The organism is Sphingomonas baiyangensis (assembly GCF_005144715.1).
Lineage (GTDB): Bacteria > Pseudomonadota > Alphaproteobacteria > Sphingomonadales > Sphingomonadaceae > Sphingomonas > Sphingomonas baiyangensis.
On sequence record NZ_SWKR01000001.1, the window covers coordinates 504,126 to 559,767 of the forward strand.

The window sequence follows — 55,642 nt, forward strand, 5'->3', positions numbered from 1 at the left end:
TGTGCAGGGGCCGGACTTTCCCACCGGCGGCATCGTCGTCGATCCGCCCACCGCGATCGCCGAGGCCTATGCCACCGGGCGTGGAGGATTTCGCGTGCGCGCCCTGTGGCGGATCGAGCGCGAGAAGGGCGGCGGCTGGTCGGCAGTGATCGACCAGATTCCGTACGGCGTACAGAAGGGCAAGCTGATCGAGCAGATCGCCGCGCTCATCAACGACCGCAAGTTCCCGATTCTGGCCGATGTGCGCGACGAATCGGACGCCGATATCCGCATCGTGCTCGAACCGCGCAGCCGCACCGTCGATGCGCAGACGCTGATGGACGGGCTGTTCCGCCTCACCGATCTCGAAACGCGCGTGCCGCTGAACCTCAACGTGCTCGACCACACGCGCACGCCGCGCGTGATGAGCCTGCGCGAGGCGCTGAAGGCGTGGGTCGACCACCAATTCGTCGTCCTGCGCCGCCGCAGCGAGCATCGGCTCGGCAAGATCGCCGACCGGATCGAACTGCTCAACGGCTATATCGTCGCCTATCTCAACCTTGACCGCGTGATCGCGATCATCCGCGCCGAGGACGAGCCCAAGCCCGTGCTGATCGCCGAATTCGCGCTGACCGATCGGCAGGCCGAGGCGATCCTCAACATGCGGCTGCGATCGCTGCGCAAGCTCGAGGAGATGGAGCTGCGCCGCGAACGCGATGCGCTCAGCAAGGAGCAGGCCGAGTTGCAAGCGCTGCTCGGCTCCGAAGCGCGGCAGCGTACGCGGCTGAAGCGCGACCTGGGCAAGCTGCGCGATCGCTACGGCCCCGAGACGGCGCTCGGCGCGCGGCGCACGCTGATCGAGGAAGCAGCACCCGCGCGCGACATCCCGCTCGAGGCGATGATCGAGCGCGAGCCGATCACCGTCATCGCCTCGCAGCGCGGCTGGATCCGCGCGATGAAGGGGCATGTCGATCTCGCTGCGACCGATGCCGCGAAGTTCCGCGAGGGCGACGGTCCGCGCTTCGCCTTTCATGCGCATACCACCGACAAAATCATCCTCGCCGTGGCGGGCGGCCGCTTCTACACCATCGGCGCCGACAAGCTGCCGGGCGCGCGCGGCTTCGGCGAGCCGCTGGGCACGATGGTCGATCTGGAGGGCGATGGCGGCATCGTCACGCTGATGAAGGCGCCGCCGCCCGACCGGCGCCTGCTGGTGGCGGCGAGCGACGGGCGCGGCTTCGTGGTGCGCGTGGGCGACGTGATCGCCGAGACGCGGAAAGGACGGCAGGTGGTCAACCCGCGTACCGGCGCCACGCTGCGGCTGGTGCGGCCGATTGCCGAGGACGACGATTATATCGCGGCGATCGGCGACAACCGCAAGCTGGTGGTGTTCCCGCTATCCGAGGTGGCCGAGCTTTCGCGCGGACAGGGTGTGCAGTTGCAACGCTATCGTGACGGTGGCCTTGCCGATGCGCGCAGCTTCCGCATGGCCGATGGTCTTTCGTGGACGATGGGCGGCGAGCAGGGGCGCACGCGCACCGAGGCCGACATGTCGCCCTGGCGCGCCGCGCGTGGGGCGGCAGGGCGGATGCCCCCCACCGGCTTCCCGCGCGACAACCGCTTTGGGTAGGACGGATTTCAGCTGCGCCGAGGCGCGCGATTTCGGTGACATAGCACGCATCTTCAGGCGGTCTTAACCATTCGGCTATAGCGCCTATCGCATGGCATCGCTTGCTGGCCACGCCGAAGGCACTACCCCCTCCGCTTCGGATACGACGCGGACTTGCGTGCACAGTTTCGGCCCGCAGGTGAGCAGCCTGTTCCTCGATCTGCTGCCGATTCCCGCAGCACTGCTGGTACGCCATGCCGACGGCCTCCAGTTCGAGGGCATCAATCCCGCCTTCCGCCGTGCCGGGCTTGGCGTGACCGCGCAGCAATCGCCGCTGGTGAAGCTGCTCGCCAATCGCATCTTCGGCTTCTTCGATGGTGACGAGCGCCATGTCGAGTTCGACTGGCAGTTCGGCGACAGCGTCGACTGCCGATACTTTCGCGTCAAACTGGGGCGGCGCACGCTCGACCAACCGGTCCAGCGCTGCCTTGTCACGCTAGTCGACCATACGTCGGAACTGCGTACCCAGCACAGCCTGCGTCGCGAGATGATGACCGACAGCCTCACCGGGCTGCCCAACCGCGCCGGCTTCACCGATCAGCTCGAAGCCGCGATCCAGAGCCGGTCGCGCGACCATTATGCGGTGCTGGCGCTCAACCTCGACCGTTTCAGCCGCGTCAATGCCTGTATGGGCGGCCTTGCGGGCGACGAGCTGCTGATCTCGGTCGCGCGGCGCATGAAGGGCGCACTGCGCGGCAGGGACGTAATCGCGAGGACGGGCGGCGACGAGTTCGCCATCCTGATGACGATCGACGATGGCCCGGCGGAAGCGCTCGAGGTCGCCAAACGGATCGAAGCTTCGCTCGCCACGCCGTTTCGCCTTTCGGACTTCGAAATCCGTGTATCCTGCTCGATCGGCATCGCGCTCGGTGCCGATGGTGGCAGCGATGCCGAGGAGATCGTTCGGCACGCCCAGTTCGCGGTCAAGCGATCGAAGAAATCGGGACGCACCGAAGTCTATCAGACCCGCGCGTTCGACCTCGCCCGCCAGCAATTCTCGGTCGAAACCGAATTGCGCCGCGCGATCGACGGCGGCGCGCTGACGCTCAGCTACCAGCCGATCTGCGACCTCGCTTCGGGGCGGATCGTCGCGTTCGAAGCGCTGACACGCTGGACGACCGAACGCGGTGTCGCGCTGTCGCCCTGCGAGTTCATTCCGGTCGCCGAGGAATCGGGGCTGATCGTGCCGCTCGGTCGCTGGGCGATGCACGAGGCCATGCGCGAGCTTGCGGCATGGGACGCGGCCAGCGGCGGCGATTGCGGCGTCAGCGTGGCGGTCAACCTCTCGGCGATTCAGTTGCAGCGCGACCAGGTGGCGACGATGGTGCGCGATGCGCTCGACGCGCACGGCGTCAATGGCCGCCGCCTGACGATCGAACTGACCGAAAGCGCGATCGTCGCCGATCCCGATCGCGTGACGCACACCATTCGTGCGCTCAAGGACCTGGGCACGCGGCTGGCCATGGACGATTTCGGAACGGGCTATTCGAACCTCGCCTATCTCCAGAAACTACCCATCGACACGCTCAAGATCGATCGCAGCTTCGTCTCGGGCATGCTCGCCGATCGCGACAAGGTGGCGATCGTCCGCGCGATCCTGAGCCTGGCGCAGGCGCTCGGCATGCAGACCACCGCCGAAGGCATCGAGACCAACGAGCTGGCGCAGACGCTGGCGGCGCTCGGGTGCAATTACGGCCAGGGCTTTCTCTACGCGCGGCCGCTGCCCGGCGATCAGGCGCTGCGACTGCTCTCTTCGTTCAACCAGTGAGCGACGAGCGCGTCGGCGATCTCGGCCTGACGCGCGCGATCGGGAAAGCCCTCGGCGATCCACTGGTCTTCGATGCGCCGCAGCAGCCGTGCCACGTCGGGTCCGCGCCGGACGCCCTTCTCCACCAGCATGCCGCCGCCGATGTCGAGGCGCGGCACGACGAAGCCCGCGAGCACGGCCGGATCGCCGCCCGCGAGCAGCAGCCGGTCGATCGCGCCCTCGATACCGATGCGATAGGCGAGCGCCGCGGCGCCTTCGCTTGCCGGCGGCTGGATCGCGCTCGCCAGCCGCTTGCGCTCGCTGTTCGAAAGCTTGAGCCGCGCGCCTACCGCTTCGTTGATCGCGGCATCGGCGGGTAGCAGCGCTGCCAGCCGCCGCATCGCATCGGGAGCGATGCCGGCGGCCGCCTCACGCGCGGCGAGCGCCGCCAGCCGCGCGACCCCCGCATCGTCGATCTCGGGAAGCACCGGCGCGAAGATGCCGTGCGCGTGCATGAGTGCCACGATGCGCGGCGCATCGCGCGCGACGAGCAGCTTGCGCAGTTCGTCGGCGATGCGCTCGCGCGACAGCGCCATCAGGTCGCGCGCACGCGCGGTGCAGGCCGCCAGACCATCAACATCGGGCGTGTCGCCGAACCGCGCGAGGAAGCGGAAGAAGCGCAGGATGCGCAGATGATCCTCGGCGATGCGCACCAGCGGATCGCCGATGAAGCGGACGCGCCGTGCGGCAAGATCGTCGAGCCCGCCGAACCAGTCGTGCAGCCTGCCGCTCGACGGCTCGGCATAGAGTGCGTTGATAGTGAAATCGCGGCGCCCGGCATCAGCGCGCCAGTCATCGGTGAACGCGACAGTGGCGTGGCGCCCGTCGGTCGAAACGTCACGGCGCAGTGTCGTCACCTCGACCGGGCCCGAGGGCAGCACGGCGGTGATCGTGCCGTGCGCCATCCCCGTCGGCACCGCCTTGAACCCCGCCTCGCGCACGCGCTCGACGACCGATTCGGGAGCATGGACCGTCGCCAGATCGAGATCGACGACGGGCAGGCCGAGCAGCGTGTCGCGCACCGCGCCGCCCACCAGCCGCGCCTCGCCATCGCCGCCGAGCGCGCGGACGAGCAGATCGAACCCCTCGCGCATGTGCCAGAGCGCGCCGGCGAGCGTCAGGTCGCCCATCGCAACCGTCGCGACAGGTTGATGAGCATCGCGGCAGTCGCACCCCAGATGCGGTGACGCTCCCAGTGCATCTCGCGATAGTCGCGCATCCGCCCCTGCCATTCGATGCGCTGGTGCGTGAAATTGCGCTCGTCGAGCAGATGCGCCAGCGGCACTTCGAAGATCGCCTGCACCTCGCCCGGCTCGGGCACCAGCATCAGGTCGGGCGGCACGACGCCGAGCACCGGCGTCACCGCGAAGCCGGTGACGGTGCGATAGCCGTCGGCTACGCCAACGACCTCGACTGCACTGCGCGGCAGGGCGATCTCCTCCTCGGCCTCGCGCAGCGCGGCGGCGACGGCATCGGCATCGCCGGCATCGACACGGCCGCCGGGCAGCGCCACCTGGCCCGCATGGTTCGCGAGCGTATCGGTGCGCTGGGTGAGGATGACCCCCGGCTCGGCGCGATCGGTGACGGCGATCAGCACCGCCGCGGCGGACGCGCGCACGGGCGCGTCATCGGCAGCGAAATCGCCCGGCAGCAACGGCATGGCTGGGTCGAGCGGACGATCGAGCGCGTGACGCAGCCGATCGGCCAGCCTCACGCCGCCGGCTCGATCGCGAAGAACGCGCCGTTGCTCCAGATGCCCGGCGGTTGCGAGCCGTTGTCGAGCGCGAGCTGCGCGAGCTCGTAATAAACCGACCGCGCGACCAGCGCCTCGAGCCCGCCGCGGACGTGCAGATAGGGGCGCGGCCCGTCTTCGCCCGCCTCGAAGCGCAGCGCATTGTCGGGCCCCGCGCTCACCAGATCGCCGGTGTTGAGGCGAAAGGCGATGCGCATCGCCTCGCCGGCACCCTCGGCCTTCATCTCGACCGCGACGAAGGCGGCATCCTCGACCGCGATGTCGAGCTTCTCGACCGGCGTAACCAGCACATGGCTGCCATCGGGCTCGCGGCGCAGGATGGTGGAGAACAGCCGCACCATCTCCTGCCGGCCGATCGGCGCGCCTTCGTGGAACCAGGTGCCGTCGCGCGAGATGCGCATGCCGCTGTCGCCGCAATGATCGGGATTCCAGCGATCGACGGGAGGCAGCCTGTTCTCTTCGGCAAGCCGGGCGATGTCGCCGAGCGACAGGCTCGACAGGTCAAGGGGCGGGGGCATCGGCATGGCCCCCGGCCGTTAGAGCGCGAGCAAGGCAGTTGGCAAGCAGCCAGAAGGCGGTGCTGCCCCGATGCGATCAGCCGGGGCGCACCGCGCCCGCGCCGCCGGGCACGCCGCTGCCGAGCGCCAGCAGCCGGTGCGGCTCGAACGGGCCGGGCAGCCGCCAGCCCGCGGTACGCCCGGCAGTGAAGCCGAAGAAGCGGCCGTAATAATCGGGATCGCCGATCAGCATCAGCGCGTCGCCCCCCGGCACGGCCTGATCGCGCGCGGCGGCGATCGCGGCGCGGGTGAGTGCGCGGCCGATGCCGATGTCCTGCCGCGCGGGCGATACGGCGATCGGCCCCACGAGCACCATCGGCACGCTGCCGCCGGCATCGGCCTCGAAGCGCAGCGGCCAGCATTGGATGCTGCCGACGAGCAGGTCGCCTTCCACCGCCGCCAGACTTATCGCGGCGATCGGCGCTGCGCCGTCGCGCAACCGATAGGCGGTGCGCGCATGGCGATCGGCACCGAACGCCGCATCGAGCAGCGACTCGACGGCGGCGGGCGCCACGCGATCGATCGGAACGAGTGCAAACATGCCGAATCCTCAAGCGCCGCTGGTGCGCGGCGGCGGCGCGCTTTACGGTCGCCCACGCCCAACGGCAATGATGGTGTGAAGGGGAGCCGACGATGCGCCTGTACGATTCGCCCTGGGCGCCCAGCCCGCGCCGCGTGCGGATGTTCCTTGCCGAGAAGGGCCTCGATATCGATTGCGTCGCGGTCGATCTGCGCGCGGGCGCCAATCTCGCGCCCGAGTATCTGCGCGTCAACGCGCGCGGCTGCGTGCCCGCGCTCGAGCTCGACGATGGCGAGGTGCTGTGCGAATCGGCGGCGATCTGCCGCTATCTCGAGGCGCTGCATCCCGAGCCGAGCCTGTTCGGCGCGACGCCGATCGCGATCGGCCGGATCGAGGCGTGGACACGGCGCATCGAGGGCGATGGCTATGCTGCCGCCGGCTACGCGCTGCGCAATGCCGGCCCGGCCTTCAAGGATCGCGGGCTGCCGGGCAAATGGCCGCCCGTCGCGCAGATCCCCGAGCTCGCAACGCGCGCGCTGGTGATGTGGACGGGCTTCGTCGACACGCTCGACGAGCAGCTCGCATCGAACGAATGGGTGGCGGGCGAGGCCTACAGCTTCGCCGACATCACCGCCTTGGTAACGATCGACTTCGCGCGCGCCGCCAAGCTGGTAGTGCCCGAACGCGCGGCGAATATCCTGCGCTGGCACAAGGCAGCATCGGCACGGCCGAGTGCGGGGGCGTGAGGAGGTGGACAAATAGAGCGGAGCGTCGGCTATCGCCCAATAGCGGACATCGGGTTTGATTGGAAGAAAACCCTATGTGGCTAAAGGTGAACATGACTTCGACTACGCTTCGGTTGAAGTCCCGCCCGGCGCTATTTTCATCGAGGCAGATGAACCTTTGCTGGTTTATCCGTCCGTGGCGGCAGCGGAGCGGCACCTCGAAGCTGAAGACGTCACGGATGGCGTCTACCCGGCCGCATATGGCCCGAATGGCGAACCATACCGGGTTCGCAGCGATGGCCGCCACGTAATCATCGAGCCGACCGGCGAGCCCGAGAGGGCTGGCGAGTTAAGGCTGTTGCGGTTGCAGTATCTGGAGGCGATTGGCCGTAACCCGGATGCAAATTCCACGAACAACGATTTGGTCGCGACCGTTTGGGTCATCGAGAGAGACGTTTGGCGAAAGCACGGCCCATACGGCGATCGCTGCGGTACGCGTGTTCCGCCATGGGGGTGCATAGGCCTTTTGCTTTTGGTCGCAGCCGGCTTTTACCTAGCGTTTCGATGAACCTCAAATAACCGGTTTCCACGCGCAACTACCGCTTAGCCGTTTCTGCGAAAGCTGCTGTCCGCGGGCACGCCAGTCACCCAGCAACCTGCAACAGCGCCAGCCCCGCCACCAGCACCACCGCCGCCACCAAACGCCGCCGCCCGCCCGTCTCGCCTAGGAAGCGTGCGCCGAACAATGCGGCCCAGACCACGGCGGTTTCGCGCAGTGCCGCGACCTTGGCGGCCTCGATCAGCGAGAAGGCGTAGAGCGCCGCGCCGAACGACGCGATCGACAGCGCGCCCGCCGCGAGGCCGCTGCGCCACTGCATGCGGAGCGCCGCCGCCAGTCGCCCGCGCCGCAGGGCCAGCGCCGCGAGCGTCACGCCGATCCAGTCGATGAGGAACAGCCAGACGATGTAGGTGAAGGGCGATGGCGCGGCGCGCACGCCATTGGCATCGGCGACGTTGTAGAGCGCAACGCCGATCGCCGTCGCCGCCGCCCAGCCGAGCGCCACCGCGTCGGGATGCGCGCGCCACGCGCCGCCCGCGGGCCAAGCGAAGGCGATCACCGCGATGCTGGCGAGTGCGATTCCCGCCCAGCCCGCCGCGCTCAGCGTCTCGCCCAGCAACAGCGCGCCGCCGATCGCGGTGAGCAGCGGCGCCGCGCCGCGCATCACCGGGAACACAAGGCTGAGGTCGCCACGCTGCATCGCGCGAATCAGGCACGCCTGATAGATGAGATGCGCGGGCCATGCCCAGCCGAGCGCGGCGAACGTCGCGGCATCGGGCAGCGGCACGAACAGCGCGGCAGGCGCCAGCAGCAGCGCCGCACTGCCCGACAGGATCGCGCGGCCGACGAGAATGTCGCCGCCGAGCTTCACCGCGAGGTTCGCAAAGGCCAGCGTCAGTGCCGAGGCGAGCCCCAGCGCGATCGCCAGCAGCTGCGCGTCAGCCACGCGGCGCGTACTTGGCGCGCAAGGCTTCGAGATCGGCAGGAGTGTCGATGTCGACAAGCTCGGCGGGACTGGTGACGATATGGCGACCGCCGGCGATGATCCGGCGTGCGCCCGCATCGCCTTCGAGCGCTTCGAGCCGGTCGAACCAGCCGGCGCCGAACAGCGCGGGCGGCATCGGGCGCACGCCGTCGCTCGATGCCACCACGGCGTCGTCGCCCTCGGCGGCATCGAGCAGGCGGTAGATGTGCGTCGCGGTGACGCGCGGCATGTCGGCAAGCGCGACCAGCACCGCCGATGCTTCGGCCGCGCGCGCCGCCGCGACGCACAGCGCCAGCGAGTGGCCCTGCCCGTCGTCCGCACGCTCGTTACGCACGACCTCGTAGCCGCGCGCGCCGAAGTCGAGGCGCGTGCCCGAGACGACGGCGATACGTCGGGCGAAGGGCACCGCTTCGAGCGCGGTGACGACATGGAAGGCCAGCGGCTCGGCCAGATAGGGCTGGTCGAGCTTGTCGAGGTCGCCGAAGCGCTGCGAGCGGCCCGCCGCGAGCAGCACCAGCGCGGTTGCTTCAGGCGCGATCACGCAATGCCTTCACCATCGCCGCAGCGATCGAAAGCGCGATCTCGGCCGGCCCGACGGCGCCGATGGCAAGGCCTGCCGGACCATCGATGCGGGCAAGATCGGCGTCGGAGACGCCTGCCGCCGCCAGCCGTTCGCGCCGCGCGGCGTGGCTGCGGCGGCTGCCGAGTGCGGCGACATAGCCGGTGCGATGCGAAAGCGCGGCGATCAGCGCCGGATCGTCGATCTTGGTGTCGTGGCTGAGCGTCACCACTGCGCTGGTGCCGCCGGGGGCAAGCGCCGCGATCGCCTCGTCGGGCCAGCGATCGTCGAGCTGCGTGTCGGGAAATCGCTCGGGCGTGAGGAAGCGCGCGCGCGGGTCGATCACCACGGGCTCGATACCGAGCGGGCGCACGAGCGCGACGAGTGCCTGCGCGATCTGCACCGCGCCGACGATCAGCAACCGGCGCGGCGGATCGTAGCGGTTGACGAAGGCGGCACCCTCGACCGGGCGCAGCGAGGACTGGCCGCTGTCGAGATCGGTATTGACGGCAATGCCCTGCCCCGCCGCGCGCGCCTCGGCGATGCGATCGAACAGCTCGGGGTCGAAGCCATGCGCCGCGACGGGCTGGACCAGCACCGCGATCTCGCCGCCGCACGGCAGACCGACTTCCCACGCGGCGGCGTCGGCGACGCCATAATGCTTCACCACCGCCGGCGCGCCGCCGATCACCTCGGCCGCGGTGGCGAGGATGTCGGCTTCGACACAGCCGCCCGATACCGACCCCTCGAAGCGCCCATCGGCGTGCACCAGCACGTGGCTGCCGCGCGGTCGCGGTGCCGATCCCCAAGTCGAAACCACCGTCGCCAGCGCCATCGGCGCGCCGGCCCAGCCGCGTGCGGCCTCGATCACCCCGTCGTTGTCGGTCATGCCTCGGGCAATCCGGCGATCAGCTTGTCGAGCGTGATCGGCATGTCGCGCACGCGCACGCCACAGGCATTGTAGATGGCGTTGGCGACCGCCGCCCCCGCGCCCGCGATGCCGAGCTCGCCGGCGGCCTTGGCACCCACTTCGTTCGCCCAGCCATCGGCCTCGCCGACGAAATGCACGTCGAGATGCGGCACGTCGGCATGGACGGGGATATGATATTCGCCGAAATCGGGATTGACGAACTGGCCGGTGCGCGCGTCGATCACGCCTTCCTCGCCCAGCGCATAGCCGATGCCCCAGATCATCCCGCCGATCATCTGGCTGCGCGTGGTCTTCAGGTTGAGCACGCGGCCGCAATCGAACACGCCGAGCATCCGCCGCACGCGCACCTCGCCCGTCACGGCATCGACGGCGACCTCGCAGAAATGCGCGCCGTAGCTTGCCTGCGCGACGCTGCGCGTATGCGCGCCGGGCGTGGCATGGCCCTCGACCGACAGCGCCTCGCCACCGAGCAGATCGGCAAGCGGCACGCGGCGATTGCCGGCGATGGCGTGGCCGTCCTTCAGCGTCATCGCATCGGGCTCGACGCCCATGCGCTCGGCCAGCCGCTCGACGATCGTCTGGCAGGCGAGCGCCACGGCCGATCCCGAGCTTCCGGCGCCGAACGACCCGCCCGATCCGGCGCTGACGGGCAGCGCCGAATCGCCAAGCACGACGGCGACGTCGCGCGCTGGCAGCCCCAGCATCTCGCCCGCCACCTGCGCGAGAATGGTGTAGGTGCCGGTGCCGATATCGGTCATGTCGGTCTCGACGGTCGCGCGGCCATCGGGCGCGAGCGTCACACGCGCGCGCGATTCGACCGTGAAGTTGCCGCGAAACGCCGCCGCCATGCCGTGCCCGATCCACCAGCGCCCATCGCGCCGGATGGCGGGCACCGGCGACCGACGCTCCCAGCCGAAGCGGCGCGCGCCTTCTTCGTAGCAGGCGAGCAGCTGGCGTGAGGAGAAGGGCTTGCCCGACATCGGGTCGTTCTCGGGCTCGTTGCGGCGCCGCAGTTCGATGGGGTCGATGCCGAGCTTCTCGGCCAGCTCGTCGATCGCGATCTCGAGGCCGAAGCTGCCCACTGCCTCACCGGGCGCGCGCACGGCGCTCGCGGCGGGCAGATCGACGTGCACCAGCGCCTGCGTGAAGCGCCGCGCGGGCGCCGCGTAGAGCGACAGAGAGCCGAAGGCGACGGGCTCGATGAAGCCGCGCCCGGGCTTCTGCGAGACGATGCTTTCCTGCGCGATCGCCGTCAGCCGCCCCTCGGCATCGGCGGCGAGGCGCACATGCTGATGCGTTTCGGACCGGCGATGCACCAGATGCGCGACCTGCCGGCGCAGCAGCGCAATCTTTACGCGCCGCCCCGTCTCGCGCGCGGCCATCGCGGCCAGCACCGCCTCGACGACCACGCCGGTCTTGCCGCCGAAGCCGCCGCCGACGAAGGGCGAAAGGATGCGCACCTGCTCGCGCGGCACGCCCATCGACCCCGCGATCATCCGCTGCGTGCCCGACAGGCCCTGCGCGCTGGTGTGCACCGTCAGCCGGTCGCCTTCCCACCAGGCGGTGGTGGCATGCGGCTCCATCGCGGCGGGCATGTGGTGCGGCGTGGTATAGACGGCATCGACGGTGAAGGCGGCGCCCGCCATCGCCGCATCGACATCGCCGATGCTGCGGTTGGGGATGAGCGGGCGCGGCGGATCGGGATCGGCCGCATCGTGCAGCGCCGGTGGATCGAAGCGGCCGTCGGCGATCGTGTAGTCTATACGTATCAGGGCCGCCGCCGCGCGTGCCGCCTCGGGCGTGTCGGCGAGCACGAGTGCGACCGGCTGGCCGAAATAGCCGATCTCGCGCGTATAGGCGGGCAGCGCATCCTCCGACCCGCTGGCACTGTCCGAGACGAGGCGCGGATCGTCGGCGATCACCAGTGCGACGCCGGGCGCGGCGCGTGCTGCCGCCGCATCGACCTGCTCGACGCGCCCGCATCCAATGGTGGCGCCGACGATATGGCCATAGAGCGGCGGCGCATCACCTTGGTGCTCGAACGCGTAGCGCGCGGTGCCCGTCACCTTGGCAGGCCCGTCGATCCGGTCGAGCGCGGTGCCGATCAGCCCCTGCACGCTTGCATCGAGTCGCGCGGTGGCGGCGGGCTGGTCGGGGCGCTTGGTCATCGGCGCCAATCTAGGGGCTGGCGCGCGATGCACCAAGGCGCGCTGGCCATCAGACCGGCGGCAGCCCGTCGATCAGCTTGTCGAGCGTCACCGGATAGCTGCGCACGCGCACTCCGGTGGCGTTGTAGATCGCGTTGACGATCGCCGCGCCCGCGCCCGAGATACCGAGCTCGCCGATGCCCTTGGCCATCAGCGGATTGGCCGCGGCATCGCGCTCGACGAGGAACCGTATGTCCATATGCGGCACGTCGGCGTGCACGGGGACGTGATATTCGGCGAGATCGCGATTGACGCATTTGCCGTCGCGCTCGTCATGCACCAGTTCCTCGGTAAGCGCGGTGCCGATGCCGAAGACGATGCCGCCGATGCATTGCGAGCGCGCGGTCTTCTCGTTGAGGATGCGCCCTGCCGCGAACACGCCGGTCCAGCGCTTGACGCGCACCTCGCCGGTGACGGCATGAACGTGCACCTCGCAGAAATGCGCGCCGTAGCTGGCCTGGTTGACCTTTTCGGCCATTTCGCCCGGCTCGATCGCGCCTTCGGCCTCGATGCCCTCGCCCACCAGTTCGCCCAGCGGCACGCGGCGGTTGCCGGCGATGGCGTGGCCGTCCTTGAGCGTCAGGCCATCGGCCTCGGCATCGAACGACGCTGCGATCTTCGCACGCAACGCCTCGCATGCCAGATAGACCGACGACCCGCTCGATCCCGCACCCCACGAGCCGCCCGACCCGGCGGCGGGCGGGAAATCGGTGTCGCCCAGCCGTACCTCGACCGCCTCGATCGGCAGGCCGAGCATCTCGGCGGCGATCTGGCCGAGGATGGTGTAGCTGCCGGTGCCGATATCGGTCATGTCGGTCTCGACGATTGCGCGCCCTTCGGGCGTCACCGAAACGCGGGCACGCGAGGGTTGCAGCAGGTTGCTGCGCGCCGAGGCGGCGACGCCGTGGCCCACCAGCCAGTCACCGTCGCGCAGGCCGCCCGGCGTTCGGTTGCGCTGCTCCCACCCGAAGGCGGCGGCGCCTTCGTCGAGACATTCGGCCAGCTTGCGCGACGAGAAGGGGATGTCCTTCGACGGGTCCTGCTCGGGCTCGTTGATGCGGCGCAGCTCGACCGGATCGATATCGAGCGCCTCGGCCAGCTCGTCCATCGCGTTTTCGAGCGCGAGCATGCCCACCGCTTCGCCGGGCGCACGCATCGAGCCCGAAAGCGTGCGGTTGACGCGCACGATATCGTGCGTGACGCGCCGATTGGCGCCGGCATAGAGGAAATGCGTGGCAAGGCCCGCGGGCTCGAAGAAGTCCTCGCCTTCGAGGTTCGACACGATCGTCTCGTGGCCGATGCCCGTCAGCCGGCCGTCGCCGTCAGCGGCCAGCCGCAGCCGCTGATGCGTGTCCGAGCGGCGCACCGTCGCCTCGAACACCTGCTGGCGCGTCATCACGGTCTTGACCGGACGGCCAAGCTGCTTCGCCGCGATCGCCGCCGCGACGCATTCGGGCGCGATGCCGAGCTTCGAGCCGAAGCCGCCGCCGACATAGCGCGCGACGATGCGGACCTGCTCCTCCTCGAGCCCCAGCGCGTCGGCAAGCTGCTGGCGATCCGAGCTGAGCATCTGGTAGGCGCCGTGCACCGTCAGCCGGTCGCCCTGCCATTCGGCGATCGAGACGTGCGGCTCTATCGCCGCCGAGTTCTGCGACGGCGTCGTCCAGAACGCATCGACGGTCGCGGCGGCGTCCGCCATCGCCTTGTCGAGATCGCCGGCGTCGCTGTGCGCGGGGATCATGCCGTCGGCGGGCTTCTCGGCCTCGTCCTCGCGACCCTCGATGCCGAAGTCGCCGTCGCCAGCAGACATCCGCACCGTCACCAGCGCCGCGCCCTCGCGTGCGGCCTCGAAACTTTCGGCGACGACGATCGCTACCGGCTGGCCGACATAATGGACCTCGCGCACGCCCATTGTGGGCGCTTCGGTTTCGCCGCCCTGCTGTGCGTTGCGAATGAAGCCGTCGAAATCATGAATCACGTCGATCACGCCGGGCACCGCCTTCGCAGCATCGGCCTCGATCGCCTCGATCCTGCCGGCGCCTTGCGGTGCGCGGACGAGGAAGCCATGCGCCAGCCGATCGAAGCCGAACTCGGCCGAATAGGTCGCCTTGCCCGCCACCTTGAGCGGACCTTCCACTCGGTCGATCGGCTTGCCGAGCACGTCCTGCACCGTGTGGTTCAGGATCGAATCCTCGACGGGCCTGTCCATCGTCAGGCTGTTGACATCGCTCATGCCGTCAGCTCCCGAAGCGTCGCGATCAGCGTGCGGCGCGCGAGCGGAATCTTGAAATCGTTCGACCCGAACCCGCGCGCATCGGCCAGAAGCGCGTCGGCGGCGACGGCGAACGCGGCGTCGCCGGGTGTGTGCCCCACCAGTGCAGCTTCGACCGCGGGATCGCGCCACGGCTTGTGCGCCAGTCCACCAAAGGCCAGTGCGGCGCTCGCGATGCGCCCGTCCTCGACCGCGACGATGCCGGCGATCGAGACGAGCGCAAAGGCGTAGGACGCACGATCGCGCACCTTGCGATAGACCTGCCGGCCCTTGGGCGCGGGCGGCAGCTCGACATGCGTGATGAGCTCGCCGGGCTCGAGCACCGTTTCGATATGCGGCGTGTCGCCGGGCAGGCGGTGGAAATCGGCAAGGGCGATGCGCCGGCGGTCGCCATCGGCCTTGAGCGTCACCACGGTCGCCTCGAGCGCGGCCATCGCCACTGCCATGTCGCTGGGATGCGTGGCGATGCACTGGTCCGATGTGCCGAGCACCGCCATGATCCGGTTGAACCCGCCGATCGCGGCGCAGCCGCTGCCGGGCGCGCGCTTGTTGCATGCGCTCGTGGTGTCGTAGAAATAGTAGCAGCGCGTGCGCTGGAGCAGGTTGCCGCCGGTCGAGGCCTTGTTGCGCAGCTGCCCCGATGCGCCCGCGAGCAACGCGCGCGACAGCACCGGATAGTCGCGCCGCACGACTTCATGCGCCGCCAGATCGGCATTGGGCACCAGTGCGCCGATCGAAAGTCCGCCCGCTTCGGTCGCCTCGACCGAGGCGAGATCGAGGCGGCTGATGTCGATGAGGCGGGCGGGCGTCTCGACCTGCAACTTCATCAGATCGAGCAGGTTGGTGCCGCCGGCGATGAACTTTGTGCCTTCGCTCCCGCCGTCGGCAACGGCGGCCTCGGCGCTGTCGGCGCGCGCATAGTCGAAGCTCTTCATGCCGCGGCCTCCTCGCCCACGCGGCGCTCGTCGCGCGCGCCGTCGGCCACTTCGCGGATCGCGTCGACGATGTTGGGATAGGCCGAGCAGCGGCACAGATTGCCGCTCATCCGCTCGCGGATTTCCTCGTCGGTGAGCGCGCCATCGTCGAGGCTCTCGCTGACATGGCTCGGCCACCCCTTCGCCGCCTCGTCGAGCATGCCGACCGCCGAGCAGATCTGCCCTGGCGTGCAATAGCCGCACTGAAAGCCGTCGTGCCGCACGAACGCCGCCTGCAACGGATGCAGGTCGTCGGGCGTGCCCAGCCCCTCGATCGTCGTCACCTCGTCGTCCTGGTGCATCACCGCCAGCGTCAGGCAGCTGTTGATGCGCCGGCCGTTGACGAGCACGGTGCACGCGCCGCACTGGCCGTGGTCGCACCCCTTCTTGGTGCCGGTCAGGCCGACATGCTCGCGTAACAGATCGAGCAGAGACGTGCGGATGTCGGGCTCGACATCGAAGGACTGGCCGTTGATGGTGAAATGCATGGGGTTCCCCCGTTCGAATGCGTCGAGAACGCCCCGCCGCGCGATGGTATCCGCCGCCCTCGCCCTCATTTTTGCCGGGACCGCCGGCTGCACCACCGCCCGGGAGGCCGGCATCACCCAAGCGCCCCGCATCCTCGTCATCGCGCATCGCGGCGCCAGCGGCGAGCGGCCCGAACACACGCTGGCCGCCTATGATCTGGCGATCGAACAGGGCGCCGATTTCATCGAACCCGATCTGGTGCTTACCAGGGACGGCGCGCTGGTGGCGCGCCACGAGAACGACATCACGCAGACCACCGACGTGGCCGAGCACCCCGAATTCGCCGATCGCCGTGCGACGCGCACCATCGACGGCGTGACGCACACCGGCTGGTTCACCGAGGATTTCACGCTCGCCGAGTTGAAGACGCTGCGCGCGAAGGAGCGCCTGCCCGATCTGCGCCCGGGCAATGCGCGCTTCGACGGGCAGTTCGCGGTGCCGACGCTGGCCGAGGTGATCGCGCTCGCCAAGCGCCGATCGGCCGAGACGGGGCGCATGATCGGCATCTATCCCGAAACCAAGCATCCGAGCTATTTCGCCGCGCGGGGCCTCGACTTCGATGCTCCGCTGCTCGCGGCACTGCGCGAGGCGGGATGGGATCGCGCCGACGCGCCGGTGTTCGTGCAGTCGTTCGAGGTCGACAATCTGCGTCGGCTGGCGAGGCAGACACGCGTGCCGCTCGTCCAGCTTGTCGCGAGCGCGGGTGCGCCGGCCGATGGCGCGGCGGCGAGCTATGCCGAGATGCTGAGCGACACGGGGCTTGCGGCGATCGCGCGCTATGCGCGTGGACTGGGGCCGGAGAAATCGCTGGTGGTGACGAACGAGGGCGACGACACCGGGCTCGCGCGCCGTGCACGCGCGGCCGGGTTGCAAGTGCACCCCTGGACGTTCCGCGCCGAAAACTATTTCCTGCCCGAGCGCGACCGCATCGGCGCCGACCCGAAGGCCACGGGGCGACTGGCCGATGAGATCGCGCGCCATGTCGCCGCCGGCGTCACTGGCTTTTTCACCGACTTTCCGTATCTTGGCGTCGAGGCGCGCAACGGCGCGCGCGGCGGGGAATAGTGCCATGCGTAGCGGGTTGCGGTGGATGATGCTGGCGGCGCTGCCGCCGATGCTCGGCGGTTGCCTCGCCAAGACGGCGTGGGACGTGGCGACGCTGCCGGTGAAGGCGACGGGGCAGGTGATCGACTGGACGACCACCAGCCAGGAAGAAGCCGATCGCAATTATGGCCGCAAGATGCGCAAGCAGGAAGCGCGCGAGGGCCGCGAACTGCGCAAGGAAATGAAGCGCCGCAAGGCCGAGGAACGGCAGATGCGGCGCGACGACCGCGACGACGACTGAACGCTCAGCCGCGTTCGAGAATCACCGTCAGCCCTGCTGCCCGGTCGCGCGGCATTTCGGTCAGCCGGTCGGCATCGGCGCGCGCGCGCGCGAGGATCGGAGGGGCGATGCTGCCGTCGTGGACGACACGATCGGCGCTGGCGAGCAGGCGCGCGGCGCGCAGCGTCAGGTCGTCGGGGTCGTCCGACGTGATGGTCACGCGCTCGACGCGGGCCGATGCATGGGAGCTATCGTTCGCCAGCCATGCGGCGACCGCCTCATCATCGGGTGCCGCCAGCGGATCGAGCACGCCGCCCTCGCCCAGCGCCTCGGCGAGCGCGAGCCGGCGCGCACGCGAATCGGGAAAGCGCGCGCGCATCGCGCCGCGTGCGGCCTGAAGCGCCAGCGCGAGCGCGCCCAGCCGCTCGGGCAGCAGCGTCTCGATCCGCTGGCGCAGCGCTGCCGCGAGCCCCGCCGACGCGCCGCCCGTTGCCACCGCCACCAACACCGGATCGCGATCGACGATCGCGGGCAGCGTGAAGTCGCAAAGCTCGGGCCGGTCGACGACGTTCACCAGCAGCCCTACCGCCTTGAGCGCCGCGGCGGCCTGCTCGGGCGCGTCGAGCGCGACGATAGCAAGGCGCGTCTCCGCATCGGCGCTATCGACGACGACGGCGCCGGCGCGATCCAGCAACCGGCGCTTGGCATCGGCCGCCTCGCCCTCACCCAGCAGCACCACGCGCCGGCCCACCAGCCGCACGACGATCGGCAGGCCCGTCGCGCGCATCGCTCAGAGCCAGTCGGGCATGGCTTCGGCGGCAGCGATCGCCTGCGGCTCGATCCGTTCGGAAACGACCGCGAAGCGCGTGCCGTCGACGAGCACCTCGGGCACCTTGGCACGGCTGTTGTAGGTGCTCGCCATCGTCGCGCCGTAGGCGCCGGCGGTGCGGAACACCGCCAGATCGCCGCGCGCGACGACGTCGATCTCGCGCGCCTTCGCAAAGGTATCGCCGCTCTCGCATACCGGGCCGGCGATGTTGGCGGTCATGCGCGTGCCCGAGGGGCGCATCGCGACGAAATCATGATACGCGTCGTACAGTGCCGGCCGCGCGAGATCGTTCATCGCGGCGTCGACGATCACCCACGGGTGCCCCTCGCCCGGCTTCACCCAGATGACGCGCGTCAAAAGCACGCCGGCATTGCCCGCGATCACGCGCCCCGGCTCGAACATCAAGGTCACGTCCCAGTCCTGCGTGACGCGCGCCACCATCGCGCCGAATTCGGCGGGCGTCGGCAGCGTCTCGCCGGGGCGATAGGGCACACCGAGCCCGCCGCCCAGATCGACATGGCTGATCGCGTGGCCGGCAGCGCGCAGGTCGGCGAGCAGCTGCCCGATACGGCGATACGACGCCTCGAGCGGCGCCAGATCGCCCAACTGGCTGCCGATATGCACCGCGATGCCGCGCAGATCGAGGCCAGGCTCGCGCGCCAGCCGGTCGAACATCGCCGGCGCGTCCGAGATGGCGATGCCGAACTTGTTCTCGGCGCGGCCGGTGGAGATCTTGGCGTGCGTGCCGGCATCGACATCGGGATTGACGCGCAGCACCGCCGGCGCGCGTTGTCCGCGCGCCGCGGCGAGCGCGCCGAGCACGCGGCCTTCCTCCTCGACCTCGAGGTTGAACTGGCCGATTCCGGCTTCCAGCCCGGCGGCCAGTTCGGCATCGGTCTTGCCGACGCCCGAGAACACGATGTCGGCGGGCGCCATGCCCGCCGCAAGCGCGCGCGCCATCTCGCCGCCCGAGACGACATCGGCGCCGAGCCCCGCTTTGGCGAGCACGCGCAGCACCGCGAGATTGGGATTGGCCTTCACCGCGAACGCAACGTGATGCCGCCCCGAGCCTGCCACGGCATCGCGGAACACCTGCGCATGGCGTTCGAGCGTGGCGCGCGAGTAGATGTAGACGGGCGTACCCACCGCCTCGGCGATCACCTCGGCCGAGACGCCCTCGACATGCAGCACGCCGTCGCGGTGTTCGAAATGGTCCATCGCTAGGGTCCCTTAGCGCGGCGGCAGCTGGAAGGGATCGTTGGGGCGTTCCTCGGCGCTGCGGATCTCGTCGCCGCGCGTCGGGCGCTGCTGCGTCGTCGGCGTGAGCAGATCGGTCGCGGTCGGCGTCGCGGTGGCGCCATAGGGCGCCGGTGGCAGCGACGCGCCCTCGGGCGGTTCGAGCTTCCCGCGCGACCCGCAGCCGGCAAGCGTCAGGGCGATGAGGGCAAGGGGAGCGGCGCGCATCATGCGCCCTTTTCGCGCGCCGCGCGCGCGGTGGCAATCGCTTCGCGCACGCGCGTCGGCGCGGTGCCGCCGAAGCTCCTGCGGCTGGCGACCGACGCATCGATCGACAGGACGTCGAACACCGCAGGCGTGATGCCGGCATGGATTGCGGCCAGCTCCTCGATCGGCAGCGCCTCGAGCTTCACGCCCAGCGCCTCGGCGCGCGCCACGACGCGGCCCGTCACGTGATGCGCCTCGCGGAACGGCAGGCCTGCTTCGCGCACCAGCCAGTCGGCGAGGTCGGTCGCGGTGGCGAAGCCCGCATCGGCGACTTCGCGCATCCGCGTCGTGCGGAAGGTCGCGCTTTCGATCATCCCCGTCATCGCCGCGATCGACAAGGCGAGCAGGTCGTGCGCCTCGAACACCGGCGGCTTGTCGTCCTGCATGTCCTTCGAATAGGCGAGCGGCAGGCCCTTCATCGTCACCATCAGCGCGGTCATGCACCCAAGAATGCGCCCCGAATGGCCGCGCACCAGCTCGGCCGCGTCGGGATTGCGCTTCTGCGGCATGATCGAACTGCCGGTAGACCATTGGTCCGACAGCGCGACGAAGCCGAAGGGCTGCGAGGCCCAGAGCACGAATTCCTCGGCCAGCCGGCTCAGGTGCAGCGCGCATTGGGTAGCGGCGGCAAGGTAGTCGAGCGCGAAATCGCGGTCGCTCACGCCGTCGAGCGAGTTGGCGGTAGGGCCGTCGAACCCCAGCGCCGCCGCCGTGGCATCGCGGTCGATCGGAAAGCCCGTGCCCGCCAGCGCCGCCGAGCCGAGCGGGCAGCGGTTCATGCGCGCGCGCGCATCGGCGAAGCGGCTTTCGTCGCGCGCGATCATTTCGTGATAGGCCATCAGATGGTGGCCGAGCGTCACCGGCTGTGCCGATTGCAGGTGCGTGAAACCGGGCATCACGTCGGCGGCATGTTCCCCGGCGCGGTCGAGCAGCGCGCGTTGCAGCGCGTCGAGCCCCGCAAGCACCGCATCGATCGCGTCGCGTACCCACAGACGGAAATCGGTCGCGACCTGATCGTTGCGGCTGCGCGCGGTGTGCAGCCGGCCGGCGGGCGTGCCGATCTTCTCGGCCAGCCGCGCCTCGGTCTGCATGTGGATGTCCTCGAGCACGAGGTCGTCGGCGGGGCCGTCGCGCTCATAGTCGGCGGCCACGGCATCGAGGCCTTCGAGGATCGCCGCCACGTCGTCGGCGGCGACGATGCCTTGTTCGCCCAGCATCGTGGCATGCGCTCTTGATGCGGCGATATCCTGCTGCCACATCCGCTTGTCGAACGGGATCGAGGCATTGATCTCGCGCATCACCGCGGACGGGCCTTCGGCGAAGCGCCCGCCCCACATCTGATTGGAGCCTGTCTTGCGCTCAGCGATCGCGCTTCTCCTCGGGCTGGGCCTGTTCGTTGGCGGCTGCGATAGGCAAGAGCCCGCCGCCGGGCAAGCCGGCAACGCCGCCGCGCCCGCCCCGCCGCTGCCGCCGCAGGCCGAGGCCCCGGTCCCCGCCGGCCAGATCGATCGCAGCCACAAGGGCGAGGCCGCCCCCGACTTCGCCTTTGCCGATCCGCTGGGCAAGACGACGACGCTGGCGGCCTATCGCGGCACGCCGGTGCTCATGAACCTGTGGGCCACCTGGTGCGCGCCGTGCGTCAAGGAGATGCCGACGCTCGAGGCACTGGCGGCGCGCGAGGGATCGGGCCTCAAGGTGTTGACGATCAGCCAGGATCTCGATGGCCCGGCCAAGGTGGTGCCCTATTTCAACCGCGCGGGCTTCACCCGGCTCGAACCATGGAGCGACCCCGAGCTGCGCTTCTCGGTGGGGCTCGGCGCCAATCTGCCGACGACGGTGCTCTACGATGCCGAGGGCAAGGAAGTCTGGCGTGTGACCGGCGCGCTCGACTGGGCAGGCGAGGAAGCCGCCCGGCTGCTGGGCGAAGCGACCGGCTGACCGGGATAGAGCTTAACCGCCGCCGACCCTACCCGCGCAGCAGAAACACCGCGTGCTCGGCGAGGAGGTTCGCCGCGCCCGGCCGGGCCGTCCGGCCGTTCGACAGATACCAGCTCCCCTCCACCGCGATGCCGCGCTCGCGCAGCAGCGCGCGGAAATCGTCGATCGTCACATGGTGGATGTTGGGCGTGGCATACCAGGCGACGGGCAGCAGTCGCGTGACGGGCATACGCCCGCCGAACAGCAGCGACGCGCGCACCCGCCAGTGCGCGAAATTGGGGAACGAGACGAAGGCGTGGCGGCCGATGCGCAGCAGATGTTCGAGCACGCGATCGGGATGCCGCGTCGTCTGCAACGTCTGGCTCAGGATCGCATAGTCGAAACTGGCGTCGGGATAGTCAGCCAGATCGACATCGGCATCGCCCTGCACCACCGACAGGCCGCGCGCCACGGCGGTGGCGACATTGACGGGATCGATCTCGAGGCCGCGCGCATCGACCTGCGATTCGTCGCGCAGCGCCGCCATCAGCGCGCCGTCGCCGCAGCCCACGTCGAGCACGCGGCTGCCGGGCGCCACGTGCCGCGCGATCACCGCCAGATCGGGGCGCAGCGCACGCGTCACGCCGTCTCGCCCGCGCGCAGGAAACCGTCGACCACGCGCGCCAGTTCGGGGCTTTCGAGCAGGAAAGCGTCATGGCCGAAGGGTGACGACAGCTCGACGAAGCTGGCGCGCGCGCCCGCAGCGTTCAGCGCATGCACGATCACGCGGCTTTCGCTGGTGGGATAGAGCCAGTCGGTATCGAAGCTGACGATGCAGAAGCGCGTGCGCGTACCGGCAAAGGCGTGCGCCAGCGTGCCGCCATGTTCCTCGGCCAGATCGAAATAGTCGAGCGCGCGCGTGATGTAGAGATAGGCATTGGCGTCGAAGCGATCGGTGAAGGCAAGGCCCTGATGGCGCAGATAGCTCTCGACCTGAAAATCGGCGTCGAAGCCGAACGACTTGGCGCCGTCGGGCCGGTCGGGCCGCGCCTGAAGCCGGCGGCCGAACTTCTCGGTCAGCCCCGCTTCGGACAGATAGGTGATGTGCGCCGCCATGCGCGCGACGGCGAGCCCCGCCGCCGGCGGATCGCCCGCCGCATAATAGTCGCCGCCGCGCCATTTGGGATCGGCCATGATCGCCTGCCGGCCGACTTCGTGGAACGCGATATTCTGCGCCGAATGGCGCGCGGTCGATGCGATGACGACGGCGGCGCTGACGCGTTCGGGGAAGGTCGCGGCCCAGCTCAGCGCCTGCATGCCGCCCATCGATCCGCCGACCACCGCCATCAGCGGCTCGACGCCCAGATGATCGAGCAGCAGCGCCTGCGCGCGCACCATGTCGCGGATGGTGATGACGGGAAACGCCATGCCCCAGGGCTTGCCGGTGGCGGGATTGACCGTCGCCGGCCCAGAACTGCCCATGCAGCTGCCAAGCACGTTGGCGCAGATGACGAAGTGCCGCGCGGGATCGATCGGCCTGCCCGGCCCCACCATGCGCGTCCACCAGCCGGGCTTGCCGGTGACGGGATGCGTGGCGGCGACATGCTGGTCGCCCGTCAGCGCGTGGCAGATGAGGATCGCGTTGCCGCCGTTGTCGGCCAGCCGGCCATAGGTCTCGTACCCGACTTCGACCGGCGACAGCAAAGTGCCGCCGTCGAGCCGCAGCGGGCCGGGCAGCACGACGCGGCGGTTGAGCCCGAAGCGCGGATCGTCGTTCATCGCCGCGCGCGCTAGCGCGGATCGGCGGCGGGTTGAAGGGGCCGCATCACGCCGCGCGCCGCGCGCCGATCGCCGCGAGCACCGTCTCGGCCGCCAGCCGGCCCGTCTGCGCCCCGCCGTTCATATAGCCCGGCCACGCATCGGACAGATGCTCGCCCGCAAAGACGAGGCCGCCGGCGGCAGCCATCTGCCGCTCGGCGGGATCGTCGCTTTCGAGCCAGAACAGCCGCGCGAAGCGCGTGAGCTGGCCCGGCCGGAAATTGCTGTACGCGCCGAGCGTCAGCGCGTCGCGGTGCCACGCGGTGCGTCGCCACGGCCCCGTCTGCGCCGCCGCCAGCCCGGGAAGCGCCGCGTCCGCCGTCGCGGCAAAGGCGCGGCCGGTGAACGCCGCCGCTTCACCGCTGCCGGCATGCGCCTGGTCGCCGCCCAGAAACCATGTCCATGCGGTCGATCCGGTGCCCGCGACGCTCCCGTCCCAGCCGAGCGCATAGCCCGCGGCGGCATCGGTCTGCCACAATTCGCCGCCCCGCCCGATCGTATCGGCCCAGGCGGGCTGTGTCGCGACTGCGTGCAGCTTCTCGTTGCGACCCAGCTCGGCGGCGGCGATGTAGCTGCGCCAGAGCGCGGGGAGCGGCACCGCGAGGTCGAGCTGGCGCAGGATCGGCGCGGGCACCGCGACGATGACGCGATCGGCCATCACCTCGGACCCGTCGAGGAACGCCACGCGATAGCCCGCGCCCGCGCGCTCGATGCGCGTCGCGCGCCGACCGAAATGCACCGCAGCGCCCAGCCCCGCCGCCATCGCCTCGATCAACCGGCTGCTGCCGCCCTCGATGACGTAGCGCTCGTCGCTGCCTCCCAGCACCTCGACGCGCTCGCTGCCGACCGTCGGCAGGTTGAACACCAGCTCGAGCGCGGTGGCGTCGTGCGGCTCGGCGCCATATTCGGTACGGCAGCTCATCGCGAGCAGATCGCGCACCCAGGGCTCGGGCAGCAGCGCGGCGTGCCGATCGAGATAGGCGGCGACCGACAGGCGATCGAGCTCGGCGGCGACGGCGGCGTAATCGCGGTCGAGCCGGTCGGCATCGGAGGCGATCTGCGCGGCGATCGGGCGAAGCGCTTCGGCGAGCGCGCCCTCGTCCACCGCGCGCCCGTTTGCGAGCACGAGCGAGCGGTGCGGCGAATCCTTGCGGTCGACAAGCGCGATGCCGAAGCGCCGTGCGAGCGCCTGAAGATCGGCGTGATCGCTGTTCACCAGCTGCGCGCCATCCTCGAACACCGCGCCATCGGCAAGGCGGCGCGTCGCGATGCGCCCGCCGAGCCGGTTGCGCGCTTCGTACAGCCGCGCGTCGATGCCGGCGTCGCGCAGATGCATGAGGGCGGCAAGCCCGGCGATACCGCCGCCGATGATCGCGACACGCGTATCGGCGGCGATCGCGCGCACCGGCAGCGGCGCCGCCCCGACCAGCGCCGCGCCGCCCAGTGCCTTCAGCACGGCGCGGCGTGCCGGCGCGGCGCTGCCGCGAACCGGCGCGGCTTCGCCCGCGGCGGCCAGGTTGGCGCGCCGCGCCAGCCCCAGCGCGCGCCACAGCAGTTCGCTCCCCCGCATTGCCCCTCCCGCCAAGCCCACGCCCCCACACAATCGATACGCCGATCGCGCGCTGCCTAGCATATGCGGTTCGTGCTGCCACCTTGCCATATCGGACCTGCTCGGCCATGCCGCACGCCATGCAAGCCCCCCTTCCCAAGCCGTGGATCATGGATATCGCGCCCTATGTGCCGGGCCGTTCCAAGACCGATGACGGCCGCCAGGTCGCCAAGCTTTCGTCGAACGAAAATCCGCTCGGCACCTCGCCCGCCGCGCGCGAGGCGTTCGACGCCGCGCGCGCCAGTCTCGACCGCTATCCCGATGCCGGCGCCGCCATGCTGCGCGAAGCGATCGCCGCCGCGCACGGGCTCGATCCCGCGCGCGTGATCTACGGCACCGGATCGGACGAGGTGCTGCACCTCGCCGCCGGCGCCTTTGCCGGTCCGGGCGACGAGATCATCTTCGTGCGCTACGGCTTCGCGGTCTACGAGATCGCGACGCGGCGCGTCGGCGCGACGCCGGTGGTGGCACCCGACAAGGATTATGCCACCGATGTCGACGCCATTCTCGATCGCGTGACGCCGGCGACGCGCGTGGTGTTCGTCGCCAACCCCAACAACCCGACGGGCACCTTCGCCGCGCGCGACGAGATCGCGCGGCTGCACGCGGGGCTGCCAAAGTCGGTGCTGCTGGTGATCGACCAGGCCTATGCCGAGTATATCGACGCCGACGAGGACGATCGCGGACTGGCGATGGCCGCCGACGAGCCCAATGTGCTGGTGACGCGCACCTTCTCGAAGATCCACGGCCTTGCCGCCGAGCGGATCGGCTGGGGCTATGCCTCGGCCGACATCATCGATGCGATGCACCGCATCCGCGCGCCGTTCAACGTGACGACGGCGGGGCAGGCAGCGGCGGTGGCGGCGCTCGCCGCGACCGATTTCGTCGACGCCAGCCGCCGTCACAATGCCGAATGGCGCGAGTGGTTCGCGGCCGAGATCGGCAAGCTCGGCAATGCCGGGCTGCGCGCGGTGCCCTCGAAGGCCAATTTCGTGCTGGTGCTGTTCGAAGGACCGGTGAGCGCCGAACATGCCTACAAGGCATTGATGGACGCGGGCTATATCGTGCGCTGGCTGCCCGGCCAGGGGCTGCCGCACGGACTGCGCGTGTCGATCGGCACCGCCGAGGAGACGCAGGGCGTGCTGGCGGCGATCCGCGCGATCGTCGGCGGCTGATGGCGCGCTCGACGCCGCTCGGGTCGGGGTTCGCGCGCATCGCCGTCATCGGGCTGGGCCTGATCGGCTCGTCGGTGGCGCTCGGCGTACGCCGCTACCTGCCCGATGCGACCGTTACGGGCTATGACGCCGCTGCCGGCGTGCGCGATGCCGCGCGCGACCTCGCTTTGTGCCACGACCTGCCTGATGCGATGCGCGAGGCGGTGGCCGACGCCGATCTCGTCGTGCTGTGCGTGCCGGTCGGCGCGATGGCGGCCGCCGCCGAAGCGATGGCGCCGCATCTGGCGCCGCACGCGATCGTCACCGATGTCGGATCGTGCAAGGCAAGCGTGGTCGAGGCGCTGGCGGCGGCGCTGCCTGCCCACGCCATCGTCCCCGCGCACCCGGTGGCGGGCACCGAGCAGAGCGGCCCGGCAGCGGGATTCGCCACGTTGTTCCAGCATCGCTGGTGCATCCTGACACCGCCCGAAGGCACCGACCCTGCCGCCGTCGCGCGCATCGCGGCGTTCTGGGAAATGCTGGGCGCCGAGGTCGAGGTCATGGCGCCTGACCATCACGACCGCGTGCTCGCCATCACCAGCCATCTGCCGCACCTCATTGCCTATACTATCGTCGGCACCGCATCGGACCTCGAGGAAGTGACGCAGTCCGAAGTCATCAAATATTCGGCCGGCGGTTTTCGCGACTTCACGCGCATCGCCGCCAGCGACCCCACGATGTGGCGCGACGTGTTCCTCGCCAATCGCGAGGCGGTGCTCGATATGCTGCAACGCTTTTCCGAGGATCTCTCGGCGCTGCAACGCGCGATCCGCTGGGGCAAGGGCGACGAACTGTTCGACCTGTTCACGCGCACGCGCGCAGTGCGCCGCTCGATCGTCGAGCAAGGACAGGACGATGCGCGCCCCGATTTCGGCCGGTCGCACGACTGACGCTCCACAGGCTGGCGCCGGTGTTCACGCCGCGATATCTTCCAGCCGCTTAAAGGTGGGGGATGGTTCGATGCGGTTCGCGCTCGCCTGCATGTTTGCCGCAATCGCTGCGCCCGCATGTGCGGGTCAGGCCGGGGATGCCGGCGGCCGATGGACCGTTGATCTCTCGACCGATCCCGCCCAGCCCTACACCAAGCCGATGGCGCTGACGCTCGCACCCGACGGCAGCGTCACGGGCTCGTTCTACGACAGCGCGATCGAGGGCGGGCGCTGGAAGACCGATCGCGGGCGCACCTGCCTCGCCTTCCGCACTACCGACGGCGTCGGCCCCTATCACAGCAGCGCCTGCCTGCGCGGCGACCGCCTCGAAGGCCAGACCTGGGCCGAGCACCGCGCTTTCCTGTTCAACTGGAACGCCGTGCGCGCCGAGTAGCCGGATCGCCGACGCGCTCGGGCTAGCTCCTGCCGCTTCGCCCCGCCGCGACCGCGGCATCGCTCGCCAGCTTGTCGGCGCGTTCGTTGTCGGGATGGCCGGCATGGCCCTTGACCCATTTCCATTCGACACGGTGGGGTGCCGCCGCGGCGAGCAGCGCCTGCCACAGTTCGGCATTCTTCACCGGCTGGCGCGCGGCGGTCTTCCAGCCGTTCCTGCGCCAGCCGTGAATCCATTTGGTCAGGCCGTCCATCACATAGCGGCTGTCGGTCGACAGAGTGACGCGGCACGGCTTGGTGAGCGCGTTCAGCCCCTCGATCGCCGCCATCAATTCCATGCGGTTGTTCGTGGTTAGCGGGTCGCCGCCCGACAATTCCTTCTCGCGCTCGCCGAAGCGGATGAGGGCGCCCCAGCCGCCGGGGCCGGGATTGCCCTTGCACGCGCCGTCGGTCGCGATCTCGACATGCGGAAGTTCGGTCATGCGAGCGTCTTTAGCAAGCTGGCTAGGTTCGGATCATACACCCGCAGCCGCCGCCAGAAGGCGAGCGGGTCCTTGCGCGTCACCAGCGCGTCGGCGGGCGTGTTGAGCCAGTCCCACGCGCGCGACAGCGTGAATCGGATGCACGCGCCGGCAGCAAGCGTCGCGAACGCGCCGCGCTCGTCGTCGGTCAGCGGATAATGGCGCGAATAGCCCTCGATCAGCGCGTCGCCCACCGCCGCATCATGATCGCGGCCGGTGCTATCGAAGCTCCACGCGGCATGCATCACCGCGAGATCGTAGAGGCGCAGATCGGTGCACGCGAAATAGAAGTCGATCAGCCCGGTCACGCGGTCGCCCAGCATCAGCACATTGTCGGGAAACAGATCGGCATGGATCGCGCAGCGATCGAGATGCGCGGGCCAGTCGGCCTCGATCCGCGTGAGCACATGGGCGATATCGGCATGGAGGCCGGGTGCGATCGCATCAAGGCTGGCGCCACAGCGGTCGAGCAGCGGCCGCCACGTCGCCTGCCCCATCGAATTGTCGCGATGGCCGTCGAAATCGGCGACCGCGGCGTGCATCGCGCCCATGGCGTCGCCCGCCGCCAGCGCCTGTGCGGGCGTCGGGTGCGACAGCGACACGCCGGGCAGGAAGCGGATCAGGCAGGCGGGGCGGCCTTCGAGCGTGTGGATCGCGCGGCCTTCGCGATCGGCGATGGCGGGCGGCACGGGCAGGCCCGTGGCGGCAAGGTGATCGAGCAGCGCGAGGAAATAGGGCAGATCGCCCGCCGACACGCGCTTTTCGTACAGCGTCAGGATGAAGCGATCCTGCGTTGTCTCGACCAGATAGTTCGAGTTCTCGACGCCCTCGGCAATGCCCTTCGCCGATACGAGCTCGCCGACTTCGAAACCGGCGAGGAAGCGCGCCAGCGCCTCGGCCGAAACCTGCGTATAGACTGCCATCGCGTGCGGCTCAGGCCGCTTCGAGGCCGCGCGGCAGCTTGAAGGCAATCGATTCGCGCGTCGTCTCGACCTCGCGCTCGCTGATGTCGTAGCGCGTCGCCAGCAGGTCGACCAGTTCGCGCACGAGCAGTTCGGGCGCCGATGCGCCAGCGGTGATGCCGAGCGTCGCGACGCCTTCGAGCCAGGCGAAATCGAGATCGGCGGCGCGCTGCACCAGTCGCGCGCGAATGCCCTCGCGCTCGGCGACCTCGACCAGCCGCAGCGAGTTCGACGAATTGGGGGCGCCGATCACCAGCACCATGTCGCACGAGGCGGCGATCGCCTTCACCGCGGTCTGGCGATTGGTAGTGGCGTAGCAGATGTCGTCGGCATGCGGCGCCACGATATCGGGGAAGCGCGCGCGCAGCGCGGCGAGCACCGCGGCGGTATCGTCGACTGACAGCGTCGTCTGCGTGAGGAACGCCAGATTGGCCGGATCGGCCGGCGCCAGCGCCTCGGCATCCTCGACGGTCTCGATCAGCGTGATCGTGCCTTCGGGCACCTGGCCGAAGGTGCCGATCACCTCGGGGTGGCCGGCATGGCCGATGAACAGGATGTGCCGCCCCGCCGCCACCAGCCGCTCGGCCTGGCGGTGCACCTTCGATACCAAGGGGCAGGTGGCGTCGAGATAGGAAAGCCCGCGCTCGGCGGCCTTGGCGGGCACCGCCTTGGGCACGCCATGCGCCGAGAACACCACCGGCACCCCATCGGGCACCTCGTCGAGCTCGTCGACGAAGATCGCTCCCTGCTGGCGCAGCGTATCGACCACGAACTTGTTGTGGACGATCTCGTGACGGACATAGACGGGCGCGCCATAGCGCTCGATCGCCAGCTCGACGATGCGGATCGCGCGATCGACGCCGGCGCAGAAGCCGCGCGGCGCCGCGATCAGAAGCTCGAGCCGTGGCCGGGGGCCAGCGGCGGGATCGGCATGGATGCTGTCGCTCATGCACCGCCTCTACGCGATTGCTTGCGCGCGCGGAAGGCGAAACCTATGGTCGCGCGCCTGTGGGGGAGGCGCCATGCGCCGCCGCCCATGTCCGTGCGTGTCGTTTGAAAGGTGCCCGCCCGTTGCGTTATGCGAAGCTAGGCCTGCCGCTGTTGTGCGCGGCCATCCTCGTCACCGGCTGCCGGCGCACCGGCGAGATCGAGGTCGACGGTGGCGTCGGCATCACCGCGGTGCGCACCGCCTGCCCCACGGTGGGCGTGCCTGCCGGCACGGGCGACATCACGCTGTTCGATCCGCCCGCCAGCCGCGAGGCATCGGCGATCGACGTGACCGCGGCGATCACCAATGTGCGTGCCACCTGCGGTGAGACGGGCGAGGACGTCGTCACCAGCGTGACCTTCGACGTGGTCGCGAGCCGGCTGCGCGCCGATGCCGCGCGGCGCGTGACGCTGCCCTATTTCATCGCCATCGTGCGCGGCGGCACCAACGTGACCGCCAAGCGCGTGGGTGAGGTGACGATCGACTTCCCCGCCGGTCAGCCGCGCGCGAGCGTGCAGGCGACCGCGACGAGCGTGATCGCGCGCAGCGCCGCGACGCTGCCCGCCGAAGTGCGCGACCAGCTCACGCGCCGCCGCCGCGCGGGACGCGAGGAAGCCGCGACCGATCCGCTCGCCGCCCCCGGCGTGCGCGCCGCCGTGGCGCGCGCCTCGTTCGAGGCGCTGGTGGGCTTCCAGCTCACCGACGAGCAGCTGCGCTACAACGCGACCCGATAAGGCTTCGCCCGGCGCGAAAAATCGTGCCGATCGTATGTGTTGCAAATTGACTCGGCCGCAGGCGCCCGCGAAGGAGCGGGCGTCGATACCGGGCAACCGGCAGCGACATGCGCGGGAGAGCGCTCGCCTGTATATTCAGGCAAGCCACCGAAGGAGCAACCGCCCCGGAATCTCTCAGGTATCGGGACCGCGCATGGCTCGACGCTCTGGAAAGCGCGCCGGCTTTCAGCCGGTGCCACCGAAGGGGTAACTTCGCCGTTCCGCGCGGAGGAAAGCTCTCAGGTTCCGTGACAGAGGGGGCGATGATCCGCCGGCGGCCGCATGCGCCGCGGGACCATCGTGTGCCACCCCTCTGCCAGAAAGCCGCGCATTGCCTGATTCGCCTGACCTGCTCGACGAAGCCGATGCGCCCGAGGCGCTGATCCTGCCGCTCGACGGCTGGCACCGCGCGCGCGCCGCGCGCATGGTCGATTTCGCCGGCTATCCGATGCCCATCCAGTATGAAGGCATCATGGCCGAGCATCTGTGGACGCGCGAAGCGGCCGGGCTGTTCGACGTCAGCCATATGGGCCAGCTGCGCCTGTCGGGCGACGGCGCCGATACCGCGCTCGAGGCACTGCTGCCCGGCGACATCGCTGGGCTCGGCGAGGGCCGGCTGCGCTATTCGCTGCTGCTGGGCGAGGATGGCGGCATCCTCGACGACCTGATGGTGACTCGGCTTCCGGGCGGCGACCTCTATCTCGTCGTCAACGGCGCGATGAAGTGGGACGATATCGCGCATCTGCGCGAGCATCTACCCGATGCGATCCAGCTCAACCATATGGACGATCACGCGCTGCTGGCGTTGCAGGGGCCGAAGGCGGTCGACGCGCTCCGCCGGCTGGTGCCCGGCGTCGCGGCGCTCACCTTCATGACCGCCGCTGCGTTCGACTGGCAGGGCACGCCGCTCTGGATCAGCCGCTCGGGCTATACCGGCGAGGACGGGTTCGAGATTTCGGTGCCGTCCGAAGCCGTCGAAGCATTTGCCGATGCGCTCGCCGCGCAGCCCGAGGTGAAGCCCGCGGGCCTCGGCGCACGCGATTCGCTGCGGCTCGAGGCCGGACTGCCGCTCTACGGCCATGATCTCGATCCCGAGACGACGCCCGTCGCCGCCGATCTGGGCTTCGCGCTGTCGAAGCGCCGCCGCGCCGGGGGGGGCTTCCCCGGCGCCGAGCGCATCCTTGCCGAAGCCGCCGAGGGCGCTGTCAGCCGCCGCGTCGGGCTGCTGATCGAAGGGCGCCAGCCGGTGCGCGAAGGCGCGATGGTGGTCGACGCCGCCGGCGAACAGGTCGGCCGCGTCACTTCGGGCGGGTTCGCTCCCAGTGTCGGCGCGCCGATCGCGATGGCGTATGTGCCCGCGGGCTATGCAACGCCGGGCACGCGCCTCGCGCTCGAACAGCGCGGCAAGCGTCATGCCGCCAGCGTCACGACGATGCCGTTCGTCCCCCATCGCTATGTTCGCAAGGGAGCAAGCCAGTGAGCCGTCATTATACGCAGGACCATGAGTGGATCGAAGTCGCCGGCGACGGCGCGACGGTGGGCATCACAGCCTATGCCGCCGGCCAGCTCGGCGACGTGGTGTTCGTCGACGTGCCCGATGCCGGCCGCGAAGTCGCCAAGGGCGACGAGGCCGCCGTGGTCGAGAGCGTCAAGGCGGCGAGCGACGTCTACGCCCCCGTCTCGGGCAGCATCACCGAGGGCAATGCGGCACTCGCCGACGAACCGGCGCTGGTGAACAGCGACCCCGAAGGCGAAGGCTGGTTCTTCAAGCTGCGCCTCACGCACCCGTCCGAGCTCGAAGGGCTGATGGACAAAGCGGCGTACAAGGACTTCGTCGCCACGCTCTGACTCAAGTTCGTCATGCCAGCGAAGGCTGGCATCTCGGGCTGCATGTACGACGCCAAGGTCGGTTTGCGGCGTGAGACCCCAGCCTTCGCTGGGGTGACGGTTCCTGAAAGGCCACCATGCGCTACCTGCCCCTCACCCCGTCCGATCGCGAGGCGATGCTCGCCACGATCGGTGCCGCCAGCATCGATGATCTGTTCGCCGACGTGCCCGCTGAAGCGCGCCTCGACGGGCCCATCGCCGGCCTGCCGCTGCACGCCAGCGAGCTCGCGGTCGAGCGTCACATGTTGGCACTGGCACGCCGCAACACTGTGGCGGGCGAAGTGCCCTTCTTCCTCGGCTGCGGCGCCTATCGCCACCATGTGCCTGCCAGCGTCGATCACCTCATCCAGCGCGGCGAGTTCCTCACCGCCTACACGCCCTACCAGCCCGAGATCGCGCAGGGCACGTTGCAGATGCTGTTCGAGTTCCAGAGCCAGGTCGCCCGGCTGTTCGGCATGGATGTCGCCAATGCCAGCATGTACGATGGCTCGACCGCGTGCTGGGAAGCAATCACCATGGCGCGGCGCATCACGCGGCGCGGCAAAGCGGTGCTCTCGGGCGGGCTGCACCCGCACTATGTGTCGGTCGCGCGGACGATGGCGAAATATACCGGCGACGTGCTCGACACGCGCCTGCCGAGCCTCGCCGCCGAGCCCGATACCGACGCGCTCATCGCCGCGATCGACGGCGAAACCTCGTGCGTGGTGGTGCAATATCCCGATATCCTCGGGCGCATCGGCGATCTCTCGGCGCTGGCCGAGGCGTGCCGCGCGAACAAGACACTGCTGATCGCCGTCGTCACCGAGCCGGTGGCGCTGGGCGCCATCCGCTCGCCCGGCGAAATGGGGGCCGACATCGTGGTGGGCGAAGGCCAGGCGCTGGGCGTCGGGCTGCAATTCGGCGGGCCGTATGTGGGGCTGTTCGCGTGCAAGCAGCAATATGTCCGCCAGATGCCCGGCCGGCTGTGCGGCGAGACCGTGGATGCCGAGGGCAAGCGCGGCTTCGTGCTGACGCTGTCGACGCGCGAGCAGCATATCCGCCGCGAAAAGGCGACGAGCAACATCTGCACCAACAGCGGGTTGTGCGCGCTCGCCTTCTCGATCCACATGACGCTGCTGGGCGAAAAGGGCCTGCGCGGACTGGCGGCGATCAACCATCAGGCGGCGTGCGCGGCGGCCGATCGGCTGGCGACGGTGCCCGGCGTCGAACTGGTGACGCCCGCCTTCTTCAACGAATTCACGCTGCGCCTGCCGCAGGAAGCGCGGCCCGTGGTGCGCACGCTCGCCGAACGCGGGGTGCTGGCGGGCGTGTCGCTCGGCCGGCTCTATCCGGGCGAAGCGGCGCTCGAGCGCGGGCTGGTGGTGGCGGTCACCGAAACGACGACGACCGGAGATGTCGAGGCGCTGGCGACTGCACTTCAGGAGGTGCTGGCATGAACGCGATCAACCAGAGCGGCTGGAAGCCCGAGATGCAGCCCGCCGGCGAGGGCGCCGCGCCCGCGACGCACACCGGCAACCGCGCGCTGATGCTCGGAGAACCGCTGATCTTCGAGATTGGCGACAGCGCGACGACGGGCGTGGACCTTGCCGAAGTGCCCGCCGGCGAAAACCGCCTTGCGGGCCTCGCGCGCACCGCGCCGATCGGCCTGCCCGGCCTGTCCGAACCCGAGACGGTGCGTCACTATACCCGGCTCAGCCGCCAGAACTACGCCATCGACCTCGGCCTGTTCCCGCTCGGCTCGTGCACGATGAAGCATAATCCGCGGCTCAACGAGAAGGTCGCGCGGCTGCCCGGCTTCGCCGACGTTCACCCGCTGCAGCCCGTCGATACGGTGCAGGGAGCGCTCGCCGTCATCAACGAACTGGCCTTCTGGCTGATCGACCTGACGGGCATGCACGGCGTCGCGATGAGCCCCAAGGCGGGCGCGCATGGCGAATTGTGCGGCATCCTGTGCATCAAGGCCGCGCTCGAGGCGCGTGGCGAGCATGACCGCCGCGTCATCCTCGTCCCCGAAAGCGCGCACGGCACCAACCCGGCGACCGCGGCCTTTGCCGGCTTCAAGGTCGAGGACATTCCCGCCACGCCCGAAGGCCGCGTCGACCTCGGGGCGCTGAAGGCGCGGCTCGGCCCCGACGTGGCGGGGGTGATGATTACCAACCCCAATACCTGCGGCTTGTTCGAGCGCGACATGAAGGCGATCTCGGATGCCGTCCACGCCGCCGGCGGCTATGTCTATTGTGACGGCGCCAATTTCAACGCCATCGTCGGGCGGGTGCGGCCGGGCGATCTTGGCATCGATGCGATGCACATCAACCTGCACAAGACCTTTTCCACGCCGCATGGCGGCGGCGGACCGGGCTCGGGGCCGGTGGTGCTGTCGAAGGCGCTGTCGCCCTATGGCCCGCTGCCCTTCACCGAGCGCCATGCCGACGGGCATATCACGCTGGTCGAGGAGGAGACGGTGGGCGACCGCCATCCCGACAGCTTCGGCCGCATGACCGCGTTCCACGGCCAGATGGGCATGTTCACGCGCGCGCTCGCCTATATCCTGAGCCATGGCGCCGACGGCCTGCGGCAGGTTGCCGAGGATGCGGTGCTCAACGCCAATTACGTGCTGCGCAGCCTTGCCGACACGCTCGACGCGCCGTTCGCGGACTCGGGGCCGTGCATGCACGAAGCACTGTTCAGCGATGCAGGGCTCGCCGAGGGCTTCTCGACGCTCGACATCGCCAAGGGCCTGATCGACGAGGGCTATCACCCGATGACGGTCTATTTCCCGCTCGTCGTCCACGGCGCGATGCTCGTCGAGCCGACCGAGACCGAGAGCAAGGCCGCGCTCGATCAGTTCATCGGCGCGGTGAAGGCGGTCGCGGCGCGCGCCAAGGCCGGCGACGCCAGCCTCAAATCGGCCCCCCATTTCGCCCCGCGCCGCCGGCTCGACGAAACGCTGGCGGCGAGAAAGCCCGTGCTGGCGTGGCAGGAGCCGGCGGCTTAGGCTCGTCCTGCTCCTAGTCCGTTCGTTCTGAGTAGCCGTCGAGTAGCCGCGAAGCGGCGTATCGAGATGGCGTATCGAAGGAACCACTCACCAGGCGGCAGTACTTCGATACGCGTCCTCAATACGCCCTCCGGGCTACTCGGCCGCTACTCAGCACGAACGGCGCGAGGAAGGATGGCGCCGCCTCAAACCGCCGCCTGCACCGCCGCGCAGATGCGGTCGACCACGGCCTCGACTTCGCCCCGATCGTCGCCCTCGGCCATCACGCGGATCACGGGCTCGGTACCCGAAGGGCGGATGACCAGCCGGCCGCGGCCCGCCAGATCGGCCTCGGCGGCGGCGATCACGTCGATCACGCTCGCCGCCTCGAGCGGCTTGCCGCCCGAGAAGCGGACGTTCTTGAGAATCTGCGGCACCGGATCGAAACGATGCAGCACCTCGCTTGCCGGCGCATCGGCGCGTACCATTTCGGCGAGCACCTGCAACGCCGCGACCAGCCCGTCGCCCGTCGTCGCATAGTCCGACAGGATGATGTGCCCCGATTGCTCGCCGCCGACATTGTGCCCGCGCGAGCGCATCGTCTCGAGCACGTAGCGGTCGCCCACCTTGGTGCGCACCAGGCCAATGCCCTGCGCCTTCAAATGCCGCTCGAGCCCCAGGTTCGACATGACCGTCGCCACCAGCCCGCCGCCGTTCAGCCGTCCGCGCCGCGCCCAGCCGCCCGCGATCACCGCCATCAGCTGGTCGCCGTCGATCACGCGGCCGCCCTCGTCGACTACGATCAGCCTATCGGCATCGCCATCGAGCGCAATGCCGATCGCCGCGCCGCTCGCCACCACGGTCTCCTGCAAGGTGGCCGGCGCGGTCGATCCGACATGGTCGTTAATGTTCTTGCCATTGGGCTCGACGCCGATCGCCACCACCTCGGCGCCCAGTTCCCACAATGCCGAGGGCGCCACCTGATAGGCGGCACCATTGGCGCAATCGACCACCACGCGCAGCCCGTCGAGCCGCAGATCCTCGGGGAAGGTGGCCTTGGCGAAATGGATGTAGCGCCCGCGCGCATCCTCAATCCGCTTGGCGCGGCCGATATCGGCGGCGGCGGCGAGCGGCACCTCGCCGTCGATCAGCGCCTCGATCGCCAGTTCGTCGGCATCCGAGAGCTTGTAGCCGTCGGGGCCGAACAGCTTGAGGCCGTTGTCGGCATAAGGATTGTGACTGGCCGAGATCATCACGCCCAGATCGGCGCGCATCGATCGCGTGAGCAGCGCCACGGCGGGCGTCGGCATCGGCCCCACCAGCACCACATCCATGCCGACCGAGGTGAAGCCCGCAACCAGCGCGTTCTCGAGCATATAGCCCGACAGGCGCGTGTCCTTGCCGATCACCACGCGATGCTTGTGATCGCCGCGACGGAAGTGCGCGCCCGCCGCCATGCCGACGCGCATCGCCATCGCCGCGGTCATCGGCGACCGGTTGGTTTCGCCCCGAATCCCGTCGGTGCCGAAATATTTTCTTGCCATCGCCGCTCGCGTCCTCACCTTGCCCGCTTCGTGCCGGGCGACCGATAGCGCCGCAAGACAAGAAGGGCGAGTATGTCGCAACCCATGCGTATATTGTTGGCGCTGTTCGCGGGCCTCGCGATCGGCATCGGACTGGCGACCGTCCAGCCGGGCTGGGCCGAGGCGGGATCGGCGGTAGCGCAGCCGATCGGCACGATGTGGCTCAACGCGCTGCGCATGACGATCGTGCCGCTGGTGGTGGCGCTGCTCGTCACCGGCGTCGCCGCCACCGCGCGGGCCGCCAAAGCGAGCCGGCTGGCGGGGCGCGCGATCGCGATCTTCATCGGTTTCCTGTGGCTTTCGTCGGCGCTTGGTGCCGCGATCACGCTGACGCTGCTCGACTGGTTCCCGCTGCCCGCCGATGCCGGCTCCGCACTGCGCGCCGCCTTCACCAGCGCGGCACCGGCAGGCGAGGTGCCGCCCTTTTCCGACTTCCTCGTGGCGATGGTGCCCACCAATCCGATCATGGCGGCGGCCGAGGACAATTTCCTGCCGCTCATCGTGTTCACGCTCACCTTCGCCTTCGCGCTCACCCGCCTGCCCGACGAGCCACGCGATCTGCTGACGCGCTTCTTCCAGGCGATCGCCGACACGATGCTGGTGGTGATCGGCTGGGTGCTGTGGCTGGCGCCGATCGGCGTCGGCGCGCTCGCCTATGTCGTCGGGGCGCGCGCTGGCACCGCCGCTTTCGGCGCGCTCGTCCATTATGTCGCGGTGGTCGCGGGCACCGGCGTGCTCGTCTGGACGCTGGCCTATCCCACCGCGCGCTTGGGCGGCGGCGTGCCGTTGCCGCGCTTCGTGCGCGCGGTGTTCCCGGCACAGGCCGTGGCGGTGAGCACGCAGAGCTCGCTCGCCTCGCTGCCGGCGATGCTGCGCGGCACCGAGGCGCTGGGCCTGCCCGTGGCGACCGCGGGCGTGGTGCTGCCGCTGGCGGTGGCGATCTTCCGCTTCACCGGGCCCGCCATGAACCTGTCGGTCGCGCTCTATGTCGCGCATGTGTTCGGCATGGCGCTCGGCCCCGAGCAGATCGCGATCGGCATCGCGGCGGCGGCGATCACCACGCTCGGCGCGGTCAGCCTGCCGGGATCGATCAGCTTCGTCTCGTCGATCGCGCCGATCGCGCTCGCGATGGGCGTGCCGATCGAGCCGCTGGCGCTGCTGGTGGCGGTCGAGACGATGCCAGACATCATCCGCACGCTGGGCAATGTGACGATGGACGTGGCCGTCACCAGCATGGTCTCGCGCGGCGAGACGACGCCGCGCGGCGAAGGCGATGCAGTACTCGCGGCACACGCCCCCGACGCCTGAACGGGCGCGCGAGCATCTACCCGAGCTGCAAGGAGAGTGGTGGACAGGGCTGGATTCGAACCAGCGTACGCTTGCACGGGCAGATTTACAGTCTGCTGCCTTTAACCACTCGGCCACCTGTCCAGGGCCGCTTCGAAAAGCGAGCGCGCCCCATGCCGCAGCGGCTATCGCCTGTCAACGCTTGGCCCCGGCTTGCGCTGGCGGGAGCGCGCGCATAGCAGATGGCGACGCGTGCCGCACGGGCGCGCGACCGTCCGGGGGAAGTGATGCATCTAGTCCGCCTGCTTGCCGCTGCCAGCCTGATGGTAGCGCCGCCCGCCGCATCGTACGCGCAGGAGACGGTGCCCCCCGCGCCCGATTTCGCGCGCGTCGTCGATGAAGGCACCAACCGCAGCCAGGTGATGGTGCTGGCGCAGCACATGACCGACGTGATCGGCCCGCGCCTCACCAATTCGCCGCAGATGCGCACCGCAGAGGACTGGGCGGTGGCGAAGTTCGCCGAATGGGGCCTCGCCAACGCGCGCAAGGAAGGCTTCGATTTCGGCCGCGGCTGGTCGATCGAGCGATCGAGCGTGCGGATGATGACGCCGCGCGCGCTGCAACTCACTGCCATCCCCATCGCATGGACGCCCGCGACGCAGGGCACGCTCACTGCCCCCGTGATCGTCGCGCCGCTGAGCAAGCGCGAGCATTTCGCGGCGTGGCGCGGCAAGCTCGGCGGGCGCATCGTGATGATCTCGGCACCCGGCGCGACTGTGCGCGAGCGCACCGATGCGCCGTTCAAGCGGCTGACCGGCGAGGACATTGCCAAGCTCGACACGTTCGAGGAGCCGCGCCACGATCCCGCGCGCAACGCCCGGATGCAGGCGGCGCTGACCTTCGAAGAAGAGCTTGACGCCTTCCTTAAGGCCGAAGGCGCGCTCGCCTTCGCGCGCATGTCGTACCGCGACAACAAGCTGCTGCACGGCGAGGGCTATCTGCACCGCACCGGCGCGTCGCTGCCCGGTGTCGAGATCGCCGCCGAGGATTATCGCCGCCTCGCCCGCCTCGCCGCCTCGGGCACGCCGCCGACGCTCGAGATCGTGAGCGATGTCAGCTTCCACGACGGCAATGCCGAAGCCTACAACATCCTCGCCGACATTCCGGGCACCGATCGCGCGGCGGGCTATGTGATGGCGGGCGCGCATTACGACAGCTGGGTGGCTGGCGACGGCGCGGTCGACAATGCAGCGGGCTCGGCGATGGTGATGGAGGCCGCGCGCATCCTGAAGGCCATGGGCGTGCGCCCCAAGCGCACCATCCGCTTCGCCTTGTGGAACGGCGAGGAGCAGGGCCTCTATGGCAGCATCGCCTATATCGAGCGCAATCTGGCGCGCCGGCCCGCGCCGGCGGCGCGCGAGAACGCGCTCCAGACCTATGTCAACCAGACGCAGCGCTATCCCGTGACGCCGCTGGCCGGCTATCGCGATCTCGCGGCCTATTTCAACATCGACAACGGCTCGGGCCGGCTGCGCGGCATCCATGCCGAAAACAACGCCGCCGCGGTGCCCAAGCTGCGCGAATGGCTGAGCCCCTTCGCACCGATGGGTTCGGGCGCCGTCGTGTTCGGCGAGACGGGCGGGACCGATCACCAGTTCATGGCCGCGCTCGGCCTGCCCGCCTTCCAATTCGTGCAGGACCCGCTCGACTATAACAGCACGACGCATCATTCGAGTGCCGACACCTTCGACCATCTGGTGCCTGCCGACATGCGCCAGGGCGCGATGGTGCTGGCATGGATGCTGCTCCAGGCCGCCAATGCCGACGCGCCGCTGCCGCGCAACCCGCTGCCGCGCCAGCCGCTGCCGACCAACCCCTTCGCCACCCCCGATCCCAACGCCGAGTAACGAGATGGCCCGTCGCGGACACCGCCCTTCCAGCCAGCAGAACAATGCCCGCCCGCGCTTCTGGGGGCGGCACGCGGTGCTCGCCGCGCTCGCCAATCCCGAACGCACGGTGCGCAAGCTGTGGGGCACGCGCGAGGCGGTGGGCGCGCTCGATCTGCCGCCCGTCATCCCCGTCACTTATGCCGACGTCGCCGATCTCGGCCGGCTGGTGCCCGGCGACGCGCCGCATCAGGGGCTGGTGATCGAGGTCGATCCGCTCGAGGACATCTGGCTCGGCGACGTGCTCGAACAGGGCGCGCGCGACAGGCGGCCGCTTCTGGTGCTCGATCAGGTGACCGATCCGCACAATGTGGGCGCAGTGCTGCGCTCGGCCGCAGCGTTCGACGCGCTGGCGATCGTCACGCAGGATCGGCACGCCCCGCCCGAAAGCGGCGCGCTGGCACGCGCGGCATCGGGCGCGCTCGAGCTCGTGCCATGGGTGCGCGTCGTCAATCTGGCGCGCGCGCTGGGCGAGATCGCCGAGGCCGAGTTCTGGCGTGTCGGCCTGGCGGGCGGCACCGAGGTGACGCTCGATCAGGCGCTGACGGGCGGCGGCAAGGTCGCACTGGTGCTCGGTGCCGAGGGCGAGGGGATGCGCCACAACACGATGACGCATTGCGACACGCTCGCGCGCCTGCCGATCAGCCCCAAGGTCGAGAGCCTCAACGTGTCGAACGCTGCGGCGATCGCGCTCTATGCGGTGGCGGCGCGCCGCTGATTTTGCGCCGGTGGGTGCGACTTTTGGGCGGAATCGGCTAAGGGGCGTTTGTCGATCGATACGATCCCCCCAACGGAATGGACAATGGCAGGTTATAAAGCACCCGATTTCAACGAACGTACCGCTGCCGCGCGCGCCGCCAAGCAGGCCGCGCTCGACAAGCTGCGCGCCAAGCCCGCGCCCGATCCGGCCGCCGTCGCCGCGCGCGCCGAAGCGCGCGCCGCCAAGGAGGCCGCCGCCGCCGAGCGCCGTGCCGCCAAGCTCGCCGCCGCCGAGGCCGAGAAGCAGGCCAAGGAAGAAGCCAAGCGCGCGCGCGCCGAGGCCGAGGCTGCCGAGGCCACACGCGCGGTACGCACTGAAGCCGAACTGAAGGCCGCCCGCGATGCGCGCTATGCCGCGCGAAAGGCGCGCAAGCGGTGAAGCCGCGCGAGCTGGTCGCGGTCGCCGAAGTACCCGGCGGCCCGCCGCTCCGCCTTATCCGCCACGCCGGCGACCATATCATCATGCTCGAACGCAACGAGCTGATGAGCAGCCGCATGAGCGGCTCCGAAGCCGCGCTCGCGACGATGGCGTGCGAGCGGCTGGCGGGCCGTCCAGCGCCGCATCTGCTGATCGGCGGCTATGGCATGGGCTTCACGCTGCGTGCGGCGCTCGGCGCGCTCGGCGCCGACGCACGCCTTACCGTCGCCGAGCTGGTGCCCGATATCATCGACTGGGCACGCGGGCCGATGGCCGATCTCACCGCCGGCTGTCTCGATGATCCGCGCGTTGCGCTGCGCATCGAGGATGTGGCCGCGACGATCGCAGCGGCGCGCGGCGTCTATGACGCCATCCTGCTCGATGTAGACAACGGCCCCGACGGGCTGACGCGCCCCGGCAATGACGGGCTGTACGGTCCGCGCGGGCTGGCGGCGGCGCGTGCGGCGCTGCGGCCCGAGGGTATCCTGGCGATCTGGTCGGCGGCGCCCGACGCGGCCTATACGCGCCGTCTGGCGAGCGCGGGCTTCGAGGTCGAGGCCGTGAAGCTGCGTGCGCGCGCCAACGGCAAGGGGCCGCTGCACATGATCTGGTTCGCGCGCAAACGCTAGAGTCTTGGTCGGCTACGCCGAAACGGCACCGGCCCGCTCCCCCACCCGGCCTCCCATCGGTAGTATCTTGGGAGGCCGGGTGGGGGAGCGGGCCGGTGCCGCATTAAATCTAGCCGTCGCCGACGCGCTCGATATCGGCGCCGACCGCCTGCAACTTCTCCTCGAGCCGCTCGTAACCGCGATCGAGATGGTAGATGCGGCTTACCTGTGTCTCGCCCTCAGCGGCGAGGCCGGCGATCACGAGGCTCATCGAAGCGCGCAGATCGGTCGCCATCACCGGCGCGCCCACCAGCGGCGTGCGGCCGCGCACCACCGCCGAGCGGCCCTTCACCGTGATGTCGGCGCCCATGCGCGACAATTCGGGCACGTGCATGTAGCGGTTCTCGAAGATCGTCTCGGTCAGCACGCTGGCGCCATCGGCCTGTGTCAGCATCGCCATGAACTGCGCCTGCATGTCGGTGGCGAAGCCCGGATAGGGCGCGGTCGAAAGCGTCAGCGGCCGCAGCCCGTCGGGGGCGGCGACGTGCAGCGCGTCGCGCCGCTCCTCGACGGTGACGCCCGCCTCGACCAGCGCGGCGATCGTCGCGCGCATGTCGGCGGCGCTCGCGCCCACCAGATCGAGCGCGCCGCCGGTAATCGCGGCGGCGCAGGCATAGCTGCCCGCCTCGATCCGGTCGGGCATCACGCGATAAGTGGCGCCGTGAAGCCGATCTACTCCGTCGATCGTCAGCGTCTCGGTGCCGATGCCGGTGATCGATGCGCCCATCGCGAGCAGGCAGTTGCACAGATCGACGATCTCGGGCTCGCGCGCGGCATTCTCGAGCACCGTGGTGCCCCTGGCGAGCACGGCCGCCATCGCCGCATTCTCGGTCGCGCCGACCGACACGACGGGAAAGCTGACGCGCCCGCCGGGCAGGCGGCCGCCCGGCGCCACCGCCTTCACATAGCCCGCCGCAAGCTCGATCTCGGCGCCCATCGCTTCGAGCGCCTTCAGATGAAGGTCAATCGGGCGGTTGCCGATCGCACAGCCGCCGGGCAGCGAGACCGTCGCCTCGCCCGCGCGCGCGAGTAGCGGCCCCAGCACCAGGATCGACGCGCGCATCTTGCGCACGATGTCATAGGGCGCGACCGTTGCGGTCAGCCGCTGCGCGCGCATCGTCATCACGCGCCCGAAGTCGCTAGGATGCGCGCCCTCGACCGTGGTAGAGACGCCGAGCTGGTTGAGCAGATGGCCGAAGCCGTCGACATCGGCCAGCCGCGGCAGGTTCCTGAGCGTCAGCGGCTCGTCGGTGAGCAGCGCGCAGGGCATGAGCGTAAGGGCGGCGTTCTTCGCGCCCGAAATGGCAATGCGGCCTTCAAGGCGCTTGCCGCCGCGGATGAGGATGCGATCCATTGCGGGCTTCTATCGCACGGGCACCGCGACGCAAGGCGGCTTTGGCGAAACCTTGATCGACTTTAATGCGGGAAACGCATTCAACTGCTTGACGACGCGAACAAAACGGGGGGACGCAAGCGTGGCCGGGAGTTGTTTCGCAGACGTATTGAGCGAGCATATCGCGCTTACCGAGAACGAATGCAGCGCACTCGAGCGGCTGGAGGAACGCAATCGTACCCTGCGGCGCGGTTCGGTCCTGCGGCGCAGCAACGATGCCGCCGACGAGCTGTTCATGCTGCGCGCTGGCACGATGATGACCTATGTGCTGCTCGACGACGGCAGCCGGCAGATTCTGCGCTTCCACTTCCCCGGCGACATGCTGGGCCTGTCGACGTTGCTGTACGAGGAAGCGCCCGAGACGATCTGCGCGCTGACCGAGTGCACGGTGTGCCCGTTCGAGAAGTCGAGCCTGTCCGAACTCATCGTCGAGCATCCGCGCCTCGCCTCGATGATCCTCGTCTACGGCCAGATCGAGCGCGTGGCGCTGACCGATCGGCTGGCGGCACTGGGGCGCACCTCAGCCAAGGCGCGCGTCGGCTCGCTGCTGCTCGAACTGCGCAACCGCCTGCGCGCCACCGACAAGCGCGTGAGCGATTCGTTTACGCTGGGGCTCACGCAGGAGGAGATCGGCGACGCCACCGGGCTGACCGCGGTGCACGTCAACCGCATGCTGCGCCAGCTCGAGGAGGAAAGGCTGATCGCCCGCGAGGGCGGCCGGGTGACGATCGTCGACGAGGCGGCGCTGATGCGCGCGACCAACTATGTCGACCGCTATTGTGACCTCGATCTCGGCTGGCTGCCGCAGGGCCGCTGACGCGGCGCCGGCGCTGCGCTCAGCCCGGGGTTCTGATCCTCAGGCCTTTTCGAGCGTGCATTGCAGCGGGTGCTGGTTCTGGCGCGCGAAGTCCATCACCTGCGTCACCTTGGTTTCGGCGACCTCGTAGCTGAACACGCCGCACACCCCCACGCCGCGCTGGTGGACGTGGAGCATCACCTGCGTCGCCTGCTCCATGTCCATCCGGAAAAAGCGCTGGAGGACGAGCACGACGAACTCCATCGGCGTGTAGTCGTCGTTGAGCATCAGCACGCGATAGGGCGTGGGCTTCTTGGTGCGCGTGCGCGTGCGCGTGGCGACGCCGAGCGACGTGCCGTTGTCGTCGTCGCCCTCGCCCTCCTCGGCCATGCGGATCGTGCGGTTCATCTGGTTGCGCATCACAGTCGCTGAAATATGGCACGCGGGCCTGCAAGGGCAAGGGGCCGCGAGGCCATGTTTCTCCGCTCAGCCCCGCACGTGCCGGCGCACGCGCCGCCGCATCCGCCGCGCCCGCCGTCGCACGCGCGAGGCGAGGCCGCGCTTGGTCGCGGGCTCGAACGCCTCGTCGGGATGTTCGGGATCGAACATCTTGCTCTCGGCCATCGCGCGCTCGAGGTCGCTCTGCTCGGGCGGCTCGAAGGGCACCAGCGTGCGCCCGTCGCCGCGCAGCCGCTCGACCGTCTGCAACAGCGATCCCGTCTTCGCCAGCGTCTCAGCCACCGCCTCCGGCGCGACACCCAGATGCTCGGCGAGCAGATCGTCGCGGATCGCCGCGATCGTCGCGGCGATGTCGGGCGTTTCGGCCTCGATCAGCACGTCGCATTCGCTGTCGAGCCCCATCGAGCGGTTGTTCATGTTCGCCGATCCGACGCGCAGCACCTTGTCGTCGGCGATCATGATCTTGGCATGGACATAGATATCGCAGCCGTTGCGCGTGACGGGGGTGTAGATGCGCGCGCGCTCGTGATGCGGATGCTGGCGCAGCGCGTCGATCAGCTCGGCGCGCGCCGCCCCCATCACTTCTTCTTCGAGCCAGCCATCGGCGACCTTGGGATTGACGATGACGAACTCGGGGCCGTCGGGCTCGTCGAGCCGCTTGGCGATCGCCTCGGCGATGACGCGCGAAGCGAAATATTGCGTCTCGATATAGGCGAAGCGCTCGACGCCGGCGATCATCGCGGCGAACAGCGCCTCGATCTCGCGAATCTGGTCGATATCGCCATTGAGCCCGCGCGTGCGCGCGATCGTGACGTCGACGTCGCGGAAATGCGGATCGAGCGCATCGGGCCAGATGCCGTCATGCGCCTGCGGTACGGGCAGCGTATTGCCGCCGGCGATTTCCCACCGGCTGCGCGCCAACTCGCCCAGTGCCTTGGCGACCGGCCCTTCGAGCGCCATCGACGCGTCGTGCCACGGCATGTAGCGCCGCCGCGTGAACGGCCGCCGCCGGCGCTCGTCGTCGTCGAGATGCTCGCGCGTGTCCCAGCGCGAGGCCGTCATGTCGATGCCACCGCAAAAGGCGAGCGAATCGTCGATGACGATGATCTTCTGGTGATGGCTGCCGCCGAACGGGTGTGCGCCATCGGGCTTGAAGGTGATCTGCGGGTGCGCCATCCAGCGCGCGAGCCGCAGCGCCGTGGTGCCGCGTGCCAGCGTCTTTACCGCCACCATGCCCCAGGTAAGGATGTTGATGCACAGCCCCGGCCGGTTGTCAGCAAGCCAGGTGAGGAACGGCCCCAGCTCGGTCGGCGCGCCATCGTCGGGAAAGCTTCGATCGAGCGGGATGCGCGTGTCGAAATCCCAGCCGACGAGCATGATCTGGTGTTCCGCCGCCATCATCGCCTTGCGCGCATGGGCATAATAATCGGCAGCATCGACGACCAGGGCGGCGCGCGTCGCATGCTCGGTCCGCCATCCCTGTTCGGCAAGCGTCATGTGGTTTCCGGTCCGTCGGTGCCGAGCACGTGCGTGCACAATTGCGCGGAAGCGTTGTCGTCGGGCGTGAGCGCGGCCACCGTCACCCACCCCTCGCGGCGCCACTGTGCCGCAATGTCCGCCGGCGTACCATAGGGCATGAACAGCCGCCGCCGGCCGGCCGGCGCCAGACCCGCCGCGAGCACGGGATCGGCGTAGAGCGAAAAGCCCACCGCGGGCTCCTCGGCGCCACCGTCGTGCATCACCGTATAGGTGCCGCCACGCCCGATCTCCACGGGCACACCGGCCGCGAAGATCGAGAAGCCCAGCCAGCTCTGATATTCGAAGCCATGCCGCTCGGTGGGGTCGAGCGTCAGCGTCACGCTCGCGGGCAGCGACGCCGCGATCGCGGCCAGCCCGTCGAGCCGCGAGGCGAGCGGGCCGGCATGGTCGCTCGCGCGGAGCCGCGCCAGCGCCGCATCGAACGGCCCGGCGGCGTCGATCAGCGGCAGATAGGCCGGCGCGATCGCCGCGACGCCTGCGGCATCCTTGCCATCGAGCGCGTCGCGCAGCGTGCGCAGCCGCTCGGGCGGCACCACGCCCAGCGCCTCGACCAGATCGGGAAGGGTGAAATCGATCGACAGGCCGGTCAGCCCCGCCGCCTCGAGCGCCTCGACCGCTACCGCCACGACCTCGCGCGCGGCTTCGACCGAATCGAGGCCGATCAGCTCGCAGCCGATCTGGCGCATCGCGCGCTCGGGCCGCAGCTGCGACGCTGAAAGCCGCAGCACCTGCCCGGCATAGGAGAGCCTCAGCGGGCGCGGGTGGTGCGCCATGCGCGTGGCGGCGATGCGCCCCACCTGCGCGGTGATATCGGGCCGGATCGCCAGTGTCCGCTGCGACACCGGATCGACGAAGCGCACCGCGTCGCGCGCATTCGCCGCCTTCAGCCGCGCGCCGAGCGCCGCCTCGAACTCGGCGAGCGGCGGATCGACCTGCTCATAGCCATAGGCGAACGCGCTATCGAGCATGCGCCGTTCGAGCCGTGCCGCGGCATCGGCATAGGGCGGCAGGCGATCGTGGAATCCTTCGGGAAGCAGGCCGGTCATCCGCGCGGCGCTACGCGATACGCGAGGGGGCGACAAGCACGCTCGCCGCCCCCGACGCGTGGAAACTTGTGAATGCGCCGGGGTCGCATTCGAGCGGTGCCGGCCGCATTTTCAAACGACCTATCAGAACCGCAGCGCCATCGCGGTGCGTACGCCGGGCAGCGCGCGGACCTTGGCGATGAGGTCGCCCGTCACCGGCTCGTCGACCGAGAGCAGCAGCACTGCCTCGCCGCCCGCCGCGCGGCGGCCGAGGTGGAAGGTGCCGATGTTGACGCCTGCCTCACCCAGCGCCGTGCCGATGCGGCCGATGAAGCCCGGTGCATCGTCGTTCACCACATAGAGCATGTGGCCCGCCAGATCGGCCTCGACCTTGATGCCGAACAGCTCGACCAGCCGGGGCGCCTGGTTGCCGAACAGCGTGCCCGCCACCGATCGCTCGCCCGCTTCGGTCTTCACCGAGATGCGGATGAGCGTGTGATAGTCGCCCTCGCGCTCGGTACGCACCTCGCGCACCTCGATGCCGCGCTCGCGCGCCAGATAGGGCGCGTTGACCATGTTCACCGTATCCGAATGAACGCGCAGATAGCCTGCCAGCACGGCGCTGACGATCGGCTTCTGGTTGAGTTCGGCCGCCGCGCCCTCGGCATGGATCGAGATTCGGGGGATGACGCCATGCGCGAGCTGGCCGACGAGGCTGCCGAGCTTCTCGGCCAGCGCCATATAGGGCTTGAGGCGCGGCGCTTCCTCGGCCGAGAGGCTTGGCATGTTGAGCGCGTTGGTGACGCCGCCCGAGACGAGATAGTCGGCCATCTGCTCGGCGACCTGCAACGCGACGTTGACCTGCGCCTCGTTGGTCGAGGCGCCCAGATGCGGCGTCGCGACGAAATTGGGGGTACCGAACAGCGGATGCTCCTTCGCCGGCTCGGTCACGAACACATCGAGCGCGGCGCCGGCGACATGCCCCGAATCGAGCAGCTGCTTGAGCGCCGCCTCGTCGATCAGCCCGCCGCGCGCGCAGTTGATGATGCGCACGCCCTTCTTCGTTTTCGCCAGATTCTCGGCCGACAGGATGTTGCGCGTCTGGTCGGTAAGCGGCGTGTGCAGCGTGATGAAGTCGGCGCGCGGCAGGAGCTGGTCGAGCTCGACCTTCTCGACGCCGATCTCGAGCGCACGCTCGGGGCTGAGGAACGGGTCGAAGGCGATGACCTTCATCTTGAGGCCCTGCGCGCGATCGGCGACGATCGAGCCGATATTGCCCGCGCCGATCAGTCCCAGCGTCTTGCCCGTCAGCTCGACGCCCATGAAGCGGTTCTTCTCCCACTTGCCCGCCTGCGTCGAGGCGTCGGCCTCGGGCAGCTGGCGCGCCAGCGCGAACATTAGCGCGATGGCGTGTTCGGCAGTGGTGATCGAATTGCCGAACGGGGTGTTCATCACCACCACGCCGGCAGCCGACGCGGCGGGAATGTCGACATTGTCGACGCCGATGCCCGCACGACCGATGACCTTGAGGTTGGTGGCGTGCGCCAAAATGTCGGGCGTCACCTTGGTCGAGCTGCGGATGGCGAGCCCGTCATACTCGCCGATGATGGCCTTGAGCTCGTCGGGCGTCTTGCCGGTGATCTCGTCCACCTCGACCCCGCGTTCGCGGAAGACCTGGGCGGCGAGCGGCGACATCTTGTCGGAAATCAGTACCTTGGGCATGGAATAAGCCTCTCGTTTCGCCGTTCGGGCTGAGCCTGTCGAAGCCCTGCTCTTGGCAACGGCGCGAAGAAGAACCGCCCTTCGACAAGCTCAGGGCGAACGGAAAAAGGGGATCAGCCGGCCTTGGCGGTGGCGTAGGCCCAGTCGAGCCACGGCGCCAGCGCCTCGATATCGGCGGTGTCGACGGTGGCGCCGCACCAGATGCGCAGGCCCGGCGGTGCGTCGCGATAGCCCGCCACGTCATAGGCGGCGTCCTCGGCCTCGAGCAGCGACGCCATCTTCTTGATGAAGCCCTCGTCGGCGCCGTCGACCGTCAGGCAGACGCTGGTGGTCGAGCGCGTGGCGGGATCGGCGGCGAGGTGGCCGAGCCAGTCGCGCTCGTCGACGATGCGGCCGAGCGCAGTCGCATTGGCGGTCGAGCGGCCGATCAGCGCGTTCAGGCCGCCGATGCCCGCGGCCCATTCGAGCGCGAAGATATAATCCTCGACCGCGAGCATCGACGGCGTGTTGATCGTCTCGCCCTTGAAGATGCCCTCGATCAGCTTGCCGCTTTTGGTCATGCGGAAAATCTTGGGCAGCGGCCAGGCGGGGGTGTAGCTTTCGAGCCGCTCGACCGCGCGCGGCGACAGGATCAGCACGCCGTGGCCGCCCTCGCCGCCCATCACCTTCTGCCACGAGAAGGTCGTCACATCGAGCTTGTCCCACGGCATGTCCATCGCGAACACCGCGCTGGTCGCGTCGGCGAACGACAGCCCCTCGCGATCGTCGCGGATCCAGTCGCCATTGGGCACGCGCACGCCCGAGGTGGTGCCGTTCCAGGTGAAGATGACGTCGTGGCTCTGGTCGACCGTCGTCAGGTCGACGATCTCGCCATAGGGCGCCTTCAGCACCGTCGGCTCGATCCTGAGCTGCTTGACCGCGTCGGTCACCCAACCCTCGCCGAAGCTTTCCCATGCGAGCAGGGTCACGGGACGCGCGCCGAGCAGCGACCACATCGCCATCTCGACCGCGCCGGTATCCGAAGCGGGGACGATGCCGATGCGATGCGTGTCGGGCACCTGAAGGATCTTCCGCGTCAGGTCGATCGCATGCTGCAACCGCGCCTTGCCCAGCTTTGAGCGGTGCGAGCGTCCCATCACGCGCGTATCGAGCTTTTCGGGCGACCAGCCCGGCGGCTTGGCGCACGGACCGCTGGAAAAATGCGGGCGTTGGGGTTTGGTGGCCGGCTTTTCGGCAGGTCCGGCGGACGCAGTGGTGGCGTCGGCGGCAACGAAGTCAGTCATGTCAGTCTCTCCTTGCAGAGAGCACGCGCGGCGTTGGGACCGCGTGGCCCGTCGCCGGCCCTAGCGGCGCGCGCTGCGGTGTCAAGGATGCTGGAGGTTTGCTTCAAGCGGTTTCGCCCACCTCCCCTCAGCGCGGCGGCCGCGTGCCATAGTCGATGCGGATGCGCACCCAGCTGCCCACCAGCGGCTGGCCGCCCTTTTGCGGCGGGCGCACGCGGAACTGCCATGCCGCCGCGAGCACCGCGCGCGCGATGTTCGAGCGATCGGGCGATTCGCCGAGCGCCACGCAATCCTCGACGCGGAAATCGCGCACCGTGCGGCAGGCGATGAGCCCCCAGCCAGGACCGCGCGCGGTGGAGAGATAGCCGCTCAATTCATTGTCATAGGGCTCGCGATACCAGGCCGCGGCGTAGAGCGGCTCGCCATTGGGCGCGGTGCCCACGACTTCGGTATCGCCGCTCGACGCTGCCGCCGGGGCCGGCGGGCCATAAGCGGCACGCGGCCGCGTGGCGGGGGCCGGCGGCGCGGGCCGCGGCGGGCGGGCGATATCGGCCTCGGCCATCTCGCGCCGCGTCAGCTCGATGAACGGCAGGCGCGGCGGCGGCGTCACGACGGGCGGCGGCACCACGCGCGCGACTTCGGGCGGCAGCTCGGCAAGCGGCGGCGTCGCCGGTTCGGCCGGCGCGGCGCGTTCGGCGGGCGCGGGATCGGGCGCGGTTTCCTCGGCCGCCGGCTCGGTGATCGGCGCGGCGACCTCGGCAGGTGCGCTGAACACCGTCATGCTGTCGTCCTCGCGCCGCACCAGCGACGGCGAGAGCGTCAGCAGCGCGAGCACCAGCAGCCCCTCGAACAGGATCGCCAGCGCAAGCCCGCCCGCGCGTCGACCGAAGCGTTCGCGCAGCCGCGCCAACCGGCCGGGTGCAGGCGCTTCATCGAGGGGGACGGCAGCGGATGGCAAGGAACGCGAAACTCTCGGGAGCGGCGCTCGCGCGATAGCAGACGCCGGGGCCCGCGCAACCGAGGCGATGGGGCAGGCCGGGCGCGGCGCGCGGCCATCGGCGCCAATCGTTAGATGCGCGTTAACCATGCCCGGCTAGGTTCGGCGCCATGCGTATCGGTATCCTTCTGCTCCCCCTCCTGCTCGCCGGCTGCATCTTCGGCGGTGGCGACGACGACCGGCGCGATTCGCGCCGCGCCCCGCCCAAGGCACGCAGCGCCGAACGCCTGCCCGATCGCCCCACTGCCGAGACGCGCCAGTGCTGGGCCGATCTGGACCAGGACCGCGTCGACTATCGGCAATTGCCCAATCAGGATTTCGGCGGCGGCTGCATGGTCGTCGGCGCGGTGCAGCTGCTCGACATCGGCGTGCCCGTATCGGGCCTTAAATCGATGCGCTGTCCGCTGGCGCGCAACTTTTCCAACTGGGTACGTCACGGCGTCGCGCCCGCCGCGCGGCAGGTGCTAGGCAGCGATCTGGTGCGGATCGAAAGCTACGGCACCTATAATTGCCGCCCGATCGCCGGCAGCGGCCGGCTGAGCGAGCATGGCCGCGCCAATGCCGTCGACGTCGCGGTGTTCGTGCTGCGCGACGGTCGCCGCGTGAGCGTGCTCGACGGGTGGAACAAGGGCGACGATCGCGAACGCCGCTTCCTGCGCATCGTGTTCGAATCGGCGTGCAAGCGGTTCACCACCGCGCTCGGGCCCGAATATAACGCAGCCCACGCCAACCACTTCCATCTCGACATGGGCGGCAGGCCCTTTTGCCGCTGAACGGCTTGGGCTAGGGCGCCGCGATGACTGACAAGACCAAGGTTCCGTCGCGCGTCTTCCGGCGCGCCGACGAGGATGCCCAAACCGCACGTACCGGCACGCACACCGCGCAGACCGAGGATCCCGCCTATCGCCTGGCGTTTCAGGATCTGGACTTCCTGCTGCGCGAGGATCTGCGCCCTGTGCGCTTCCAGCTCGAGCTGCTCAAACCGCAATTGCTGCTCGACGAGGCGAAGATCGCTTCGATGCTGGTGATGTACGGATCGGCGCGTATTCCCGAGCCGGCAAAGGCGCAGGCAGTGCTCGATCTGGCCGAGGGTGATGCCGCGCGTCGCGTGGCCGAGCGACTGGTCGCCAAGTCGAAATATTACGATGTCGCGCGCGAGCTCGCGCGGCTGGCCAGCGCGTTCCCGCGCGACGAAAAGGGCGATCGCCACTTCGTCGTCTGTTCAGGCGGCGGACCTTCGATCATGGAAGCGGCCAATCGCGGTGCCACCGATGTCGGTGCCGAATCGGTCGGCCTCAACATCGTGCTGCCGCACGAGCAGGCGCCCAACCCCTATGTCACGCCGTCGCTGTCGATGCAGTTCCACTATTTCGCGCTGCGCAAGATGCACTTCCTGCTGCGCGCGCGCGCGGTGGCGGTGTTCCCCGGCGGCTTCGGCACCTTCGACGAATCGTTCGAGCTGCTGACGCTCATCCAGACGGGCAAGATCGAGCGGATGCCGGTGTTGTTCTACGGCCGCGAATTCTGGGACCGCGTGGTCAATCTGGAAGCGCTCGCCGAGGAAGGCGTGATCTCGCCGCGCGATCTCGATCTCATCACCTGGGTCGAGACCGCCGAGGAGGGCTGGGAGATCATCCAGGACTTCTGGCGCGACCGCGAGGGCTGAGGCTACGCCGTCCGCACGAAAAAGGGCCGCGGAAACCCGCGGCCCTTTTCATGTCCGGTGCCGGCAGGATCAGTCCTGAACGTCGGCGGCCTCTTCGGCGGCGGCGGGATCCTGCGAAGGCGCGCCGCTTGCCGGGGTCGCCGCATTGGCGATGTTCGCGGTCGGCGCGCCGGCATCGACATTCGCCGCGGCTTCGGCCTGATCGGGCGTCTCGCCTTCGGGCGCCGCGCCCGCCGCGGGCGGCGGCGGCAGCGGCAGGTTCGAGCCCTGCGCATTGAGATAGGCGATGACGTTGGCGCGCTCCTGATCGTTCGACAGGCCGGCAAAGCTCATCTTGGTGCCCGGCGCATAGCGGCGCGGGCTGAGCAGCCAGTCGCTCATCGCTTCGAACGTCCAGTTGCCCGAAATGCCCTTCAGTGCGTCCGAATAGGCGAAACCGGGCTTGGCGCCGTGCGGCTGGCCCATCACGCCGTACAGATTGGGGCCGATGCCCGCCGCACCGCCCTGGTTGATCGAGTGGCACGACGCGCATTTCGAGAACGAGGCCTGCCCCGCCGCCACATCGGCGCTGGCGAGCAGCGTGGCGATCGGCACCGCGGCTTCGGCGGCGCCGCCTTCCTCGACCACGCCCTCGATCGGATAGCCCATCGTCTCGGGCCGTTCACCATGGAAGATCATGCCGCTTGCAATGGAGAGACCAAGGGCCGCGGTCATGCCCGCCAGGGCCCAGCCGGCGATCGTGTTGAAGCGATTGTCCATTGCGCTGCCGAAAACTCGTCTAGGAATGAGGTCGCGTCCCTTTAGATGCGCTTTCCCGGCACGGCAAGCCGCGCTTGCGGTACCCCCGGCTCAAGGATAGTCGCACCTGCCGATGGACAGTTTCGCCGCCCCCGCCCGCCCGCTGGTCGATGCGATGACCGCCGCCGCCGCCGCCCGGCCCGATCGCGCCGTCGCGTTTCAGGGGGCGCCGGGCGCCAACAGCCATGTCGCGATGCGTCAGGCCTTTCCCGATGCGTTGCCGCTGCCGTGCTTCGATTTCGCCGACGCGATAGACGCGGTGCGCGAGGGCCGCGCCGACTGCGCGATCATCCCGATCGAGAACTCGCTGCACGGCCGCGTCGCCGACATCCATTTCCTGCTGCCCGAATCGGGGCTGGTCATCACCGGCGAGCATTTCCTTCCCATCCGCCACGCGCTGATGGGGCCCGGCACGCGCGACGAGGTGCGCCAGGCGATGAGCCATCCGCAGGCGCTCGGCCAGTGCCGCCACTGGCTGCGCGCGCACGATATCCGCCCCGTCGCCTATCCCGATACCGCGGGCGCCGCCGCCGTCGTCGCCGAACTGCGCGATCCCGCGATCGCCGCGCTGGCACCGGCGGCGGCGGCCGAACTCTACGGCCTCAACCTGCTCGCCGACGATATCGCCGATGCCGATCACAACATGACGCGCTTCGTGGTGCTCGCGCGCGGAAGCCGGCCGATCATTGGCGACGGCGCGGTGATGACGACGCTGATCTTCGAGGTGAAGAACGTGCCCGCCGCCCTCTACAAGGCGATGGGCGGCTTCGCCACCAATGGCGTCAACATGACCAAGCTGGAAAGCTACCAGCGCGGCGGCAGCTTCGCGGCGACCGAATTCTACGCCGACATCGAAGGCCGCCCCGGCGACGCCGCGGTCGACCGCGCGCTCGAGGAGCTGGGCTTCCATTCGAAATGGGTGCGCGTGCTGGGCAGCTATCCGCAGGCAAGAAAACGCGGATAGGCGTCAGCCCGCCACCCACCATTCGAGCAGGTCGCGCGCGATCGCGAACGGCGGCGGCGCGATGAAGCGCGCGTCTGCATCGCCCGCGAGTGCCGCCACCACCTCGTCGCGCGTCGCCCAAATGAGGTCGGCAAGCTCGCTGGTGTCGATGTCGAGCGCGCGGCCTTCGCTGATGCAATGGCAGCCGATCATCAGTTGCGAGGGGAAGGGCCAGGGCTGGCTGGCGACGTAGCGCACATCGAACGCGCGAACACCCGATTCCTCGAGCAGCTCGCGCGCCACGGCTTCCTCGATCGATTCGCCGGGCTCGACGAAGCCTGCCAGCGCCGAATAGCGCCCCTCGGGCCAGCCCAGCCCGCGCCCCAGCAGCACCGCGCCATCATGCTCGGCGAGCATGATGACGACGGGATCGGTGCGCGGGAAATGCTGCGCGCCGCAGCCACCGCACTGGCGCCCCCAGCCGCCCTTGAACGCGCTGGTCGTGCCCGCGCAGGCGGGGCAGAAGCGATGGCGGCCATGCCATTCGACCATCGCGCGCGCCGCGCCGTAGAGCGCCATCTCGTCGCGCGGCAGTTGCGCGAGCAGCCCGAAGATGTGCGGCGGCCGCCCCGTCGCGGCGTTGCCCGCGCGGTCGGGGACCGCGACGAAGTGCGGCACGCCATCGACCAGCCCG

General features: G+C 69.6%; 55 protein-coding genes, 1 tRNA gene and 1 riboswitch (2 of these 57 only partly in view). Of the genes, 24 read left to right on the forward strand and 32 right to left on the reverse strand.

Annotated elements, in window-relative coordinates; genetic code table 11:
• On the forward strand, positions 1–1,609 hold the 3' portion of the coding sequence (parC, locus tag FBR43_RS02505) for a DNA topoisomerase IV subunit A (protein WP_136941637.1). Its footprint begins 653 nt before the window's first position; 1,609 of the gene's 2,262 nt are visible here — the last part of the coding sequence; its start codon lies beyond the left edge, outside the window; its stop codon occupies positions 1,607–1,609.
• Between the two features lie 91 nt (positions 1,610–1,700).
• On the forward strand, positions 1,701–3,416 hold the full coding sequence (locus FBR43_RS02510; RefSeq protein WP_136941638.1) for a putative bifunctional diguanylate cyclase/phosphodiesterase: 1,716 nt from the start codon (positions 1,701–1,703) through the stop codon (positions 3,414–3,416).
• Here the strand turns inward: FBR43_RS02510 and FBR43_RS02515 are convergent.
• The 4 genes from FBR43_RS02515 to FBR43_RS02530 all read right to left on the reverse strand — a co-directional run bounded on the left by FBR43_RS02515 (position 3,380) and on the right by FBR43_RS02530 (position 6,306).
• The gene (locus tag FBR43_RS02515; protein WP_136941639.1) at positions 3,380–4,585 is read right to left on the reverse strand and encodes a CCA tRNA nucleotidyltransferase; all 1,206 of its coding nucleotides are present in this window, start codon (positions 4,583–4,585) and stop codon (positions 3,380–3,382) included. The two genes, FBR43_RS02510 and FBR43_RS02515, sit on opposite strands and share 37 nt — an antisense overlap.
• A complete protein-coding gene (locus FBR43_RS02520) occupies positions 4,573–5,169 on the reverse strand; it encodes a CoA pyrophosphatase (RefSeq protein ID WP_136941640.1) in 597 nt (198 codons plus the stop codon). The genes FBR43_RS02515 and FBR43_RS02520 overlap by 13 nt, the downstream gene beginning before the upstream one ends.
• Complete coding sequence (locus FBR43_RS02525) at positions 5,166–5,732, reverse strand: DUF1285 domain-containing protein (RefSeq protein WP_136941641.1); 567 nt, start codon at positions 5,730–5,732, stop codon at positions 5,166–5,168. Before FBR43_RS02525 ends, FBR43_RS02520 begins: the two co-directional genes overlap by 4 nt.
• 70 nt (positions 5,733–5,802) lie before the next feature.
• Entirely contained in the window at positions 5,803–6,306 is a 504-nt protein-coding gene (locus FBR43_RS02530; RefSeq protein ID WP_136941642.1) for a GNAT family N-acetyltransferase, read from the reverse strand.
• Between the two features lie 92 nt (positions 6,307–6,398).
• Between FBR43_RS02530 and FBR43_RS02535 the strand changes: the two genes are divergently transcribed.
• The gene (locus FBR43_RS02535; protein WP_136941643.1) at positions 6,399–7,031 is read left to right on the forward strand and encodes a glutathione S-transferase family protein; all 633 of its coding nucleotides are present in this window, start codon (positions 6,399–6,401) and stop codon (positions 7,029–7,031) included.
• A 76-nt stretch (positions 7,032–7,107) separates the two neighbouring features.
• Positions 7,108–7,578: a hypothetical protein gene (locus FBR43_RS02540; RefSeq protein ID WP_136941644.1), complete on the forward strand. Its 471-nt coding sequence runs from the start codon at positions 7,108–7,110 to the stop codon at positions 7,576–7,578.
• 76 nt (positions 7,579–7,654) lie between these two features.
• Here the strand turns inward: FBR43_RS02540 and FBR43_RS02545 are convergent, their stop codons facing one another.
• From FBR43_RS02545 to FBR43_RS02575, 7 genes are read right to left on the reverse strand one after another with little or no spacing between them, the layout of a single operon-like run.
• A complete protein-coding gene (locus tag FBR43_RS02545; protein ID WP_212611871.1) occupies positions 7,655–8,515 on the reverse strand; it encodes a DMT family transporter in 861 nt (286 codons plus the stop codon).
• The gene (locus tag FBR43_RS02550; RefSeq protein WP_136941645.1) at positions 8,508–9,095 is read right to left on the reverse strand and encodes a nucleotidyltransferase family protein; all 588 of its coding nucleotides are present in this window, start codon (positions 9,093–9,095) and stop codon (positions 8,508–8,510) included. Before FBR43_RS02550 ends, FBR43_RS02545 begins: the two co-directional genes overlap by 8 nt.
• Positions 9,082–10,002, reverse strand: a complete 921-nt coding sequence (locus FBR43_RS02555; protein ID WP_136941646.1) for an XdhC family protein — start codon at positions 10,000–10,002, stop codon at positions 9,082–9,084. Before FBR43_RS02555 ends, FBR43_RS02550 begins: the two co-directional genes overlap by 14 nt.
• Positions 9,999–12,212 (reverse strand): xanthine dehydrogenase family protein molybdopterin-binding subunit, encoded by a 2,214-nt coding sequence (locus FBR43_RS02560; protein WP_136941647.1) that lies wholly within the window; start codon positions 12,210–12,212, stop codon positions 9,999–10,001. Before FBR43_RS02560 ends, FBR43_RS02555 begins: the two co-directional genes overlap by 4 nt.
• Positions 12,213–12,261: 49 nt before the next feature.
• Complete coding sequence (locus FBR43_RS02565; RefSeq protein ID WP_136941648.1) at positions 12,262–14,484, reverse strand: xanthine dehydrogenase family protein molybdopterin-binding subunit; 2,223 nt, start codon at positions 14,482–14,484, stop codon at positions 12,262–12,264.
• Positions 14,481–15,458, reverse strand: a complete 978-nt coding sequence (locus tag FBR43_RS02570) for an FAD binding domain-containing protein (RefSeq protein ID WP_136941649.1) — start codon at positions 15,456–15,458, stop codon at positions 14,481–14,483. The genes FBR43_RS02565 and FBR43_RS02570 overlap by 4 nt, the downstream gene beginning before the upstream one ends.
• Positions 15,455–15,985, reverse strand: a complete 531-nt coding sequence (locus tag FBR43_RS02575; protein WP_136941650.1) for a 2Fe-2S iron-sulfur cluster-binding protein — start codon at positions 15,983–15,985, stop codon at positions 15,455–15,457. The genes FBR43_RS02570 and FBR43_RS02575 overlap by 4 nt, the downstream gene beginning before the upstream one ends.
• 43 nt (positions 15,986–16,028) lie before the next feature.
• Between FBR43_RS02575 and FBR43_RS02580 the strand changes: the two genes are divergently transcribed.
• Together FBR43_RS02580 and FBR43_RS02585 are read left to right on the forward strand one after the other, a co-directional pair.
• Entirely contained in the window at positions 16,029–17,090 is a 1,062-nt protein-coding gene (locus FBR43_RS02580) for a glycerophosphodiester phosphodiesterase (RefSeq protein ID WP_136941651.1), read from the forward strand.
• 4 nt (positions 17,091–17,094) lie between these two features.
• On the forward strand, positions 17,095–17,370 hold the full coding sequence (locus tag FBR43_RS02585; RefSeq protein ID WP_169542442.1) for a hypothetical protein: 276 nt from the start codon (positions 17,095–17,097) through the stop codon (positions 17,368–17,370).
• A gap of 4 nt (positions 17,371–17,374) precedes the next feature.
• On the opposite strand, the gene FBR43_RS02590 is transcribed toward FBR43_RS02585, so the two are convergent.
• The 4 genes from FBR43_RS02590 to argH are packed head-to-tail and all read right to left on the reverse strand — an operon-like array spanning position 17,375 to position 21,018.
• Positions 17,375–18,136: a precorrin-2 dehydrogenase/sirohydrochlorin ferrochelatase family protein gene (locus tag FBR43_RS02590; RefSeq protein ID WP_136941652.1), complete on the reverse strand. Its 762-nt coding sequence runs from the start codon at positions 18,134–18,136 to the stop codon at positions 17,375–17,377.
• A 3-nt stretch (positions 18,137–18,139) separates the two neighbouring features.
• Entirely contained in the window at positions 18,140–19,396 is a 1,257-nt protein-coding gene (gene lysA, locus FBR43_RS02595; RefSeq protein WP_136941653.1) for a diaminopimelate decarboxylase, read from the reverse strand.
• Between the two features lie 12 nt (positions 19,397–19,408).
• Entirely contained in the window at positions 19,409–19,645 is a 237-nt protein-coding gene (locus tag FBR43_RS02600) for a hypothetical protein (RefSeq protein ID WP_136941654.1), read from the reverse strand.
• The gene (gene argH, locus FBR43_RS02605) at positions 19,642–21,018 is read right to left on the reverse strand and encodes an argininosuccinate lyase (RefSeq protein ID WP_136941655.1); all 1,377 of its coding nucleotides are present in this window, start codon (positions 21,016–21,018) and stop codon (positions 19,642–19,644) included. Before argH ends, FBR43_RS02600 begins: the two co-directional genes overlap by 4 nt.
• Before the next feature lie 16 nt (positions 21,019–21,034).
• Here argH and FBR43_RS02610 point away from each other — a divergent pair, with 16 nt between their 5' ends.
• On the forward strand, positions 21,035–21,619 hold the full coding sequence (locus tag FBR43_RS02610) for a TlpA family protein disulfide reductase (protein WP_249276414.1): 585 nt from the start codon (positions 21,035–21,037) through the stop codon (positions 21,617–21,619).
• Positions 21,620–21,647: 28 nt separating this feature from the next.
• Here FBR43_RS02610 and metW read toward each other — a convergent pair whose 3' ends face one another.
• The 3 genes from metW to FBR43_RS02625 are packed head-to-tail and all read right to left on the reverse strand — an operon-like array spanning position 21,648 to position 24,986.
• Positions 21,648–22,241 (reverse strand): methionine biosynthesis protein MetW, encoded by a 594-nt coding sequence (metW, locus tag FBR43_RS02615; RefSeq protein WP_136941657.1) that lies wholly within the window; start codon positions 22,239–22,241, stop codon positions 21,648–21,650.
• Entirely contained in the window at positions 22,238–23,377 is a 1,140-nt protein-coding gene (gene metX, locus FBR43_RS02620; RefSeq protein ID WP_136941658.1) for a homoserine O-acetyltransferase MetX, read from the reverse strand. The genes metW and metX overlap by 4 nt, the downstream gene beginning before the upstream one ends.
• A gap of 46 nt (positions 23,378–23,423) precedes the next feature.
• On the reverse strand, positions 23,424–24,986 hold the full coding sequence (locus FBR43_RS02625) for a flavin monoamine oxidase family protein (protein WP_136941659.1): 1,563 nt from the start codon (positions 24,984–24,986) through the stop codon (positions 23,424–23,426).
• Positions 24,987–25,105: 119 nt separating this feature from the next.
• Here FBR43_RS02625 and hisC point away from each other — a divergent pair, with 119 nt between their 5' ends.
• The 3 genes from hisC (at position 25,106) to FBR43_RS02640 (ending at position 27,562) form a co-directional block, all read left to right on the forward strand.
• A complete protein-coding gene (gene hisC, locus FBR43_RS02630) occupies positions 25,106–26,200 on the forward strand; it encodes a histidinol-phosphate transaminase (RefSeq protein WP_136941660.1) in 1,095 nt (364 codons plus the stop codon).
• Complete coding sequence (locus tag FBR43_RS02635; RefSeq protein WP_136941661.1) at positions 26,200–27,129, forward strand: prephenate/arogenate dehydrogenase family protein; 930 nt, start codon at positions 26,200–26,202, stop codon at positions 27,127–27,129. Before hisC ends, FBR43_RS02635 begins: the two co-directional genes overlap by 1 nt.
• 70 nt (positions 27,130–27,199) lie before the next feature.
• Positions 27,200–27,562, forward strand: coding sequence for a hypothetical protein (locus FBR43_RS02640; RefSeq protein WP_136941662.1), 363 nt, complete (start codon positions 27,200–27,202; stop codon positions 27,560–27,562).
• A gap of 22 nt (positions 27,563–27,584) precedes the next feature.
• Here FBR43_RS02640 and rnhA read toward each other — a convergent pair whose 3' ends face one another.
• From rnhA to ispH, 3 genes are read right to left on the reverse strand one after another with little or no spacing between them, the layout of a single operon-like run.
• On the reverse strand, positions 27,585–28,043 hold the full coding sequence (rnhA, locus tag FBR43_RS02645; protein WP_136941663.1) for a ribonuclease HI: 459 nt from the start codon (positions 28,041–28,043) through the stop codon (positions 27,585–27,587).
• The gene (gene thrB / locus FBR43_RS02650; RefSeq protein ID WP_136941664.1) at positions 28,040–29,005 is read right to left on the reverse strand and encodes a homoserine kinase; all 966 of its coding nucleotides are present in this window, start codon (positions 29,003–29,005) and stop codon (positions 28,040–28,042) included. Before thrB ends, rnhA begins: the two co-directional genes overlap by 4 nt.
• A gap of 10 nt (positions 29,006–29,015) precedes the next feature.
• Complete coding sequence (gene ispH / locus FBR43_RS02655) at positions 29,016–29,993, reverse strand: 4-hydroxy-3-methylbut-2-enyl diphosphate reductase (protein ID WP_136941665.1); 978 nt, start codon at positions 29,991–29,993, stop codon at positions 29,016–29,018.
• A 122-nt stretch (positions 29,994–30,115) separates the two neighbouring features.
• On the opposite strand from ispH, the gene FBR43_RS02660 reads away from it, so the two are divergent.
• The 5 genes from FBR43_RS02660 (at position 30,116) to gcvPB (ending at position 35,687) form a co-directional block, all read left to right on the forward strand.
• Positions 30,116–30,766: a hypothetical protein gene (locus tag FBR43_RS02660; protein ID WP_249276415.1), complete on the forward strand. Its 651-nt coding sequence runs from the start codon at positions 30,116–30,118 to the stop codon at positions 30,764–30,766.
• Positions 30,767–30,868: 102 nt separating this feature from the next.
• A riboswitch (glycine riboswitch) is annotated at positions 30,869–30,966 on the forward strand.
• Positions 30,967–31,136: 170 nt separating this feature from the next.
• On the forward strand, positions 31,137–32,285 hold the full coding sequence (gcvT, locus tag FBR43_RS02665; RefSeq protein WP_136941666.1) for a glycine cleavage system aminomethyltransferase GcvT: 1,149 nt from the start codon (positions 31,137–31,139) through the stop codon (positions 32,283–32,285).
• A complete protein-coding gene (gene gcvH, locus FBR43_RS02670) occupies positions 32,282–32,653 on the forward strand; it encodes a glycine cleavage system protein GcvH (protein WP_136941667.1) in 372 nt (123 codons plus the stop codon). The genes gcvT and gcvH overlap by 4 nt, the downstream gene beginning before the upstream one ends.
• 116 nt (positions 32,654–32,769) lie before the next feature.
• Positions 32,770–34,128 (forward strand): aminomethyl-transferring glycine dehydrogenase subunit GcvPA, encoded by a 1,359-nt coding sequence (gene gcvPA / locus FBR43_RS02675; protein WP_136941668.1) that lies wholly within the window; start codon positions 32,770–32,772, stop codon positions 34,126–34,128.
• Entirely contained in the window at positions 34,125–35,687 is a 1,563-nt protein-coding gene (gcvPB, locus tag FBR43_RS02680) for an aminomethyl-transferring glycine dehydrogenase subunit GcvPB (RefSeq protein ID WP_136941669.1), read from the forward strand. Before gcvPA ends, gcvPB begins: the two co-directional genes overlap by 4 nt.
• Positions 35,688–35,872: 185 nt before the next feature.
• Here the strand turns inward: gcvPB and glmM are convergent, their stop codons facing one another.
• Positions 35,873–37,210 carry a phosphoglucosamine mutase gene (gene glmM / locus FBR43_RS02685; RefSeq protein ID WP_136941670.1) on the reverse strand — a complete coding sequence of 446 codons (1,338 nt, stop codon included), beginning with the start codon at positions 37,208–37,210 and terminating at the stop codon, positions 35,873–35,875.
• A gap of 84 nt (positions 37,211–37,294) precedes the next feature.
• Here glmM and FBR43_RS02690 point away from each other — a divergent pair, with 84 nt between their 5' ends.
• On the forward strand, positions 37,295–38,557 hold the full coding sequence (locus FBR43_RS02690; RefSeq protein WP_317128303.1) for a dicarboxylate/amino acid:cation symporter: 1,263 nt from the start codon (positions 37,295–37,297) through the stop codon (positions 38,555–38,557).
• Between the two features lie 37 nt (positions 38,558–38,594).
• Here the strand turns inward: FBR43_RS02690 and FBR43_RS02695 are convergent.
• Positions 38,595–38,680 (reverse strand) — tRNA-Tyr (locus tag FBR43_RS02695).
• 143 nt (positions 38,681–38,823) lie between these two features.
• On the opposite strand from FBR43_RS02695, the gene FBR43_RS02700 reads away from it, so the two are divergent.
• The 4 genes from FBR43_RS02700 to FBR43_RS02715 all read left to right on the forward strand — a co-directional run bounded on the left by FBR43_RS02700 (position 38,824) and on the right by FBR43_RS02715 (position 42,288).
• Positions 38,824–40,443 carry a M20/M25/M40 family metallo-hydrolase gene (locus FBR43_RS02700; RefSeq protein WP_249276416.1) on the forward strand — a complete coding sequence of 540 codons (1,620 nt, stop codon included), beginning with the start codon at positions 38,824–38,826 and terminating at the stop codon, positions 40,441–40,443.
• Between the two features lie 4 nt (positions 40,444–40,447).
• Entirely contained in the window at positions 40,448–41,200 is a 753-nt protein-coding gene (locus FBR43_RS02705; RefSeq protein WP_136941672.1) for a TrmH family RNA methyltransferase, read from the forward strand.
• 84 nt (positions 41,201–41,284) lie between these two features.
• A complete protein-coding gene (locus FBR43_RS02710) occupies positions 41,285–41,620 on the forward strand; it encodes a DUF6481 family protein (protein ID WP_136941673.1) in 336 nt (111 codons plus the stop codon).
• Positions 41,617–42,288 (forward strand): spermidine synthase family protein, encoded by a 672-nt coding sequence (locus FBR43_RS02715; protein ID WP_136941674.1) that lies wholly within the window; start codon positions 41,617–41,619, stop codon positions 42,286–42,288. Before FBR43_RS02710 ends, FBR43_RS02715 begins: the two co-directional genes overlap by 4 nt.
• 109 nt (positions 42,289–42,397) lie before the next feature.
• Here FBR43_RS02715 and murA read toward each other — a convergent pair whose 3' ends face one another.
• Positions 42,398–43,681 carry a UDP-N-acetylglucosamine 1-carboxyvinyltransferase gene (murA, locus tag FBR43_RS02720; RefSeq protein WP_136941675.1) on the reverse strand — a complete coding sequence of 428 codons (1,284 nt, stop codon included), beginning with the start codon at positions 43,679–43,681 and terminating at the stop codon, positions 42,398–42,400.
• A gap of 148 nt (positions 43,682–43,829) precedes the next feature.
• On the opposite strand from murA, the gene FBR43_RS02725 reads away from it, so the two are divergent.
• Entirely contained in the window at positions 43,830–44,537 is a 708-nt protein-coding gene (locus tag FBR43_RS02725) for a Crp/Fnr family transcriptional regulator (protein WP_249276417.1), read from the forward strand.
• 39 nt (positions 44,538–44,576) lie between these two features.
• On the opposite strand, the gene clpS is transcribed toward FBR43_RS02725, so the two are convergent.
• From clpS to FBR43_RS02755, 6 genes are all read right to left on the reverse strand, one after another.
• Complete coding sequence (clpS, locus tag FBR43_RS02730) at positions 44,577–44,936, reverse strand: ATP-dependent Clp protease adapter ClpS (protein ID WP_136941677.1); 360 nt, start codon at positions 44,934–44,936, stop codon at positions 44,577–44,579.
• Positions 44,937–45,002: 66 nt separating this feature from the next.
• Entirely contained in the window at positions 45,003–46,472 is a 1,470-nt protein-coding gene (locus FBR43_RS02735) for a phospholipase D-like domain-containing protein (protein ID WP_136941678.1), read from the reverse strand.
• On the reverse strand, positions 46,469–47,560 hold the full coding sequence (locus tag FBR43_RS02740; RefSeq protein WP_136941679.1) for an ATP phosphoribosyltransferase regulatory subunit: 1,092 nt from the start codon (positions 47,558–47,560) through the stop codon (positions 46,469–46,471). The genes FBR43_RS02735 and FBR43_RS02740 overlap by 4 nt, the downstream gene beginning before the upstream one ends.
• Before the next feature lie 123 nt (positions 47,561–47,683).
• Positions 47,684–49,261: a phosphoglycerate dehydrogenase gene (serA, locus tag FBR43_RS02745; RefSeq protein ID WP_136941680.1), complete on the reverse strand. Its 1,578-nt coding sequence runs from the start codon at positions 49,259–49,261 to the stop codon at positions 47,684–47,686.
• 113 nt (positions 49,262–49,374) lie between these two features.
• Entirely contained in the window at positions 49,375–50,544 is a 1,170-nt protein-coding gene (locus FBR43_RS02750) for a phosphoserine transaminase (RefSeq protein WP_136941681.1), read from the reverse strand.
• A 127-nt stretch (positions 50,545–50,671) separates the two neighbouring features.
• Positions 50,672–51,502: a hypothetical protein gene (locus FBR43_RS02755; protein WP_249276418.1), complete on the reverse strand. Its 831-nt coding sequence runs from the start codon at positions 51,500–51,502 to the stop codon at positions 50,672–50,674.
• A 149-nt stretch (positions 51,503–51,651) separates the two neighbouring features.
• Here FBR43_RS02755 and FBR43_RS02760 point away from each other — a divergent pair, with 149 nt between their 5' ends.
• Positions 51,652–52,314 carry an extensin family protein gene (locus FBR43_RS02760; RefSeq protein WP_136941682.1) on the forward strand — a complete coding sequence of 221 codons (663 nt, stop codon included), beginning with the start codon at positions 51,652–51,654 and terminating at the stop codon, positions 52,312–52,314.
• Positions 52,315–52,337: 23 nt separating this feature from the next.
• On the forward strand, positions 52,338–53,207 hold the full coding sequence (locus FBR43_RS02765; RefSeq protein WP_136941683.1) for an LOG family protein: 870 nt from the start codon (positions 52,338–52,340) through the stop codon (positions 53,205–53,207).
• A 69-nt stretch (positions 53,208–53,276) separates the two neighbouring features.
• On the opposite strand, the gene FBR43_RS02770 is transcribed toward FBR43_RS02765, so the two are convergent.
• Positions 53,277–53,966 carry a c-type cytochrome gene (locus FBR43_RS02770; protein ID WP_136941684.1) on the reverse strand — a complete coding sequence of 230 codons (690 nt, stop codon included), beginning with the start codon at positions 53,964–53,966 and terminating at the stop codon, positions 53,277–53,279.
• A 112-nt stretch (positions 53,967–54,078) separates the two neighbouring features.
• Between FBR43_RS02770 and FBR43_RS02775 the strand changes: the two genes are divergently transcribed.
• Positions 54,079–54,969, forward strand: a complete 891-nt coding sequence (locus FBR43_RS02775) for a prephenate dehydratase (protein WP_136941685.1) — start codon at positions 54,079–54,081, stop codon at positions 54,967–54,969.
• A 3-nt stretch (positions 54,970–54,972) separates the two neighbouring features.
• Here FBR43_RS02775 and nudC read toward each other — a convergent pair whose 3' ends face one another.
• Positions 54,973–55,642: the 3' portion of an NAD(+) diphosphatase gene (nudC, locus tag FBR43_RS02780; RefSeq protein ID WP_249276419.1), read on the reverse strand. Its footprint extends 221 nt past the window's final position; 670 of the gene's 891 nt are visible here — the last part of the coding sequence; its start codon lies beyond the right edge, outside the window; it ends in the stop codon at positions 54,973–54,975.

Bases quoted from the DNA above. Each gene is read 5' to 3' on its own strand.
- FBR43_RS02510 (WP_136941638.1), top strand. From the start codon at position 1,701: ATGGCATCGCTTGCTGGCCACGCCGAAGGCACTACCCCCTCCGCTTCG.
- FBR43_RS02515 (WP_136941639.1), bottom strand. From the start codon at position 4,585: ATGGGCGACCTGACGCTCGCCGGCGCGCTCTGGCACATGCGCGAGGGG.
- FBR43_RS02525 (WP_136941641.1), bottom strand. From the start codon at position 5,732: ATGCCGATGCCCCCGCCCCTTGACCTGTCGAGCCTGTCGCTCGGCGAC.
- FBR43_RS02530 (WP_136941642.1), bottom strand. From the start codon at position 6,306: ATGTTTGCACTCGTTCCGATCGATCGCGTGGCGCCCGCCGCCGTCGAG.
- FBR43_RS02535 (WP_136941643.1), top strand. From the start codon at position 6,399: ATGCGCCTGTACGATTCGCCCTGGGCGCCCAGCCCGCGCCGCGTGCGG.
- FBR43_RS02555 (WP_136941646.1), bottom strand. From the start codon at position 10,002: ATGACCGACAACGACGGGGTGATCGAGGCCGCACGCGGCTGGGCCGGC.
- FBR43_RS02560 (WP_136941647.1), bottom strand. From the start codon at position 12,212: ATGACCAAGCGCCCCGACCAGCCCGCCGCCACCGCGCGACTCGATGCA.
- FBR43_RS02565 (WP_136941648.1), bottom strand. From the start codon at position 14,484: ATGAGCGATGTCAACAGCCTGACGATGGACAGGCCCGTCGAGGATTCG.
- FBR43_RS02570 (WP_136941649.1), bottom strand. From the start codon at position 15,458: ATGAAGAGCTTCGACTATGCGCGCGCCGACAGCGCCGAGGCCGCCGTT.
- FBR43_RS02575 (WP_136941650.1), bottom strand. From the start codon at position 15,985: ATGCATTTCACCATCAACGGCCAGTCCTTCGATGTCGAGCCCGACATC.
- FBR43_RS02580 (WP_136941651.1), top strand. From the start codon at position 16,029: ATGGTATCCGCCGCCCTCGCCCTCATTTTTGCCGGGACCGCCGGCTGC.
- FBR43_RS02585 (WP_169542442.1), top strand. From the start codon at position 17,095: ATGCGTAGCGGGTTGCGGTGGATGATGCTGGCGGCGCTGCCGCCGATG.
- FBR43_RS02590 (WP_136941652.1), bottom strand. From the start codon at position 18,136: ATGCGCGCGACGGGCCTGCCGATCGTCGTGCGGCTGGTGGGCCGGCGC.
- lysA (WP_136941653.1), bottom strand. From the start codon at position 19,396: ATGGACCATTTCGAACACCGCGACGGCGTGCTGCATGTCGAGGGCGTC.
- FBR43_RS02600 (WP_136941654.1), bottom strand. From the start codon at position 19,645: ATGATGCGCGCCGCTCCCCTTGCCCTCATCGCCCTGACGCTTGCCGGC.
- argH (WP_136941655.1), bottom strand. From the start codon at position 21,018: ATGTGGGGCGGGCGCTTCGCCGAAGGCCCGTCCGCGGTGATGCGCGAG.
- metX (WP_136941658.1), bottom strand. From the start codon at position 23,377: ATGAACGACGATCCGCGCTTCGGGCTCAACCGCCGCGTCGTGCTGCCC.
- FBR43_RS02625 (WP_136941659.1), bottom strand. From the start codon at position 24,986: ATGCGGGGGAGCGAACTGCTGTGGCGCGCGCTGGGGCTGGCGCGGCGC.
- hisC (WP_136941660.1), top strand. From the start codon at position 25,106: ATGCAAGCCCCCCTTCCCAAGCCGTGGATCATGGATATCGCGCCCTAT.
- FBR43_RS02635 (WP_136941661.1), top strand. From the start codon at position 26,200: ATGGCGCGCTCGACGCCGCTCGGGTCGGGGTTCGCGCGCATCGCCGTC.
- FBR43_RS02640 (WP_136941662.1), top strand. From the start codon at position 27,200: ATGCGGTTCGCGCTCGCCTGCATGTTTGCCGCAATCGCTGCGCCCGCA.
- rnhA (WP_136941663.1), bottom strand. From the start codon at position 28,043: ATGACCGAACTTCCGCATGTCGAGATCGCGACCGACGGCGCGTGCAAG.
- thrB (WP_136941664.1), bottom strand. From the start codon at position 29,005: ATGGCAGTCTATACGCAGGTTTCGGCCGAGGCGCTGGCGCGCTTCCTC.
- ispH (WP_136941665.1), bottom strand. From the start codon at position 29,993: ATGAGCGACAGCATCCATGCCGATCCCGCCGCTGGCCCCCGGCCACGG.
- gcvPA (WP_136941668.1), top strand. From the start codon at position 32,770: ATGCGCTACCTGCCCCTCACCCCGTCCGATCGCGAGGCGATGCTCGCC.
- gcvPB (WP_136941669.1), top strand. From the start codon at position 34,125: ATGAACGCGATCAACCAGAGCGGCTGGAAGCCCGAGATGCAGCCCGCC.
- glmM (WP_136941670.1), bottom strand. From the start codon at position 37,210: ATGGCAAGAAAATATTTCGGCACCGACGGGATTCGGGGCGAAACCAAC.
- FBR43_RS02690 (WP_317128303.1), top strand. From the start codon at position 37,295: ATGCGTATATTGTTGGCGCTGTTCGCGGGCCTCGCGATCGGCATCGGA.
- FBR43_RS02700 (WP_249276416.1), top strand. From the start codon at position 38,824: ATGCATCTAGTCCGCCTGCTTGCCGCTGCCAGCCTGATGGTAGCGCCG.
- FBR43_RS02705 (WP_136941672.1), top strand. From the start codon at position 40,448: ATGGCCCGTCGCGGACACCGCCCTTCCAGCCAGCAGAACAATGCCCGC.
- FBR43_RS02710 (WP_136941673.1), top strand. From the start codon at position 41,285: ATGGCAGGTTATAAAGCACCCGATTTCAACGAACGTACCGCTGCCGCG.
- murA (WP_136941675.1), bottom strand. From the start codon at position 43,681: ATGGATCGCATCCTCATCCGCGGCGGCAAGCGCCTTGAAGGCCGCATT.
- clpS (WP_136941677.1), bottom strand. From the start codon at position 44,936: ATGCGCAACCAGATGAACCGCACGATCCGCATGGCCGAGGAGGGCGAG.
- FBR43_RS02735 (WP_136941678.1), bottom strand. From the start codon at position 46,472: ATGACGCTTGCCGAACAGGGATGGCGGACCGAGCATGCGACGCGCGCC.
- FBR43_RS02740 (WP_136941679.1), bottom strand. From the start codon at position 47,560: ATGACCGGCCTGCTTCCCGAAGGATTCCACGATCGCCTGCCGCCCTAT.
- serA (WP_136941680.1), bottom strand. From the start codon at position 49,261: ATGCCCAAGGTACTGATTTCCGACAAGATGTCGCCGCTCGCCGCCCAG.
- FBR43_RS02750 (WP_136941681.1), bottom strand. From the start codon at position 50,544: ATGACTGACTTCGTTGCCGCCGACGCCACCACTGCGTCCGCCGGACCT.
- FBR43_RS02760 (WP_136941682.1), top strand. From the start codon at position 51,652: ATGCGTATCGGTATCCTTCTGCTCCCCCTCCTGCTCGCCGGCTGCATC.
- FBR43_RS02765 (WP_136941683.1), top strand. From the start codon at position 52,338: ATGACTGACAAGACCAAGGTTCCGTCGCGCGTCTTCCGGCGCGCCGAC.
- FBR43_RS02770 (WP_136941684.1), bottom strand. From the start codon at position 53,966: ATGGACAATCGCTTCAACACGATCGCCGGCTGGGCCCTGGCGGGCATG.
- FBR43_RS02775 (WP_136941685.1), top strand. From the start codon at position 54,079: ATGGACAGTTTCGCCGCCCCCGCCCGCCCGCTGGTCGATGCGATGACC.